Annotated in this window: 63 protein-coding genes (1 of these 63 running past the window's edge); 61 read left to right on the top strand and 2 right to left on the bottom strand. The window is 50.2% G+C overall.

Annotated elements, in window-relative coordinates; all coding sequences use genetic code 11:
* The 37 genes from QQ055_RS00005 to QQ055_RS00185 form a co-directional block, all read left to right on the top strand.
* A partial coding sequence (locus QQ055_RS00005; protein WP_286003978.1) for a hypothetical protein occupies positions 1 to 241 on the top strand: 241 nt, incomplete at its 5' end.
* Complete coding sequence (locus tag QQ055_RS00010; protein ID WP_286003979.1) at positions 238 to 753, top strand: DUF1643 domain-containing protein; 516 nt, start codon at positions 238 to 240, stop codon at positions 751 to 753. The genes QQ055_RS00005 and QQ055_RS00010, both read left to right, overlap by 4 nt.
* 1 nt (position 754) lies before the next feature.
* On the top strand, positions 755 to 1,168 hold the full coding sequence (locus QQ055_RS00015; protein ID WP_286003980.1) for a DUF551 domain-containing protein: 414 nt from the start codon (positions 755 to 757) through the stop codon (positions 1,166 to 1,168).
* The gene (locus QQ055_RS00020; protein ID WP_286003981.1) at positions 1,165 to 1,500 is read left to right on the top strand and encodes a hypothetical protein; all 336 of its coding nucleotides are present in this window, start codon (positions 1,165 to 1,167) and stop codon (positions 1,498 to 1,500) included. Before QQ055_RS00015 ends, QQ055_RS00020 begins: the two co-directional genes overlap by 4 nt.
* A gap of 227 nt (positions 1,501 to 1,727) precedes the next feature.
* On the top strand, positions 1,728 to 2,081 hold the full coding sequence (locus tag QQ055_RS00025; protein WP_286003982.1) for a hypothetical protein: 354 nt from the start codon (positions 1,728 to 1,730) through the stop codon (positions 2,079 to 2,081).
* 12 nt (positions 2,082 to 2,093) lie between these two features.
* On the top strand, positions 2,094 to 2,552 hold the full coding sequence (locus QQ055_RS00030) for a hypothetical protein (protein WP_286003983.1): 459 nt from the start codon (positions 2,094 to 2,096) through the stop codon (positions 2,550 to 2,552).
* Positions 2,549 to 3,061 carry a hypothetical protein gene (locus QQ055_RS00035; RefSeq protein WP_286003984.1) on the top strand — a complete coding sequence of 171 codons (513 nt, stop codon included), beginning with the start codon at positions 2,549 to 2,551 and terminating at the stop codon, positions 3,059 to 3,061. The genes QQ055_RS00030 and QQ055_RS00035 overlap by 4 nt, the downstream gene beginning before the upstream one ends.
* Positions 3,058 to 3,609 carry a Lar family restriction alleviation protein gene (locus tag QQ055_RS00040; RefSeq protein ID WP_286003985.1) on the top strand — a complete coding sequence of 184 codons (552 nt, stop codon included), beginning with the start codon at positions 3,058 to 3,060 and terminating at the stop codon, positions 3,607 to 3,609. The genes QQ055_RS00035 and QQ055_RS00040 overlap by 4 nt, the downstream gene beginning before the upstream one ends.
* The gene (locus QQ055_RS00045) at positions 3,599 to 4,000 is read left to right on the top strand and encodes a hypothetical protein (RefSeq protein WP_286003986.1); all 402 of its coding nucleotides are present in this window, start codon (positions 3,599 to 3,601) and stop codon (positions 3,998 to 4,000) included. The genes QQ055_RS00040 and QQ055_RS00045 overlap by 11 nt, the downstream gene beginning before the upstream one ends.
* Positions 4,001 to 4,113: 113 nt before the next feature.
* Positions 4,114 to 4,470, top strand: coding sequence for a hypothetical protein (locus QQ055_RS00050; protein ID WP_286003987.1), 357 nt, complete (start codon positions 4,114 to 4,116; stop codon positions 4,468 to 4,470).
* Between the two features lie 706 nt (positions 4,471 to 5,176).
* Positions 5,177 to 5,581: a hypothetical protein gene (locus QQ055_RS00055; RefSeq protein WP_286003988.1), complete on the top strand. Its 405-nt coding sequence runs from the start codon at positions 5,177 to 5,179 to the stop codon at positions 5,579 to 5,581.
* Positions 5,582 to 5,843: 262 nt separating this feature from the next.
* A complete protein-coding gene (locus QQ055_RS00060; protein ID WP_286003989.1) occupies positions 5,844 to 6,530 on the top strand; it encodes a hypothetical protein in 687 nt (228 codons plus the stop codon).
* Positions 6,531 to 6,532: 2 nt separating this feature from the next.
* Complete coding sequence (locus QQ055_RS00065) at positions 6,533 to 8,518, top strand: hypothetical protein (RefSeq protein ID WP_286003990.1); 1,986 nt, start codon at positions 6,533 to 6,535, stop codon at positions 8,516 to 8,518.
* A 4-nt stretch (positions 8,519 to 8,522) separates the two neighbouring features.
* Complete coding sequence (locus tag QQ055_RS00070; RefSeq protein ID WP_286003991.1) at positions 8,523 to 8,837, top strand: hypothetical protein; 315 nt, start codon at positions 8,523 to 8,525, stop codon at positions 8,835 to 8,837.
* A 71-nt stretch (positions 8,838 to 8,908) separates the two neighbouring features.
* Positions 8,909 to 9,553 carry a hypothetical protein gene (locus tag QQ055_RS00075; RefSeq protein WP_286003992.1) on the top strand — a complete coding sequence of 215 codons (645 nt, stop codon included), beginning with the start codon at positions 8,909 to 8,911 and terminating at the stop codon, positions 9,551 to 9,553.
* Between the two features lie 5 nt (positions 9,554 to 9,558).
* Complete coding sequence (locus QQ055_RS00080) at positions 9,559 to 10,380, top strand: hypothetical protein (protein WP_286003993.1); 822 nt, start codon at positions 9,559 to 9,561, stop codon at positions 10,378 to 10,380.
* A gap of 291 nt (positions 10,381 to 10,671) precedes the next feature.
* Positions 10,672 to 10,854 carry a hypothetical protein gene (locus QQ055_RS00085; RefSeq protein ID WP_286003994.1) on the top strand — a complete coding sequence of 61 codons (183 nt, stop codon included), beginning with the start codon at positions 10,672 to 10,674 and terminating at the stop codon, positions 10,852 to 10,854.
* Positions 10,855 to 10,861: 7 nt separating this feature from the next.
* On the top strand, positions 10,862 to 11,794 hold the full coding sequence (locus tag QQ055_RS00090; RefSeq protein ID WP_286003995.1) for a phage tail fiber repeat family protein: 933 nt from the start codon (positions 10,862 to 10,864) through the stop codon (positions 11,792 to 11,794).
* A 68-nt stretch (positions 11,795 to 11,862) separates the two neighbouring features.
* Positions 11,863 to 12,309 (top strand): hypothetical protein, encoded by a 447-nt coding sequence (locus QQ055_RS00095; protein WP_286003996.1) that lies wholly within the window; start codon positions 11,863 to 11,865, stop codon positions 12,307 to 12,309.
* 78 nt (positions 12,310 to 12,387) lie between these two features.
* A complete protein-coding gene (locus QQ055_RS00100; protein WP_286003997.1) occupies positions 12,388 to 13,722 on the top strand; it encodes a hypothetical protein in 1,335 nt (444 codons plus the stop codon).
* Positions 13,723 to 13,787: 65 nt separating this feature from the next.
* Entirely contained in the window at positions 13,788 to 15,128 is a 1,341-nt protein-coding gene (locus QQ055_RS00105; RefSeq protein ID WP_286003998.1) for a hypothetical protein, read from the top strand.
* A 167-nt stretch (positions 15,129 to 15,295) separates the two neighbouring features.
* Complete coding sequence (locus QQ055_RS00110) at positions 15,296 to 15,520, top strand: hypothetical protein (protein WP_286003999.1); 225 nt, start codon at positions 15,296 to 15,298, stop codon at positions 15,518 to 15,520.
* A 5-nt stretch (positions 15,521 to 15,525) separates the two neighbouring features.
* Positions 15,526 to 16,137, top strand: a complete 612-nt coding sequence (locus QQ055_RS00115) for a hypothetical protein (protein WP_286004000.1) — start codon at positions 15,526 to 15,528, stop codon at positions 16,135 to 16,137.
* 16 nt (positions 16,138 to 16,153) lie between these two features.
* A complete protein-coding gene (locus QQ055_RS00120; RefSeq protein WP_286004001.1) occupies positions 16,154 to 17,182 on the top strand; it encodes a hypothetical protein in 1,029 nt (342 codons plus the stop codon).
* Between the two features lie 26 nt (positions 17,183 to 17,208).
* The gene (locus QQ055_RS00125; protein ID WP_286004002.1) at positions 17,209 to 18,006 is read left to right on the top strand and encodes a hypothetical protein; all 798 of its coding nucleotides are present in this window, start codon (positions 17,209 to 17,211) and stop codon (positions 18,004 to 18,006) included.
* 3 nt (positions 18,007 to 18,009) lie between these two features.
* Positions 18,010 to 18,981: a hypothetical protein gene (locus QQ055_RS00130; RefSeq protein WP_286004003.1), complete on the top strand. Its 972-nt coding sequence runs from the start codon at positions 18,010 to 18,012 to the stop codon at positions 18,979 to 18,981.
* Between the two features lie 6 nt (positions 18,982 to 18,987).
* Positions 18,988 to 19,809 (top strand): hypothetical protein, encoded by an 822-nt coding sequence (locus QQ055_RS00135; protein WP_286004004.1) that lies wholly within the window; start codon positions 18,988 to 18,990, stop codon positions 19,807 to 19,809.
* On the top strand, positions 19,802 to 20,245 hold the full coding sequence (locus QQ055_RS00140; protein ID WP_286004005.1) for a hypothetical protein: 444 nt from the start codon (positions 19,802 to 19,804) through the stop codon (positions 20,243 to 20,245). Before QQ055_RS00135 ends, QQ055_RS00140 begins: the two co-directional genes overlap by 8 nt.
* Positions 20,246 to 20,363: 118 nt before the next feature.
* Positions 20,364 to 22,673: a hypothetical protein gene (locus QQ055_RS00145; protein ID WP_286004006.1), complete on the top strand. Its 2,310-nt coding sequence runs from the start codon at positions 20,364 to 20,366 to the stop codon at positions 22,671 to 22,673.
* A gap of 5 nt (positions 22,674 to 22,678) precedes the next feature.
* Complete coding sequence (locus QQ055_RS00150) at positions 22,679 to 25,123, top strand: hypothetical protein (RefSeq protein WP_286004007.1); 2,445 nt, start codon at positions 22,679 to 22,681, stop codon at positions 25,121 to 25,123.
* A 27-nt stretch (positions 25,124 to 25,150) separates the two neighbouring features.
* The gene (locus QQ055_RS00155) at positions 25,151 to 25,693 is read left to right on the top strand and encodes a hypothetical protein (protein ID WP_286004008.1); all 543 of its coding nucleotides are present in this window, start codon (positions 25,151 to 25,153) and stop codon (positions 25,691 to 25,693) included.
* A gap of 10 nt (positions 25,694 to 25,703) precedes the next feature.
* Complete coding sequence (locus QQ055_RS00160; RefSeq protein WP_286004009.1) at positions 25,704 to 28,193, top strand: hypothetical protein; 2,490 nt, start codon at positions 25,704 to 25,706, stop codon at positions 28,191 to 28,193.
* Positions 28,194 to 28,197: 4 nt separating this feature from the next.
* Positions 28,198 to 29,436, top strand: coding sequence for a hypothetical protein (locus QQ055_RS00165; protein ID WP_286004010.1), 1,239 nt, complete (start codon positions 28,198 to 28,200; stop codon positions 29,434 to 29,436).
* Positions 29,423 to 38,230: a putative polyvalent protein kinase domain-containing protein gene (locus QQ055_RS00170; protein WP_286004011.1), complete on the top strand. Its 8,808-nt coding sequence runs from the start codon at positions 29,423 to 29,425 to the stop codon at positions 38,228 to 38,230. Before QQ055_RS00165 ends, QQ055_RS00170 begins: the two co-directional genes overlap by 14 nt.
* A gap of 140 nt (positions 38,231 to 38,370) precedes the next feature.
* Positions 38,371 to 38,913, top strand: coding sequence for an NUMOD3 domain-containing DNA-binding protein (locus QQ055_RS00175; protein WP_286004012.1), 543 nt, complete (start codon positions 38,371 to 38,373; stop codon positions 38,911 to 38,913).
* Entirely contained in the window at positions 38,913 to 41,216 is a 2,304-nt protein-coding gene (locus tag QQ055_RS00180; protein WP_286004013.1) for a hypothetical protein, read from the top strand. The genes QQ055_RS00175 and QQ055_RS00180 overlap by 1 nt, the downstream gene beginning before the upstream one ends.
* Positions 41,210 to 43,759 carry a hypothetical protein gene (locus QQ055_RS00185; protein WP_286004014.1) on the top strand — a complete coding sequence of 850 codons (2,550 nt, stop codon included), beginning with the start codon at positions 41,210 to 41,212 and terminating at the stop codon, positions 43,757 to 43,759. The genes QQ055_RS00180 and QQ055_RS00185 overlap by 7 nt, the downstream gene beginning before the upstream one ends.
* 101 nt (positions 43,760 to 43,860) lie before the next feature.
* Here the strand turns inward: QQ055_RS00185 and QQ055_RS00190 are convergent, their stop codons facing one another.
* On the bottom strand, positions 43,861 to 44,454 hold the full coding sequence (locus QQ055_RS00190; RefSeq protein ID WP_286004015.1) for an HNH endonuclease: 594 nt from the start codon (positions 44,452 to 44,454) through the stop codon (positions 43,861 to 43,863).
* Between the two features lie 31 nt (positions 44,455 to 44,485).
* Here QQ055_RS00190 and QQ055_RS00195 point away from each other — a divergent pair, with 31 nt between their 5' ends.
* Entirely contained in the window at positions 44,486 to 45,109 is a 624-nt protein-coding gene (locus tag QQ055_RS00195; protein WP_286004016.1) for a LysM peptidoglycan-binding domain-containing protein, read from the top strand.
* Positions 45,110 to 45,341: 232 nt separating this feature from the next.
* Here QQ055_RS00195 and QQ055_RS00200 read toward each other — a convergent pair whose 3' ends face one another.
* Positions 45,342 to 45,497 (bottom strand): hypothetical protein, encoded by a 156-nt coding sequence (locus tag QQ055_RS00200; protein WP_286004017.1) that lies wholly within the window; start codon positions 45,495 to 45,497, stop codon positions 45,342 to 45,344.
* A gap of 124 nt (positions 45,498 to 45,621) precedes the next feature.
* Between QQ055_RS00200 and QQ055_RS00205 the strand changes: the two genes are divergently transcribed.
* From QQ055_RS00205 to QQ055_RS00315, 23 genes are all read left to right on the top strand, one after another.
* Positions 45,622 to 45,933, top strand: a complete 312-nt coding sequence (locus tag QQ055_RS00205; RefSeq protein ID WP_286004018.1) for a hypothetical protein — start codon at positions 45,622 to 45,624, stop codon at positions 45,931 to 45,933.
* Positions 45,934 to 45,941: 8 nt separating this feature from the next.
* Positions 45,942 to 46,436: a hypothetical protein gene (locus tag QQ055_RS00210; protein ID WP_286004019.1), complete on the top strand. Its 495-nt coding sequence runs from the start codon at positions 45,942 to 45,944 to the stop codon at positions 46,434 to 46,436.
* On the top strand, positions 46,426 to 46,608 hold the full coding sequence (locus tag QQ055_RS00215) for a hypothetical protein (protein ID WP_286004020.1): 183 nt from the start codon (positions 46,426 to 46,428) through the stop codon (positions 46,606 to 46,608). Before QQ055_RS00210 ends, QQ055_RS00215 begins: the two co-directional genes overlap by 11 nt.
* 103 nt (positions 46,609 to 46,711) lie before the next feature.
* A complete protein-coding gene (locus tag QQ055_RS00220) occupies positions 46,712 to 47,104 on the top strand; it encodes a DUF3307 domain-containing protein (protein WP_286004021.1) in 393 nt (130 codons plus the stop codon).
* Positions 47,104 to 47,313 (top strand): hypothetical protein, encoded by a 210-nt coding sequence (locus QQ055_RS00225; protein ID WP_286004022.1) that lies wholly within the window; start codon positions 47,104 to 47,106, stop codon positions 47,311 to 47,313. The genes QQ055_RS00220 and QQ055_RS00225 overlap by 1 nt, the downstream gene beginning before the upstream one ends.
* The gene (locus QQ055_RS00230; protein WP_286004023.1) at positions 47,310 to 48,026 is read left to right on the top strand and encodes a hypothetical protein; all 717 of its coding nucleotides are present in this window, start codon (positions 47,310 to 47,312) and stop codon (positions 48,024 to 48,026) included. The genes QQ055_RS00225 and QQ055_RS00230 overlap by 4 nt, the downstream gene beginning before the upstream one ends.
* Before the next feature lie 65 nt (positions 48,027 to 48,091).
* Complete coding sequence (locus tag QQ055_RS00235; protein ID WP_286004024.1) at positions 48,092 to 48,502, top strand: hypothetical protein; 411 nt, start codon at positions 48,092 to 48,094, stop codon at positions 48,500 to 48,502.
* A gap of 283 nt (positions 48,503 to 48,785) precedes the next feature.
* Positions 48,786 to 49,001, top strand: a complete 216-nt coding sequence (locus QQ055_RS00240) for a helix-turn-helix domain-containing protein (RefSeq protein ID WP_286004025.1) — start codon at positions 48,786 to 48,788, stop codon at positions 48,999 to 49,001.
* Positions 49,002 to 49,097: 96 nt separating this feature from the next.
* Positions 49,098 to 49,577, top strand: a complete 480-nt coding sequence (locus QQ055_RS00245) for a hypothetical protein (RefSeq protein WP_286004026.1) — start codon at positions 49,098 to 49,100, stop codon at positions 49,575 to 49,577.
* A gap of 211 nt (positions 49,578 to 49,788) precedes the next feature.
* A complete protein-coding gene (locus QQ055_RS00250; protein ID WP_286004027.1) occupies positions 49,789 to 49,977 on the top strand; it encodes a hypothetical protein in 189 nt (62 codons plus the stop codon).
* Between the two features lie 519 nt (positions 49,978 to 50,496).
* A complete protein-coding gene (locus QQ055_RS00255) occupies positions 50,497 to 51,420 on the top strand; it encodes a YqaJ viral recombinase family nuclease (RefSeq protein ID WP_286004028.1) in 924 nt (307 codons plus the stop codon).
* 24 nt (positions 51,421 to 51,444) lie between these two features.
* Positions 51,445 to 52,482: a recombinase RecT gene (locus QQ055_RS00260; RefSeq protein WP_286004029.1), complete on the top strand. Its 1,038-nt coding sequence runs from the start codon at positions 51,445 to 51,447 to the stop codon at positions 52,480 to 52,482.
* A 513-nt stretch (positions 52,483 to 52,995) separates the two neighbouring features.
* A complete protein-coding gene (locus QQ055_RS00265) occupies positions 52,996 to 53,328 on the top strand; it encodes a hypothetical protein (RefSeq protein ID WP_286004030.1) in 333 nt (110 codons plus the stop codon).
* Positions 53,325 to 53,540, top strand: coding sequence for a hypothetical protein (locus QQ055_RS00270; protein WP_286004031.1), 216 nt, complete (start codon positions 53,325 to 53,327; stop codon positions 53,538 to 53,540). Before QQ055_RS00265 ends, QQ055_RS00270 begins: the two co-directional genes overlap by 4 nt.
* A gap of 288 nt (positions 53,541 to 53,828) precedes the next feature.
* Positions 53,829 to 54,305, top strand: a complete 477-nt coding sequence (locus QQ055_RS00275; RefSeq protein WP_286004032.1) for a hypothetical protein — start codon at positions 53,829 to 53,831, stop codon at positions 54,303 to 54,305.
* A gap of 67 nt (positions 54,306 to 54,372) precedes the next feature.
* Positions 54,373 to 54,645 carry a hypothetical protein gene (locus tag QQ055_RS00280; protein WP_286004033.1) on the top strand — a complete coding sequence of 91 codons (273 nt, stop codon included), beginning with the start codon at positions 54,373 to 54,375 and terminating at the stop codon, positions 54,643 to 54,645.
* Positions 54,642 to 55,034: a hypothetical protein gene (locus QQ055_RS00285; RefSeq protein WP_286004034.1), complete on the top strand. Its 393-nt coding sequence runs from the start codon at positions 54,642 to 54,644 to the stop codon at positions 55,032 to 55,034. The genes QQ055_RS00280 and QQ055_RS00285 overlap by 4 nt, the downstream gene beginning before the upstream one ends.
* Positions 55,031 to 55,345 carry a hypothetical protein gene (locus QQ055_RS00290; RefSeq protein WP_286004035.1) on the top strand — a complete coding sequence of 105 codons (315 nt, stop codon included), beginning with the start codon at positions 55,031 to 55,033 and terminating at the stop codon, positions 55,343 to 55,345. Before QQ055_RS00285 ends, QQ055_RS00290 begins: the two co-directional genes overlap by 4 nt.
* A gap of 30 nt (positions 55,346 to 55,375) precedes the next feature.
* Complete coding sequence (locus tag QQ055_RS00295) at positions 55,376 to 56,059, top strand: DNA-methyltransferase (RefSeq protein WP_286004036.1); 684 nt, start codon at positions 55,376 to 55,378, stop codon at positions 56,057 to 56,059.
* 115 nt (positions 56,060 to 56,174) lie between these two features.
* Entirely contained in the window at positions 56,175 to 56,975 is an 801-nt protein-coding gene (locus QQ055_RS00300; protein WP_286004037.1) for a DNA cytosine methyltransferase, read from the top strand.
* Positions 56,975 to 57,178, top strand: a complete 204-nt coding sequence (locus QQ055_RS00305) for a hypothetical protein (protein ID WP_286004038.1) — start codon at positions 56,975 to 56,977, stop codon at positions 57,176 to 57,178. The genes QQ055_RS00300 and QQ055_RS00305 overlap by 1 nt, the downstream gene beginning before the upstream one ends.
* A gap of 26 nt (positions 57,179 to 57,204) precedes the next feature.
* Positions 57,205 to 57,363, top strand: coding sequence for a hypothetical protein (locus QQ055_RS00310; RefSeq protein WP_286004039.1), 159 nt, complete (start codon positions 57,205 to 57,207; stop codon positions 57,361 to 57,363).
* A gap of 14 nt (positions 57,364 to 57,377) precedes the next feature.
* Positions 57,378 to 57,671: the 5' end (the start) of a hypothetical protein gene (locus QQ055_RS00315; RefSeq protein WP_286004040.1), read on the top strand. 543 nt of this gene lie beyond the right edge of the window; 294 of the gene's 837 nt are visible here — the first part of the coding sequence; its start codon is at positions 57,378 to 57,380; the stop codon falls past the right edge of the window.

Genomic DNA, 57,671 nt, shown 5'->3' on the forward strand with positions numbered 1-57,671 from the left:
CATCGGAGAAGATGAAGAAGAGATTCGATCCACGGCAGAAACGATGGGATTTGTCGCTATTCACAGCGAGGCTGACGGCACGATGAATCTCTGCAAGTCTTGCTATGAATCCGATCCTGAATTAAACCCCAAACCAACCCCGACCGACGCACTGGCCGAGGCGGTCAAGGCGTTGGAGGAAGGACATCGGCTCGAAAACTTACGAACGTGGAGACAAGCAAGGAACGGAGGTAAGTTGTGATAGACGGTAAAGCTCATTTTTCCAGTTGCAGAAAATACCGATACACGCTCTGGCGATGGTGGGGCGATATGTTTAGTGAGGGCGATAATTACGTCAATTTTATCTGCCTAAACCCCTCGACCGCAGACGAGACAAAAGACGACAATACCATTCGCAAATGTATCAAGTTCGCCAAATCGTGGGGCTACGCCGGAATGTGTGTAACAAATCTCTTCGCGTGGCGGTCAACGGATCGAAAAGCGATGATGAAAGTAGAGGATCCGATTGGCAGGGACAACGATTACTACCTTTGGAATGTTGCCGCTAATGCAAAACTAATTGTCGCGGCGTGGAGTCAAGACGGGAATCATCTAGGGCGTTCCGAGCAGGTTTTACACATACTTCCGTCTGGACAGATTCATTATCTACGAATGGGTAAATCCGAGCCGTGGCACCCACTTTATTTGCCGGATAGTTCAACGCCAATCCTATGGAGCCAAGACCCCGGCACGAAAAAGGAGGCGACGTTTTGATATGAGTGAGCAGATTAACGAAGCAATTAAATTTACGTGCCGCCCCCGTGATAGTCGGTCGCGGCGATGGAGGAAGAAAATGACTAAACCAAACACAGAATCCGCCCGTGCGTTCTTCGAGAAGGAATACGCTAAACCGAACTTCAACACGATTGAAACGATGGAAACCTTCGCCCAGCAGTGCGTCGATGCGGCTCTTGCGGAGAAGTGGATAAAGTGCGAGGACAGGCTGCCGGATTATGACACGTTGCCTTCTGATGAAGACGACGATCCGCGAATTTTAATAGCTACAGCCAAAGGCAAGGTTTTTGTGGCTAACTACGGTTCCACATTTTACAACGTGTGTGATGAATCCAAAAGGATTACAGATGTCATCGCTTGGATGCCCTTACCTGAATACACGGAGCAAATATGATCGACAACAAGAAGCTGAAAGAGCTAAGCGAGATGCCGCTTGGTGAAGTTGTGAGACTTCAAGCGGACGGTAAAACACGTTTCGAGGACGAAGCTGTCTGCACAACCGACACCATAGCCTCCATCGCGTCCGAGCTTTTGGAGCGGCGGGAGTTTGAGCGGTCAATGGAGTTTTTTGTCACTAACGGCGACGGCATCGCTATCGAGAAAATGGGCGAAACCTGGATGTATCACGATGGGGCGGACAGTAAGACCGGCGACCTGATCGGTGAAAGCGGCTTCGCATCAGCATTCGAAGCGTGGCGGAACGCAAGGAACGGAGGTAAGTTATGAATTTATATAGAGTTACATTAAAAGGTTTAGGTGTTCATTATGTTGTAGCACCTGACCCAACGACAGCATATAAGATGATCCGATCCGAATATGACAAGACTGGATATAGTTTCCCTAAAAATAGGGCACTCGATAACATCGAGTTGTTGGCTGAGTGTTCAAAATATCCCGAATGTGGTACTCGTTTATGGATGGAATAGGCACGAAAAAGGAGGCGACGTTTTGATATGAGTGAACAATTGATAAAGACACCAGTAACAGTTGTGGTCGGCGACGATGACGATATTGCGGATGCTGACGGAGACGTGATTGCAACATCTTGGACAGAGCAAGGCGAACACATCGACAGCACGAACAAGCCGGAGATGATCGACAAAAGCGACCTTGAAACGATTGAGGCTTATTTCGCCGTGTGCTTCGAGTGCGAAAGTTACACAACGCCCGCGAAAGAGGAATGGCACGAAGCTGCCGCCGACGCAATGGACGCCGGTTGGCGTGTCATCAACGGCGATGTTTACTGCAAGGACTGCAAAGGACTGGTCCTCCAACGGATCGAGGAGGTGGAAGGTATTAGAGGTTAGGAGAATGTATCTATGGAATTTACGAACGCAATAACAATCGAGCAGATTAGGGCGGCAAAGCCGGAGATGGTCTATTACGGCGCCAACACATGCTGGTGGACGCACGATCCCAAACACCTTGGGACGACAGGCGCCGGTCTGCCGTGCGATCCACGCGGCGGCGTGCTCTTTCAGACGGATGACGTAGAGGGCTTTCTCAAAGCAGCCGAGATGAATGCGAGTCATTACGGTCGGCATGGTTTGCGAGCGTTCATGGCTGCTCATCATCTGAACTGCATTCTGAGTTTCGCCGGATGTGCCCCCTGGTGCTCTCCGAACTGGGAAGATTACAACGCGGCGATCGATTTGTTTGACTACCGCAATGCATCTGGCGATCCCAAAAACCACATCTTCCAGTTTGATATCGAAAGAATGCGCAACGAGTTAGGCAAGTTCGCTAAGCGTCAGAACGAAGAGGATAAAGAAAAATGAGCATCAAGACTCGCGAGAACTTGAAGGGCGACGAAACACAACAACGGCGACAAGCCCTGTGCCGAGAGACGGTGGACCGCATCATCAAGGAGACACCCCGACAAATCTCAATGGAGATGTACGTCCGCGAGGTCGCTTTTTGGGCGTATGCCGAAGGCTGGAACAACAAGGCGGCGGACTCTGCGGGAATAGCTCAGACGGTCATCAACGAAATCGACCCCGACTATCGCCGTGGCTATGAAAGAGGCTTTGCTAAAGGTCGAGCATCGGTGGTGTTTGAGCCTCATTCCGCCTACCGCGACAAACTCCGGGAGATGATCTGTGAGGGCGACTTCGACTTCACAAAGATATTCGAGGAAATCGAATACGAGGGCGAGACGTACACAGATATTTCTAACGAAGGTGCTGCCGCCCTAGCGGATTACTTCATCAGCCTGATGGAGCAAATAGACGAGTGGCGGTCAATGGACGCGGAGACGGATTTCGCTCAAGGAGGGGAAGGCAGATGAGCCGAGGTAGTTGTACAAATCCAAAAAGAAACTTTCAGATACGGAAACAGGAGCTTGATGTGATAGCCAAACCAACCGAAAAAGACAGAGCTGACTTCGAGGCTATGCGAGCCAAGATCAACGACGCATACGGGTTACGTCCGTGTCCGTTCTGCGGTTCGTCCGCATCGTTCACGGAAGACAAATCACCGAGCCGAGACAAGATCGTTTGGCTTGTTGGATGTGATAACGAGGACTGCCCGGCAATGCCGTTGTTATGCGGCAATGCCCGAAAGATAGATGCGGCTAAGGCGTGGAACTCGCGTGTCAAACTCGGCCCAATGACGCTATCGGACACCACGTCCTTATATTTCTGTAACGGATTCAAGATGCCTCTAAAGGTAAACGATGACGGCGATTGTGTCGTTGACCAAGACGGCAACATTGTTGCGGATTTTACGTTGAACGGTGATCCCAATTGGACCGACTTTGATTTGGGAATGATCTTGAATCACATCGCTGATGCGATAAACGCTTACACGGTCGAGGAACAAACCGATGCCAAATGAACTAACCGAACAACAACGAGCCGCGATGAGCAACTCTATCGTGGAAGCCGTCGCAGAGCTGCAAATGATCGAGCGTGACGTAGAATATCGGCGATTGGAAGAAGGCGAGGTCGTTCTACCGACTGATGAATGTCTTCACGAAAGCGGCGAATGGAGACCGGCACAGGGATACATCGGCAAGCCCGCACCTGACCCCAAATATACGGCTCACTGCCAATTCCGACGCAGGGAAACGGAGGGGGCAGAACTTCGCCCCGACCCGAAGGCTGAGATCCTTACACGGCTTGACGAACATCTATCCGAAGCCGGACACGAATTTCAGCCGATGTATTGTGCGTTTTGTTATAGCTATCAACAGACGTTTTGGAAGATTTCCCAAAATCCGAGATGAGTTCATTGTTGACAAAAACAAAGCATTAGATTATATTTAAACCATACCGCAGCCGAGATCGGTACGGCACAAACAACACGACGGGGAGGCACCCCGCAAAAACAGTAAACACCATGACCATTTCAACTACAAAACTTGAGGCAATCGGCGGCAGCCGTTGGCAGAAAAACGGGATGGATCGCATCTACCTCAACGCCGACGTTTTGGCCGTCATTATCGAGAACGAGACAGGCCGCTCGATCAACAAAACTGAAACCCGGTTACTCGGAGAGGCGAAATTTCATTTTGACGTGACAACCGGCCAGTTCCGATGGAACAGCAATCGAGACTCGAACTACTACAGCGACGCGATCATCCGCAACCTACAGGCCCGATGTGCGGGCAACGACACACCGCAGACGGAACGTGAATCGATTCAGATCTGGGACGATGAGAACGACCGTGTTATCACTCGACCGGAGGAGGTATAACCGCGATGCTAACACTAACGTGTAAACTGAGCGAACTCAATGACGATGGGCTGTGGTTAGCCCATCGTCTCCACATCCTCGACGACCGAGCGGCACCGGCAGTTCGTGGCGATACCGTCTCGTTCGACAAACGACACGGCCTAGTGCTCCGTTCGAAACTCACGGTCTGGGAACGGGCCGAGCGGTTTGATTCCGACGGACGTGTCCGATTCGAACCGATGTCAGATGCCGAACACGAAAAATGGCGGCGGCATGTAGAGGTTTACGGCAACGACGACGCCACGCTATACACGTTTAACCCTGTCCGGCATCTCTACGCCTACGGACGCAACTGTGTCCACTGTGTACGGGAGCAAATGGCGGTTCCGGGCGGCGGGCCTACCTATAAGAACGGGCATATCGTGCGATCGTGCAGCCATCCGAGTCACCCTGAACGACTCGACGCTCTCCGTCCAAACCCGGCCGCTCAGATCAACGAACTCGGACGATTCGCTAGATGGTGGTGTGAGTTCGGCGAGTTTGAGCCAACGGGCCCGCGACAACCGGACCGGCGCACCGAGCGAGTTATCGATGCTCTGTTTGGCTCGCGACCTTTCCGTGCCAGAGTTCACGACTAACTAACAAAGCCGAGGCCGTGCCGCTCGCGTCAAGCAGCAGCAGGCCTATCGGCGCCGAAAATGTAAACGAACAGGAGTTAAGTAATTATATGAATTTCACATTACAACAAAAGATCTGCTTGATTAGACATCAGATCGTGATCGCATCATTTATCATCTTGGCGGCGGCTTCATTAGCCCTCGGCGGTGAGCAGCCGTCAGCGTGTGGGGCACCTCAGCCGATCATTGGCCGAGCACAGACGAACTTCGGCAAGGAGATCGTCGGGATCTATGGTTCGCTGCTCACGCTCTATCTGGAAGGCGAGCCGATAGCTCACACCCGATCAAACCCATTCGGCTACTTCGCCTTTGAGCCGGTGCTGCCCTGCAATACCTATCAGGTGGCGATCCGCGATAAATGGTTTGTCTATGAGGCCGCCGTTGCCACAGTCAACCCCGACGATTTTACAGGCCATGGCGCATTCGTGGTGTTCTGGGTGCGCGCCCCCGAGTAGAGCTGCGTTGCGGGATATACTCGCCGGCGGTCCATTTCGTTGGTGTGAAGGTCATAATGTCACGCCGTACTCATCAAAGAGATAGTCGGCAAGTGCGGATTCTTCGCCCGTATCAAACGCGGCGTTCGAAGGAAAGGGCGTGGAGTTGAACTTTTGGAAAGAGTGGGGCGGTAATGGAAACAAAACCGTGCAGATCGATCGTGGTTTGTGGTAGGATGTTGACGTTATGCCGAGGAAGTGCACAATTTGCCATCATTCTGAAGTGGGTCAAATTAACACACTTATTGCTCAAGGTGTGTCATTCCGCACCATATCGCATCGCATCCAAAATAATGACAAGGCTCGTTATTCACTTCAACGGCATACCGAAAACTGCTTAAAGGTCAACATTGGCGGAGCGGTCGAACAAAAAAAAGTAGATCAAGCAGTCGATGTGGTAAAAGAATTCCACGAACTCTTACTTGAATCAAAGAACGCCCTCGAATCTGCCCGATCATCGCTCACGGTAAACGGTAAGGTGGACTTCAGCCCGAGGGCGTGGGAAGTGCTGGTCGTTTATGAGGACTTGGACGACATTAACGAGAAAAGCGGGAAACCGGCGGTCAAAAAAGAAAACCTCGCAGACCTGCTTGCTCGGGTCGAAGGTAACGCCAACATTATTCCGCTTCATTCATTCGTAAAGATCCAAGATTGCCGAAAGACCTACTTGGAGACCATCGCCAGAGTGGACGGTATTATTGACCGGTTTGCTAAACTTAGTGGGGCTTATCAATTACCAAAAGACAATGAGGCCGACAAGCAGCTTCAGGAGATCAAGACTCGTGTTCAGGTTCGCGCAGCGGTAAGCGGCAGAACATACGAAGCCGAGCTACAATACTTCCTTGAACATTACAGTTCCGCTATTCAGCCGGACATCAAACATCAGCTTGTCAGTCAAAGCGTAATGTAAACGTGAATCATCGCATTTCCGACGACGAATACTATTCCGAGATGATCCATTATTTGGGGATCGGGGTAGTGTCGCCGGAGGCGATTGCCCTTGAAAATGAAGGCTGGCAGACTTGGTTAAAAACACTCGCCCCTCGTTCATTCTCCGCACCCTTTTCAAAAGAGCATATTCAGTTTTGGGATCACTTCTGGTCGATACTGATGCGACGGCGCAGGGGTGAGACGATACCGCCCGAGGAACGAGACATCATCATGCCGTTTAGCCGCGGATATGGTAAGTCCACAAATGCGGAGTTTGCTGCGATAGCTGAAGGCTGCATCTTGGGGAAAGGGCTGTGCCTATATCTTTCCGATTCGCAACTGCTTGCCGAGGAACATTTGTTCAGCATCAAGGCGATCATCGAGACGCCGGTATTTGCGAAATACTATCCGGCGATGTCGCGTCCAAAGATGTTAAAAGGCGGAACGCAGGCACGGTTTACGCAGGATGCTATCATCTGCGAGAACGGTTGGGCTGTGGTAGCTCGCGGGCTTACGGCGAATGTTCGAGGCGGACGTGTCGGCACGGATAGATTCTCGCTTGTCGTGCTGGACGATATTGATAACCTGACGGATTCATTGGCCGTGATCGAAAAGAAAAAGCGGATCATCTCCCGAACGGTGTTTCCCGCAATGTCGAAAGACGGCGTGAGCATCTTGGCTCAGAACCTTATCACGAAGAACAGTATCGCATCGCAGATATTGGACGGACGGACGGACATTCTTTCACGCAGGACGGTCATCGGCGGCGGCGCGGTCAAAGCGTTTAGCTCATTGGAACTTGAACCGGAACAACTGCCGGACGGCAAGACGCGATGGCAGATAAAGCATTGCGTTCCAACGTGGGCATACTTCAACCTAGAAGATGCGCGGGCGTTCTTGGCGAAATCAGGGAAAGAAGCGTTCCTTGCGGAGTATCAGCACGAGTTCGACGATCGGCGCGGCAAGTGTATCTCGAATTACGACCCTGAAGCCCAAGTAATCACTTGGAGCGAGTTTCAGCGAGTGTTCAAAGTGCGATATATCCCTGAGCATTGGCGGGCGGTCTGCGGCGTTGATATTGGATATTCAGACGGCCAACATCCGCATTATTCGGCGTGGATGTTCTTGGCGGTCGCGGCTCAGAATAGCCCACTGCCTGGTGCTCAGTTCGTTTATCGGTCCAAAGTGTTTCAACATAAATCCATTGACGATCAGGCGATAGAGGTTTGGCGGGATCTATTGCCATCAAGTGAACGCGAGTTTGCGGAATATGTCGCGGACTTTAGCGAGTTCCCCGCTTTACAAGAGCATTTCGGAGTGCCGGAGATAGCAAGCAACGGGCTGATACAGTCATTTCAGATGTCGCACGAGCGGACAGGTGAGATGCTGACGCTTAGGACGCGGTATGGACTGCCGTTCGCCAAGTTCAAGCATTGGAAGGCTCACGACGGTATTGCTCAATGGAATACACTATCATTGGCGGACAGAACAAAGCCGAATCCGTTCAAGATCGACCAGATCGAAGAGGACGGCAAATACGAGATAGGGCGACCAGGGCTTTATTACATCGTGGACGACGACCAATACGGTGATCCGCGAGACGAACGCGGTTTAAAAACATTTCTTCGGCAATTGGAGAATTGGAATTATGTTCCGGTCGAGATCACAAAAACAGGATTGACCGAAGAAAAGCCGTCAAAGGTGGATGATGACACTTTGGATGCTTTGAAGGCGTTGTTGCAGTATATCTACCTTGAGCCGACGCCATTGACCGAGCAGGAGCAGGTGTTCGAGCGGATGCCGGAAGTGTTGAAAGAGGCTGCGACACCGGACGCACGGCAGCAACGCGGATATTGGTTACAGCAAGAAGAAAAAAGGATTAGGATCGAAAAGGAACGGCAGGCCCGAAGCAACGTAATGGCATTGGGCGATGCTTTGGATAATTTCGATAGGATGCGAGGACGGTAAGACGGTGATCGAACTAGCGGCATTGATAACGGCGGTCGGTGTGATGGCTGCTTTTTTGTTGGGCTATTGGTTAGCTGATAAGCGGTCAAAGGATGAGATACGACGGCTTGCGGAACAGAATCAGGACTTGCAGGGATCGTTGTTTCATCGCATCGGCTACACTCCGCAGGTGATGACGAATCTGAAAGAGCCGGTGGTAGAAAGAGAGATGGAACAGGGTGACGAGAAACCGCATCAGCAGGTGCATAATCAGGTGACGGTGGACTTGTTTCAGCGACGGCAAGAGGCGTTTGCGCGAGACATCCTCGGAAACCGATAAAATGTATTGCAATTAGGACAAACATTGTTTACGCTTTATGCGACATCTCGATTCTTGAGGACGTAACCACTATGCCAGCAAATGAATACTCGCCATCGGTTCAAAGTTTTTATACCACAGGCGGCGTCAGCGAACTGCTTTTGCCGCAGAACCCGCGTCGGACATCGGTTTGGATACAGCCATTGACCGAGGACATAACAATCAATTTCGGAGCGGTCGCAGGAACGAGAGCGACCGGCACACTTGCGTTTGTTGATAACCCTGCGAATGCTGAGACCATTGCAATCAACGGCGTGACTATCACGTTTTTGACGACGGTGGCAGACCCGACAGACGAAGTAGAGATCGGCGACAACGAAAAAGAGACGCGAGATAATCTCTTAGCTCTGTTGCAGGCATCGGAGGACGCTGACCTGCTCGAAGCTGAATACGAAGCAACAGAAGTCTCAGGCGATCCCGGTATTCTCATCACGTTCAAACAAGGTGGCGTGGCCGGAAACGCATATACACTCGCAAACAGTTCAAGCGCGAACGTCGTGGCATCGGGCACAACGCTCGAAGGCGGACTCGACACCGGCAATGGTTTTCTTTGGCTGCAAAACAGCGAGCATTGGGTGAATGTCGCTCAGTTCTCAAGTGCGGGTGAGGAAATATACGTTATCTCAGAAAACGCAGATTCAGAGATCGTGTATCTTGAAGCGATCGGAGGCGTGTAACAACAATGGCAGGATTAAGAACATTTGGGATCAATCCATCTGGCGGCGCTGGCGGTGGAATGGCTATTGGTGGAGCGATCACCGGAGCGGACGAGGGCAGCGTTCTGTTCGCAGGTGCGGGCGGGATACTTGCTCAGGATAAAGCGAATTTCTTTTGGGATGATACAGCCAACCGATTAGGCATCGGCCTTAATACATCCCTTGACGCAAAATTGCATATTCTCGCAGGCGGAGCGACCGAGAAAGGGTTGCTTATCAAACTCGCATCTGCTCAATCAGCGAATGCGTTTGAAGTTCAGCCGAACGGAAGCACGACGCCTTTAATTTTCATATCATCTGGTGGTGCTTTAAGGGCAAACTCGATCACTGATACCGCAGCTGGAAATTTAACTATTTCAAACGGCAGTGGTAATTCGGTGTTTATTCAAGGTGGCGGTGACGGTGGGGCGTCCGTCAATTTTACACGAAGATTTAACATATTCACACCCGCACTCAGTATAAATTCCCCGGCACAGATCACGGCAAATCAGAACAATTATACGTTTTCGGGGTTCGGAAGTTTGTTGCGGTTGTCGTCAGATGCTTCACGGAACATTACCGGGCTTGCAAATACTTGGGGAGCGGTCACGAATAACGCAGGCGACGTGCTGACGATCATCAATATCGGTTCGAACGATATTGTTCTCAAACACCAAGACGCAGCCTCGACGGACACGAACCGATTTCTAAATTCAACAGGTGCGGATATTACACTCACAGCAAATCAAGCAGCCGATCTCTTTTATGACGGAACGACGCAAAGATGGCGAGTCTATAAACGCAACTAGGAGCAACAATGCCAAATTTTCCAGCTTTCAGAACTGAGCTATTCCAAACGCTCTCAACCACAACAAACATCGAAGCCCCCCCTCAAGACCGAGTTTGCGAGTGCGGTCATTGACGCTTATCGAGGCGAATGGAACGCTCGTGTCGCATCCGGCACAACGGACAGTGCAGCCAATCGCGGACGGTTCGTAGCCAAGAAAGCCATTGACTTTTACAGTGACCACGTTCGTGCATATCGCCGAAGGTCCGACATCGCGGCAGTTCCGACCCGACCAGGTATTGAAGATTAGTTTATGAACAACGAAGAACAGAAAGCACCCGAACTTTACCTTATTGAAACATCCGTATTGCAGAGAATGATCGACGTGCTGCAAACATTACCGTATAACACGGTTTGCAATTTGATACCGGACGTTATCGCGTCAGCAAAGCCGTATGATCCGCCCAAGATCACGCCGGAGGAAGTCGAGCCATAAAGAGCAAATGCTCATACCGATCAAAAATCTAGGAATAGTAGAGACTTACGCAGAGATAGCCGAGGTTCGGGGAACTGACGGCTATTCGCATTTATTCTGTACTCAAAACGGGAAGTATTATCAGAGGGGAGTACCAGGACAGGGATGGGTAGAAGTTCCTGCATTACAGCCTCATTACGATAACATTGCGGATCGTCCAACAGGAGGCGGTGGTGGTCCGGTAGCGTGGGCAGACGTGACAGGTAAGCCATCGGAGTTTACGCCATCTGCGCATTCACACGATGGATACGCCGCATCATCGCATAACCACGACGGAAGTTATGCCGCATCGAATCATACTCACGCGATAGCTAATATCACGAACTTGCAGACCGCCTTAGACGGAAAACAGGCGTCTTTGGTGTCCGGCACGAACATTAAGACGGTGAACGGCGAAAGCGTTCTTGGTGCGGGGAACATCGTTGTTTCGGGTGCTGATCCGGCAGGATGGACAACGATAGTCAAATCGGCGAATCAGGACGTTACGGATGCTGGTCTGACGAATGATACGGACTTTCATTTTACTGTGGTCAATGGCGGTCATTACGCAGTGGAAATGGATCTGATCGTCTCGGGCAATAATGCGACCGGCGATTACACGATGGATTTTCAGATGTCCACGGGCAACCAGCGAGGAAAAGGAACGTGTCAAGGATTGAACGCATCGAATGCCGTGCAGAATATCATCGTTACGGCGGCTGGTGTTCAGGCGACCACGGCGATAGTGACAGGAGCGCCGACCGCTGATCTGAATGATCTTGTGTTCGTGAAGGTCAGTTATGCGTTCACGGCCCTTGCGGATGCCACGTTTCAGTTTCGGTTTGGAAATGCGGCCGCGGCTTCCGGGCGAACATCCCGAACGTGGAAGGGAAGTGTTTTGAGGCACAAGAGGCTCGATTGAAGCAGTTAAATCCATTACCGTTCACAAAGTGTTTTGTGCGGACGCGGTTCGTATCGGACGAAGATGGTGTGATGGAATGCTATCTTATCGCGGTCGAATCGGTGTTAAACGAAGCGTTTCGATGGATGATATTGCTTGAGAACGGGGCAATGTATAATAGCGTTCCCTTGCAGGCGTTATGTTGGAAAGAGGACGCACCGGAGCCGAGCTTAAGCGATATTTGCACTTGGGACTGTTTAGGCGAGACGACTGAGATCGTCACGCTCGATATGGTCCGAAATTGGCGGGTAGAGAGTAAGAAAGGGAATGGACGTTATCTGTTCTCGATACATTTCAAGACGCCGGAGATGTGGCAAAATATACCCGAACAGTCGAAAGTGTGTCATTTTTGCACACGGGACGATGGGAATTTTATGAGCGTGGTCAACAATGAAACACGGTTTTTGTGTTCCGCAGTGGTAAGGGATAAGCCTTTGCGGATGGCACCTAATGAAAAAGTCTGGTTTGCGGAGTAAAAATCGCTTGCTAAAGACTACAACAATGTTTATCCTGTTCGCGGATGTTTAACGCATCCACACAGACCGGACAAAAATATGAATCCAGATACAAGCGCAATTTGGGCAGAATTTGAATCAAGTGCCTCCGCAGCGATGGATGAGTCCGCCACGGTAGATAATACCGCCGCCGACGCAAATCAACCTGACCCTGCCGACGCTCATACCGCAGACGATGCCGCCACGGACGCCGCTGAGGACGTAAAGGAAGCTGAAGCAGAATCTTCTGAAAAAAGCACCGATACAGCCGATGAAGCCGCCTCCGGTGACGAGACATCCGAACTTGACGAAAAAGACGATACCGAATCGTTTGATGAACTGTTAGATCCGATCCCGACCGCAGAGCAATTACTTGCCAAGCATACGCGCATACCCGACGAGACGAAGCAGGAACTTGTGAGCCTCGCTGATAATTGGCGATCGGCACAAGAGAAACTGAATAAGATCGGCGGCGAATTAGGCGTAGAGATGCTTGAGCCGGTGGTGAACCTGCTCGGGAACCCAGACCCAACCCCGAACGATGCGATCACGGCGTTTGACCAAATGCTCAAAACGAACCAGACCGCTACGTTGCTCGGGATATTGGAATCCTCGGAAGCGATACTGACGAGTCCGCACGAACATTTTCAAAAGATGTCCGATGCTTTGATAGCACGGGTATTCGGCGACAATGTGACAAAAGAGCATATTCAACAACTGCTGCTGCTTGAACAGGCAGGGATCACGAACCTTGAGGAAGATCTGAAATACGTCGAAGCCAACACAGAAGGCGCGACATCGGTATTCACCAAGCAGAATGAGACCATCAAACAGCTTCAAAAGCAGTTAGCAGACAAAGAAGAATTGCTCAATGACCCTGAAAAACTCGCAAAGGTGCAGACATCCAAATCGGATACGGCCTTTGAGACTGATTTTGACGGACGTATCAAAGAAGCCATCGACCCGTTCCTGAAGAAAGGCAACTGGAGCCAGGAATCGGCACTCGTAAAGCACGTTATGCCTAGCATAATGAACTCTTTGAAGAACGACCCTGATTATCAGCAAATGAAAGCGTATATTCGGCAAAACGGCTACAATGCCAAGAATTTGCCGTTTCCGGTGGCATCGAAGCTGCTTGCATTGACCAATAAGGCAAAGGCAAGGACAGAGATCGCCATTCGGGAGATAAACGCCGAGTTAAGGGGACGTGCGGCGAACGGGCTGAATGCGACGGTCAAGCAAAAGACCGCGACAACGAAGCCTCAAGCAGTCGCAGTAGCCAAAAAGACCGATAACGGCACTTTGGCACGAGGAACCGCTGCATTTGAGAAAGAACGCGAAGCCATTTGGCGCGAGTTCGAGGAACAAGAAGCAGCGGCGGGATACAGGAACTAACGGATCATCTCAGGTGTTCATTGCATACGGTCAAAATAGATCAATTTTGAGAGGTATGAGCAGCAATGGCAGCACTTCAATTTAATACAACACAGCTTGCGAACGCGCAGCTTCAGGTGATGAGCCGTCTTTACGATCTCTATCAGAACGAAACAGTTCTGTGGGGCGAACTTGAGAAGGTTCCGCGAGAAGAGATCAACTTCAAGGGCTATCAGGTGGTCAACGAGATACACCCGAACGCCTCGCTCGGTTATCGGTCAGGTAACGGCGACACGCTTCCGGTTCCGCAAGGTCCGCTTTGGGATAACTTCACAGTTACCTATGTCGGCCTGCAAGCGGGAACCGATCAGACCTATGCGGCATTCTTGAATAACAATTCACGAGTGACCGCTAACTTCAGGCAGGTGGTCGAATCGAACGCACGGCAGTTTGCATCGATCTTGGACACTTACGCAACACGCGGTAACGGAACGCAGATGATGGCGACCGTTTCAGCCGCCTATGACGGCGGTTCGCCGACCGTAGCAGTTTGCAACGGGTCAACGGACTCCATCGGTCCTTCCGTGCTCGTTCCATCGGGTTACTATCAGGTATGGAACTCGGCGGGAACGACGCTTCGCAACGGCACTATCGGCGGTGCGGGTATCGTTCAGCTTGCATCGAAAACTGCGGCGAACGCGATAGGTGCAACGAACTGGCCTTCCGATATGGCAGCGACCGACATCATCGTTCCGGCGACGGGCGGTGGTTCGGCAGACGCGAGCTACGGGCTTTACGGCTTGCAGCACATCATCGACAGTGCCGGAACTTACTTCGGTCAGAATCGATCAGCGGTAAGCGGACTCGCATCGTATGAAAAAGCGATGGGCGGAAACTTGACGGTGGCCGCACTTGCCGAAACGTATGCGTCAATGGTCGATCGCGGCGGTTACTACGGTGAAGAGTTGAAAGACTTCTTGACCATCTTTATGAACTCCGGTAACTGGAACAACTACACGTCGTTGGCACTCAATTCGGGTGCGGTCGTTGGTTCGCCGAATCAGTTTATGCACACGAACTCCGGCAAGCCAGGACTTGACTTTGGCTACAAGTCGGTGAAATACACCTACTTCGGTGCGCCGGTAAGGGTTCTGCCGAACGCTGAAGGTTCGGAGATCTACTTCCTGAATTTCAAGATGCTCAAACGAGCTATTTTGAAGGATGTAGGTAATATCGCAGCCGGAATGCCAGCAAGCGATTGGCTTCAGGGCGTTAACGGCGACGGTAACTACCTGAACAGCCGTGCAAGATGGATGGACTTCTTCGGGCAGGTGTTCTCGCCGCAGCCTTTCAAACTTGGAAAGATCAGCGGTATCACACTTGTAGCACCGACGCAGAAAGCCACCCGAGTGCTTATGAACTCATAATCTGACCGTAGGGATGATGTGAGTTAAAGATCGAGGCAGGGAAGCGAAATACCTTTCCTGCCTTGAAATTAGGAGAAAAAGACAATGCAGTTCCAAAGTTTGCCGGTTGTAAGGCCAAATACAAATGAACCGTTGGAAGTTATTACATATTCGCAGGGAAGTGAGCCGTGGCTGCCTTCTCAGGGCGATATTGGGCCGGACTGCCCGTAGGAATGATCGTGACGATACTGCAACTAGAATCCGGGGCCGTCGTGACGGTCGCAGGAGCCGGAAATGTAACGGTGCTAGGACTAGGCGGGGCAACGGACACGACCGGAGCCGGAGCGAGAGCCGAACTTATCTGCTATGCCGCTGATGAATGGGTTCTTTCCGGCGACGTAGAAGCACCGTAAGGTTTATGACAACAAGACAAGCACCAAAATGGTTTGAACATCAATTAGCCGATCTGGGAGGCCGCAACCCGTTCGGCTATCCTCGTGTGCGGGTAGTATGGGCGCCTGACCGTCGCTTCGAAAGCGGTGTGATGCAGGGGCGATATATGTATCCCGATTCGACCAATCCATCAAAGTCTTTACAATGCTGGATGCTGGAAACGTGGATGCCGCCCGATCTATTCCGTGAAGGATGGAATGAAGCGATATTAGGCGAATTTCCGCACAAAGGGATGTATGGTTTGGTATGCCCGATCGCAGAATTCTATCAAGATGGACGAGTGGCGGTATTTGAACTGACCGAAGCCACGCTTGACAGCATCAAGAAGAAGTATATGGCTGACCAAGAGTGGGCAAAACTTTCAGCGGAAGATCGTTTTCAGATCGAAGAGGACAATATGGCCGAGGAATTGGCACTTCGAGAAGAAAAAGCGTCCAAGCAGGCAGATGATGTATTTGACCACGTTGTAGCACACGAGCACGAGATCAATCAGGAGATCACTCGCGTTTGGTCGATGCCGGAACATCTAGCTACGCAGGTAAAGGGCAATAAACTGCCTTTAGAATCGAACAAGTAAGGACAAAGGAGAACATATGAACACGAGTTTAGCGTCGGCAACGGCAAAGATGAACGAGATCCAAAGAAAGTCTGTGGACGACCGGAGGCGTCGGCTTGTCTATTCGGGCGGAACGCCGCATATGGCGTGTAATCCAAAGACATCAGGGATCGAATCGAATCCGATAGAAGGCGGACGGCTGTATGTCATCGCACCGGGGCGTGACACGATGAACGGTGCATTTAACGAGGGCACAGGTTCATTTGACAAGAAAGAGATCGAGATAATGCCGGTCACTTACATCCGAGGGCTTTATCGAAAGTTCGTTGAAAGCGATGCTGGCGATATGGGCTTGCGGGAACTCAGGAGTCTGATCGAGGCGCCGTATGAATACGGAAACACCGCAGAAGAATCATACGATCTTGCTTTCGATTACTTCAACGTGCTGCATCCGCCGCTTTCGAAGCCGTGTCCGTTCGGGCTTGAGCGTGTTTACAGCTCGGTGACACCGGGTAATCTGAATGCTCAGATGTATCAATCGTGTCCGACGTGCCGGTTGGAAGAACTGAAGAGCGAGGCTTGCAGTGAACGGATATTCCAAGCATCGCAATCGTTGGACAGCGGGATATTGCAGGCGTTACGCGAAGAATTGATCGCAGCCTGCGAAGCGACGCTTGCGTTTGCCGATTATCAGATCAGCGTGACCGAGGGGCAATTGGAAGGTGCAAAGCACGGTGAAGTAGGGGCGAAAAAGACCCGCAACGAAATTGACCAAGTGTATCTGAAGATGCGACACCGCCGTATCGACGCTGTTCGAGAACAAGAGACTCAGCAGCAGATCGAGATACTGACGACATCGCTTCAGAACGCACTTCAGGGTGCGGCAAGTCAGCCGGTGAAAGCAGAAGCACCTGCGGAAGCACCGGCAGAAGATGTGATCGTTCTTTCAGGCGAAGATAAGGCTAAGTATGAAGAATGGCAGAAACGGTCGGCGGCATTAGCCAAAGCCCGTGAGGTCCAGAAGCAGAACAAGGCCACGAAAGACGAAGAGCCGAAAGAAGAATAGTCCCGAGACAATAGAGGTAAGCCGCTGTGTGTGATTCGTATAGCAAGATATTCAGTTCTGCATATCTCGGCTTGGGGCAACCAACCGACGATCTGCTATCAAAATTAGAATTGAGCAACATCGTAACGCAGCGGCTTTCCTTGCGTTTGGAATCGGTGCGTCAATCTGAGCAGGGCGTGGCGATCGCCCGTTCGCAAGAGTTCACGTTGGCAGCCGATCAGGACGAGATAGACCTTACGGACGAGATCGAGGACTTTGTAATACCGATGTGGGTAGAACGGCAGACCCTTAGCATCGGGCAAACACCTGTTTGGGAATTTGTGCCAACGGTCAATATCTCAATGCTTCAGGAACAGCGGCAGACATTGACATCAGCCGTTGCATTTCACGGTGAAAATCCGCGGCAAGTAAAAGCGACGTTCTCTTACAACGGTCAGATAGCTTGGTGGGGTATTCCGCAGAATCGCATATTCCGCGTTTGGTATTTGCCGACATTATCAATGCCGAACAGCGAGACGGCACAGATAGACCTGCCTGAGAATCTGGTCAATATACTCGTGTATGACGTGTATGTAAGAGCGATACCGTTGCTAAAGGTCAACATCGCAAAGCAGTTGACAGACCGACCGGAACTGAAGCCATATCTCGAAAGCCTGAATGATCTTTACGTTCAATACAAAATGGAACAGAAAGAGTTCGATCACTGGTTTCGGAAATGGAAAGATGAGTCCCGCGGAGCCCACAGGCCCAGGAATAGACCCGACGTTTTGCAAGATATGAGAGCTATACGGGGTTATTCAGGGTATTACGGAGGTGAGAATTAACGTATGGCAACCGTAGTAAATTTTGATGACGTGCGCAAGGCTATTGTTAGCATCCTCCAAAGCTCGACTACGGCTTACGGCTCAGGTTCCACCGGTTCGACGCCTGACGGATCGAACGCGATGTTTGTCTCGAACGAGGAAATCCAAGACGCCGTACTTTACACCGACGCCGAAATCTGCACCCTAATAGCCAACACGCCCCAATCGCCATTTCAAAGCACATTTGCACAGACATCGACCGCACTAAATACCGGTTCATTCGGGGGCGTAAACCTTCCCGCGAGAAACGGAATGGTCATCAAGGTGACAGGGTTAAATGGTCAAGCCACAGCCGAGGTCGATAACTACGACTTCACCGATAATGAGGTAAACTCAATCGGTCACGGGTTCGTGACGGGACAGGCGGTTACGCTCGTAATTCTCACCGGCGACGGCGGCACACAGCCAACTGAGCTTAGTTTTGGCACGACTTACTATGTGATCTTCAGAACTGTGGATGCCTTTTCCCTGGCATATTCGCCGTATGAAGCGCAGAACGATATTGAGATAGACTTTACGGTGGGAGACGCTGAAACAGGGACATCGGGTTACGCTCCGAACTATGTAGAGCAGTATAAAGGCAGAAATGCCGACGAGATAAAAGAGGTCAATATGTTCCCTGCTCGGTTTGGCGTGAATACAGCATCAAACTCAGTAGTGCCGTGGTTTTTTATCGAAGGCAACGTTCTTTATTCGACTGCCCTTTATTCAAAGGTGATCTACACGGATTATACAAAGACGAATGCCCCGCAAGCTCCGCAGAATTTTCGGAACGCATTAGTTGCAGGGGCGGTCGCCAGATTGCTCAAGGACGGAGCGGACGAATCGGTTCTTGGATACTACAACCAGCTTTTCGCACAGTATATGCAGCAGATCGCGGCAGGTGCGACGGTATTGCCGGAGTTTGCGGGATACGCGATAGCGGGAAAAGGATAACAAACAATGTTGACAGCACCGGAATTAGGACTGCTTCTAGCTAAAAGGGTTAAACTCGGCCCCGAATATACGTTGTCTCTGCAAACGCTGATACCGGCTGCGTTGGCGAACCTTGCCCGTAATGTTGCAAAAGATCCGCAACGGCGAAATATGCTGATGACGGACGCCGAGATAGTCACGGCAGATGTTGAGCAATCGGTTTTAGACGGACGATACCGAGCGAACCTGTTTAACGTGCTGACGACATATCAAGCGATGATCAAAACGCTTCGTTACGGCACGATCTGGCACGTTCCGGCATCTGTCGGGTTTACGAGTTCGGACGTTATCACAGTGACGAACGAGATCATTGTTACCGGACATTCTTTCACGACCGGACAGCGTATCAGATTCACGACAACGGGCACATTACCGGACAATATCACGGCAGGCGTGATCTATTTCGCCATTGTGCGGGATGCCGACACCATAGCGGTAGCCGCGACATACCAAGACGCTATTGATGACGCAGCTATCAGTTTTGATATGTCGGCGGGAACGGGTTCGAGCCTTATCCATTTTGTTGATGGATGGCAGGAAGTTCAATGGCTTCAGAGTCCGACGCAGGGAACAGTTGAACCGTGCGGGCCTTTCGAGTTCGTTACAGCGTATCTGATCGGTGACAAGATGTATTTGAACAACGTAACGGGCGGTTCGTTAAGGTTCGCTGTGCCGTATCTGCCGACGCTTGAGACATTCCCGAACGACGAGGACTTAACACAAGACCTGCTTGACGAATTGGTAGCGTTATATCTGACCGCAGACCCAGCACTTGAAAAGGATGCTTAAAAAGAAGCTCACTATCGCTGATGAAATGGATGCGATGCCTCGACCGCCACGCATCACACCTGAATTATTGGAAAAGAACGACGCAGAGCAGGCGTTGCTGAGAACGACTTCGCCGTTCGACACTTCGGTAAACGGGCGGATGCTCCAAAGGGCAAAGGTCATCGTCAATGAGATGCAGGATATTCCGGCAGACGACCTTAGTCCGAGGCAAAAGCTGTCATACGCGACATCGTTGGGGATATTAGGGATGTTTGACGAAGCATACACGGTGTCCGGCGACGAGCGATACAAGGCGTATGGTGACGCATTTACGAATAAGGAATGCGAATGCCCGGATCGAGAGACCTATGTGGTCGAAAACGCCGTCCAGTTAAAAAGACGTTCTCGACTCGATATGAAAAGACGCGGATCTACCGAAACGGCTGGCATTCGCTGATAAGCTGCAATAATTGCGGGAATTTGACGATCAAAAAGCAATGAGACGACAGCCGCTAGGCACACATATATTTGACGCAGGCTTTAGCGATTCGATAAATCCGCTAAAGGCGAACCCTATGCAGTGGGGTGATGGTTCGTGCAATTTATTTATGCTTGGCGAGGGCTATCGCCGCCCTTTTAGGGGATACTTCACGCAAGGAACAGGCACAGGATCGAGACTGATGTTCCCGTTTGGATCGACTTACGGCGGATTGAGAGATTATTCGACGGTGACGGCACTTGGTTCGCTGTTAGAGGACTATTCGAACACGTTGTTTACCATCGGTGCAGGTGAAGTGGTCAAAGAAGGCATTCCGGTCAGCGAATACGCCTTAGATTTTACATTTGATCCGGCAGACGTGACGGTTTCGACAGGCACAATTGCTGAGACGTCGCACGGATTGACGACCGGAGAGCCTGTATTCTTACGAAGCACAGGAACACTGCCATTAGGATTAGTGGCTAACCGTGCGTATTTCGCTATCAACATCACAGCCAACACATTCAGATTTGCCCTTACCTATAAGAACGCATTGGCAGGAACGGCGATAGCGAACGTCGGAACGCAGGGAACGGGCGTTCATTCGCTGTTTGGCGATGCAGGTTCGTTACCGATACGAGCTTCGAGCATTATGAAGGTCGGATACAACCGTGTCGCCGATTACTTCTACGAGTATGTTGAGGATGCAGGACTTCCGCGAGTGGACACGCCGCAGGTGACGATCCCGACAAGCCCAAGTGCATCGTATCTCGGACTTATCAACGGCACGGTGAACTATAAGATAGCGGCTATTCGAGATGTCGCAAACGCAGGACAGGATATCGACAATCCGGCAGCTCCGGTGCGAGGCTTGGCGTCCAGTGCATCGGTCGTTGTTACGCTGATAAACAACACGGTTCGAATAACCTTTCCAACGGCGGTCACAGGACAGACGCATTGGGCGGTATTTTCGACACAGGAAGGATTCGGCGGCACAGGTGCTTTCTACCGATTAGGGTGGCGGCAAACGTCAGATGCTGATGCGGTTTGGTATTTTGGCATCAGCGAGACGACCGTAGCCAATGCCCCATCACGGACATTGGAGTTTGATTACCGAACGGGGGATCTGTTACCAGAATTGGCTTGGATACAGGATTATGAGCCGCCGCCAGGTTCACACTGTATTCGGTTGGAGAACATAATGGTCGTGCTCGGAGCGTATGATGGAACCGTAGGCGCGGTAAGTTTGCCGAACTATTTTGAATCATACAATCCATTTCATCTGCTATATTTCCCTGAACCGGTAACGGCTGTATTGCAGCGACAGATCGACAATTACGCATTTGTGGCGACTCGGAACGGTATCTATACGATCCAATATGTCGGCTATCGCGGCGAGGATCTGCCAAGTGCGACGGTAACGACGATAAGCCCCGAGATCGGCATTGCGTATCAGCATAATTGGGCGATCGGTGCGGGCAATATCGCAATGTTCATCGAGGGTGCGGGAATAGCGATAATGCGGAATGAGGGCGTTATTGACTACGAATTTGGGCGAGAAGTGGCACGTTTCACAAGAGGATGGACGGCGGTAAATACAAAAGTAGGATTCGACCCGTCAACCCGTTCGTTCGTATTCGGGCATCTTGGCGAATCGGTCTCGTTCTGTCTTGAAAGCGGTGTATGGTCAACTCCGGTTTACAACACGGATGCGGGCGTTAATGCTAATTGGCTGGCTTGTATCAATGCTCAAGGACGGCTCTATACCTCACTGGATGCGTCAGGAACGGCGACAGCATATATCTACGACGATGCGACAGATACGACCCGAATGCCGATATGTTCAAGCGGGCAATGGATAGTGCCGCAAGGAACGGGCAGGGGTAACGGTATCTACGAATTAGCGTCTGCTATCGATCAGGGCAACAACATCGAACCTGTGATAAGCGTTCTGCATAAGAATCTGTTTCAAAAATACATTCGAGGCTGTTCGACAACGAACGGCAGCAATACACTGACAGCCCCCGCGAACACGTTCACAACGGCTTGGACAGGCAAGATCGCGGTAGTGACAGGATTGAACGTCGGCGGTTCGGGCGTGAACTATCTGATCGTCCGTTTAACATTTGCGACGAACGCGACGGCAACGATGACAAATCCGACAACAGGAACGAACGTAAATGCTCAGGCATCGCTTACAAATGTGTTCGTGCTGATCGGCGAATACGCCTATGCACAAACTCCGGTAGCGAACCGAGAGCAGCATTTACCGAATCTGCGTCCGGCTGTGCAGGATTGCCGCAGCTATGCGGTATCGGTGTATCAGCCAACGGATGCGGTTCGAGGCGGATGCTATGAAGTGGACATATTCGGAAGCCCGCACAGGACATCGGCGGTCAATGTTTAAGAAGAATGTTACGAGACGACCAACCCATAGACTTGGTTCAGGCGACGTTGCTAATATCATCCTTGCAGGACAAGGTTGAGCGGCTTACAGGTCGCGTTACGTCTTTGCAGGGCATTCTTTTGCAGCCGTCACAAGGTGAGGGGATTCCAGCAAATTCACCACAAGCGGTAAATCAGATCCGCAACGGCACATTTTCACATTCGACCAATAGCTGGAACAACACGCCGGGAGCGAATAACGGACAGAGGGAATGTGCTTGGTATTATTCGCATCCGATCCAGCCCGGGCAGCCGATGTTCAAAGAGAACTACGCTTCACCGTATCAGACATTGACGCTCGGAACGGTGACAGGCAGCAACATCACGATAACAGACCATTTTCTAATGACCGGCACGGCGGTGCGTTTCTCAGGTTCGATACCAACCCCGTTAGCACCGTCAACGACCTATTATGTTATCCCGATAGACGCGAACACGATACGAGTTGCCGCTACGCTTGAAGATGCGATAAAAAGCAACGAGATCACGCTTACCAACACGGCAACGGGCGGCCTCCTGATATACAGCTATACATTAAAAAGCAGTAACAATGATTATTATTCCGAGCATTTTGCCGATTGGGATATCGCAACAGGGTCTGCTCGGTTCACGAATCCTCTAACGGACATCTCCTGTTTTTTGCCGGGCAATAATATAGAGGCCGGATATTCTTATTATGCGGTCTTTAGCATAGTGCGAATGAATCCGTATGTCTTCGCGTCGCCTTCTTGCCGTATATTTGCCGGACTCTACGGTTACTCAACATCTCAGACACAATGGAACTGGCTAAATGCTCCGTATGTGATCACCGGGCAGCCTCTTGGGACAATAAACACGCCTACTGAACGCGAATATCTTGTCTTTGTAGAAACGGACAGGGGGGTTACTATCGCCACTTCTCCATTATTGATAACAGACACTCCCAGTGATGCGGATTTTGGAGGAGGGGCGACAGTGTTCCTGCGATGGCCCCGTCCTTTGAGTTTTGGTGTTACAAGCTACGCGATATATCGCCGGACGCCGACAGAATTCGATCCAAGCGACGTTGATACAGGAACGGATGAGATAACCATAACGGCACACGGGCTAACGACCGGACAGCCTATCAGATTCACGAACAGCGGAGGCGGCCTGCCTGCACCGTTATCAGCATCAACGGTCTATTATGCTATACGCATCAATGCGAACGTATTTCAGGTAGCAGCATCTGTCTCTGATGCGACAAATGGCATCGAGATAGATCTGACAACAGCAGGAACAGGTTCTCATTTCTTGCAGGTATATGTAAGATTGAACACCATATCCGGCATCTCGTTTTTAGATAATGGCGGTTTTCAGGCATTTGCTACCGGATACCCGACCGCTGATTACAACGAGCTTATTGCATATACCGCGTCTGTTCCGAATGTGGTCGCGACGCTTCCTTATTCGGGAGACCCTTTGTTCAATGGATGGGCAGTCCTGCCATTCGCTATCCGTGTTCCGCAAAATTATGACAAAGGGGATACCGACCTTACATTGGGACAATGGCTCCGATGGGGGCTGACCGAAGAATTGAATTTAAGAATAGTCAACGATATCACCGCGACGTTCAATGATAATGAGTTCATTAGCACGGTCGGGCAGTTTGAGACAAATATGATCAGGAAAACAGCGGTCGTGCAAGATAAGGCCGGGAATGTTATTACTGGAACCGTTACGAATGTATCCGGCATCAATTCGATACAATTAGATACCAACTGGACATACACGACCGATACGAACGCTACGATAACCATTGAAGGCGGCGCTCCTGCGCATTCTTTATTCATTGACCTTGCCCATTTAACGTATTCACAGGGTGCGGCATTCTCTCCTAATCCTGAAGATATTTCGCCGGACAGAGGCATCCCGACAGCAGTTCCGAATGGAACGACGCAAGGGCCGATCATCATTGGTCAGCTTCCCGGTAACAGCGATGGAACTCCAGTATGTCTATACCAATACGAGACGGTAGTCACGGAAACCGGAGAGATATTTGCCCACGAATTGCGGTTAGGAATGAGGCTTCCGAACGGGCACGGCAGTTACAATACGCTGGTCGAAATGAAGTCGGGAGTGTCGGATGTATGGCGTGTAACGACGGAAAATGGGGCATCGCTTCTTTGCACGGATACCAAATTGATATATGTGGGCTTAAATGAAACAAAAATGTTAGCCCAATTACAAAAAGGTGATACTATTTTAACGGTAGAAAACGGTGTTATTGTTGAGGCATCTATCTTAAACATTGAAAAAGTTTTAACAAAGCAAATTGTCGTCCAGATCGGCTTAAGTCCAGGACATTCATTCTTAGCCGGAACATCTGAAGTAAAGGTCTTGGTGGATAATAATAAGCCATTGCCGCCAATAGAATTGCCGCCCGTGATCTAAGATCGTAAACACACTAGAGGTGTATCAATGAAAAGAAAGCAATATGACCAACTACTACGAATGCTTCAGCAGCAGTCTCAGGCCGCTCTGCAGGCCGCACAGCAGCAAAGCCCGTGGGAAATAGAAGCTCAGAACAGGTATAACCAAACAAAGAGTTTTTTGGATAGCCGTGATTATCGGAACTTACCAACTGGTGTTCATATCCCGATGCTTTCGCTTGCTGAAGGACAGCGGATGCGGAATATGATGCGGGGAACAAATGCAGGACAATCTGCAAAGGGAATGGACTCCCGAATGCTTGCGTCCCAAAGAGAACTCTCAGACAATCAGTTTGTTCAGGATTGGGGCGGGGCATATGAAGAACAGATCGGCAATCTGATGGGGCAGCAGGACAACACCTTGTCATTCTTGCAGGGTGCGCACGCTAACAGGATGAACACAGGATTGCAGGGTTCGCTCGGACTGTTTAACGCGACGGCACAGAACATTAAACCGAAACAATCTTTTTGGTCGAGCTTTCTACCCGGACTGCTTCAAGGCGGTGCGAGTGCGGCGATGAGCTTCATCTAGTAAGACGCATATGGCTGATACATCCAAGAACACGCCGATGACTGCTGAGATATTCTTACAGCAGGTGTCGCAGAAGATCAGAGATCAATCGGGGCGTCTCGATGATACATTGGTGCGTTCGTCTGTTCTGCTTAGAAAGCGGACACGGGGATTGAACGACGATGACCTTACAGGTGCGTTCGCTCCGGTGACGAACAATTGGGTGTCCATCGACAATTCAAGCATCTATTCATTTAACATTGTTAAGCCGACGATCAGGGCAAATACCGCCGCTCTGATAACAGCCCGTATCAAATTGATGGCAGAACCGGTGTCGATCCGCAATCCAAGAGCGGAGATGGCATCGCAAGTGGCGGGCGTCCTGCTTGAAGAATACAGCAGATCGGAGTGGACGAATCAGCTATTCGAATACATCGCAAACGAGATACAGACAGCGCCTGGCGTCTTTCTAAAGACCGAGATCAATCCACATAAAAAGCGGTATCATTCAGTACCGAAGTTCGAGACGGTATCGCAGATAATGCCAGGAATGGCTATCTGTTCGGAATGCGGAAGTGAAACGCTTGTCGAGACAGAAGTAGAACCCGATTCATTCATTCCGTGCGAGGTTTGCGGCGGGGCCGCTATTGTCGAGCGTATGCCGGAAATAGTGGACGTTGATGTGAAGACCGGCTTTGACGAATTCAGCACAGGAACACCCGAGACAAAGGCGTATCCGTTTTGGGAATTTCGCATTGACCAGATCGGAACGCAGGGCGGGAATATAGAGAACGCACGATGGTTCGAGCATCATTATCTGACATCGGCGGACGAGCTGATACTTGAATACCCTGAATCGGCGGACGAGATACGCGGTGCGGTCAATACCGATTGGAGTTACGGGCTTCGATGGCAGTATTCGCTTCAGACCGGAGGACGCGGGCTTGAGGATCTGCCCGAAATGCAGGTCTATCCGCTTTGTGAGGTTCGGGATATATTTCTGACACCTTCGATGTATCTGAACACGCCATTGGCAGAGGACTTTGTATTAAAGAACTCAGAAGGCAAGGTCAGATTCAAAGTAAAACAGGGTAAAACATTTGCCGATGGTGAATTTGAAGGGGAGCCGCTCGAAGAATTCGTGCTTTGTTTCAGAATGGCGGGGAACAGCATCTTGGACGTGTTCCCGATGGATTTTACAAAAGCCTTTGCGTATATCGGCTTTTTGCACAGTTCGGCACAGTTCTGGGCGTTATTCGCCACCGAGCTTATCACGCTGCAAGACATTGTGAACTATATGCTCACGATACAGATGTATCATGTTCGCAGAAACGCGACGACCAGCATCATCTATAATTCAAACGCTATCGACCCTGAAGCGTTCGGTAAAGACCTTATCGGTTCGAAGAATACACTTCCATACGATCACCCGATAAGCAACACTTACGGCGTGATACCTGCGTTAGAACTTCGTGAGCCGATGCAGATGGTTCAGGCTACGATGGCGGTTCGTGGTGACATAACGCAGGTGCAGCCCGCAATGGTCGGCGAGGCACAGCCGAATCAGCCGTATGCGGCACAGCTGCTTCAGAAACAACAAAGTTTGGGGCTTTTGTCACCGGCCTCATTGTCCGTCGCTCACGGAAAAGTAAAGTCGGCTAAAGAATATGTAAGACTTCGAAAGTCTTTATGGACGGAAGAGGATACGGCAGCATTGCTCGATTCTCATTCCGATTGGACGGAAGAGTTCATTGATGCGTTCTTAGAGACGGACATCGACCACGAAATCATTATCTCGTTCGCACAAGGCAGCGAGATACCGCAGACGTTGATGGAACGCGAGATCAAACTGCGTCAGACATTGCAGGATATTGGGGCATTGATGCAGTTCAATCCGGCGATGGTCCGCGAAGAAACACTTATCGAGATACTGCACGAGATAATGCAGGCAGGAAACGTCGAGATAGACGTGAACAATACGGAATCAGACCTTCGGCTTGCGGAATCGCGGTATGATTTTCTGCTTACACTGCTTGAGCGTCAGCCGTTCGAGGCGACGGACGATCCGATGTGGAATCAGGGTATCGCGGAACAGATACTCAAACAGCATCCGATATTCCAGCCAATGATGATCGAGGGGCATAAGACGATCATCGAGTTTTACAGCGAGAAAGCACGTCAGGCATTGGCGAGTGACGATCCGAATTTCTTGGTTGCGACCTGTTTACAGGGAATGATCGCATTACAGCAGCAAGCGGAAGTTATGCTTGCTCAGAGAATGGGGCAGATGCAGATGGCGGCACAAGCACCGATGATGCAAATGCAGCAGGAACAAATGATGCAGCAGCAGGCGGCGGCAAGCGAAGAAGCCGCGGCAGCCCAGCAACAGGCTCAGGCAGAAAAAGAGGCTGATCGGGCTTACGACCGAGAAGTAAAGACTCTTGAGATGTTGGATAAAGAAGAAGATCGGAAGCTGAAACGCGACGAGATGAAACAGAAGCAAAAAGCGGCGAAGGGGTGAGAAGATGCAACAGCAAGAAGCAATGATGCGGGATCTACTCAAACGGTATCGGTTTGGCAGTCGGGGTCAGCAACCGAATGCGCCGGACAGATCATCGTTTACGGCGACACGTCCGATGGCGCGTCCACAGGGCGGCTTGCAATTAGAGGACGTTGCCGAGCTTGACTTTGGACAGCTTGTGCGACAAGTTCCGCCGCAGACCGAAGAAGGCAACCCGTGGGGACGTGCTTTAGGGAACATCGGCGGTGCTCTAGCCGGAAAGACCGCTTCACTATTGAAAGGGGATGAAGAAGAAGGTGTCGAGATTACTGAAACCGAAGAGTCGCCGGTAAAGAAAGCAGGGAGAGGTGTTCAGGAATGGCTTCAGGGCGGACAATTGCCGGTCGATGAAGTATCTATTATCGGTGAAGAAACGACCGAGCCGACATTGGCACGAGAACCACGGGCGTCTGATGCGTTGTGGGCGGAGATTCAGCGTCGAACAGGAAAAGACCTGAAAAAAGGCGGAAAGGATGCCGACACGACGCACAATTTCAAAGATGTTTTACGTTCTTTCGGACTCGGTGCGTTACAGTCGCTTGCGAATGCCGACCCGAGACAAGGAACGGCTTCGATGTTGGGCTCGGCGCTTGGCGGAGGTATCGCCGGTGGTGTCGGCGGTGCGATAGACCCGAATACCGACGAGAAAATAGGCAACGAAATAGCCCTTGCATCGCTCACGCCAAAGTATCAGCAGCAATACGGACTTGAACAGCAAAGGGATGTAGATGAACTTAATCGGCAAAAATCCCAAGCGGCTATTGACGAACTAACAATGAGACCCGTATTGCGACGGAAAGAGATAGAACGCAAGGCTCTCGCCGATCAACGTCGGAATGAAATGGCTCAAATGACATTGGATTGGAAAAAAGAGGACAGAGACCGTTTCTACGAACTTGAAGAACAAAAACAGGCAGCAAGAGAACGCAAGGACGAAACGGCGGTTCGCCAATTCGAGAGAAAGCAGGCAGAGATCGAGCGGGCAAATAGAGCGCGTGAGAAACAGAACGCGGACAATGAAGCCGGACGAAATCAACGAGCGGGATTAGCCGAAGCTGGACGAAATCAGCGTCAGCAAATTGCGATACAGGCACAGGCTAAAGCCGCAGAATTAAGGGCTGCACAGCAAAGCGGACGAATGGAGCGAGCCGCTGAACTTAGAAAGGAACTCGAAGAGCTGAAACGTCAGTATGACAACCAATAATGACGACATCCTGAAATGGGCAGACTCGCTTGGCACGGAATCCGACGATGATGCCTTGCTAGGCTGGGCGGATTCGCTTCAATCTGCCACGACCACCAATGGCGTGGACTCCCTGCTTGATCGAATGCGCGGGAGCGTTGTCACTCAAGAAAGCGGCGGGAATCCAAAAGCTCGTAATGCCAGAACGTCCGCGACGGGGCTATTTCAGGTGCTACCATCCAATATCCCGAATTGGACGCAGACCTATCTTGGTAAAAGACTCACTCCTGAGCAATTCGCAAATGATGTAAACGCCCAAGAAAAGGTCTTTCGCGGCGAGATGGGTAAGTATCTCAAAAAAGCCAAAGCGAAAGGCGTTGATGATGATACGGCCATTCGTATGGCATCTGCTGCGTGGTATGGCGGTGAGGGTGCAATGGGCCGCTACGATGACCCCAGGCGGTTTCGTCCAGACGAACCATCTTTTCGTGAATACACAAGATCGATCCTGAATCGCATCAAAAAGACAGATGGGCCAAGCCGTATGTCTGCCGATTCCGCTGATGCAATAATGCGGGACGTGTCGAGTTTGCTTGGCACGGGATCTAAACCAATGGCAAGCGATATTTTGCCAACGATAAACCCTGTAAAACCATCGCCAACAATACAGGGACAGCCGATGCCGCCTGCTCAGATGCCGCAAGCACCGCCCGTTGAACCGGAATCGACCGAAACGATAGCGGCTCAGGCGATGAGTATGCTTGAACCATCAAGCCCGCGATCTGCATTGCTTCTTAACACGCCGGAACAGGAACAATCGCTTGACCCGTCACAGTTCGCGGGTTTTATGCGGCTAAAGACGCCGAACGGTATCCTGATCGTAAATCCGGCAAAGGCTCGGAAACTAGGTATTACGAACATTCCTCAGTTCGTCGCTAAGAACGGATTCGCCAAATTGATAGGTAAAGCCGCGGATGTCGGCAATAACACGGATCAAGGCTTGGTCGTTGTCACGACAGCACCAGACGGCACGGAATTGGCGTCATCTGTCGTGCGTGGCCCCGATGACGCAAAACGGCAAGCTGAAATAGACAGACGTTCATTCCCGAACGTGCAGGTCACACAACGGGTAGTTTCAGCACAAGACGTAGTAGCCGCAAGAAAACAGCAACGAGCAGCGAAATACGCACAAGCAATGCAGCAGGGCATCGGCCCACAAATGGAAACTCCGATGCCGGTCGAGGATGAAATAGTTCAGACCGAGCAAGAGCAGGTGACGGTGGATGATCCGACCGTGCAGACGCTTGGCGGACTCGGCGGTGACGACGAATTTAAGTTGCCGACAATGAGGCCGATACCTGAAGATCCGCCTCGTCAATACACAAAACGAGATACATCAAAACTCAAACCAGGTGAACGATTCTATGAATTTGAGCGCACAGGCAAAGCCGGAGACTTGGACTATCTTGGGCAATCCGAAGGGAAGCATTATTTCACAAATGCCGATGGTGACGAGTTTGCGATGGGATCGGATGGAAAGATCCAGTCCGTTACCACTTTCCCTGCTCAATTAAAATTTGGCGATAAGACGTTCAGGCGGGCAGGCAAAGGCGTTTACGAATCAGAGGGCGAGCTTTATAACGTAAGCCCGACCGACGACGGCTACCAAGTGACCGGCAAGGTATCGGATTCAATCCGTGAATTGGAAACGCTCGGCAAGGCTATCGGCGGCGACCAGCAGGCTCAGTCTAAAATTGACATCGACCGAAAGTTTGAGAACTTTCTAAGAGAACGGAAACTTGAGCGCAATCAAGATAGTGTTAATGCTTTCAATGAGATGTTGGCAGCAGAAAGCGATAAAGCGTTTTATGCTCAAAAAGGAATCGAAGGGCTGATAAAGTTTGCCAAAGATAAAGGGCTAAACGAAAAAGACCCTGAAACAATAAAGGCATATAACGAATTTCTTAAAAAACAGCCAAATCAGCGAACTCAAACGCGGACACAGATACAGCCTCCGTCAGCTATGCGGACGGGGCAACCGCAGACCGATGTTTCGGTTGATGTGGTTGACGAAGAAGGCGTTGTTGACAGCACAAATCGAGGGGCTGGATTCAAAAAGGTCATAACATTCCGCGATAAACCCGATAATATCTCTAACACGGAGTGGGCGAGAAATGCCCTTATTCCAGATCTTGTCAGAGAGACAGGGCTAGACGCTATCGACATTGAGACCTATCTAAAGCAGGGCATCAAGACGAGACAGGGAACGCGGCTTGAGGATACGCCAAAAGATAGTCATTGGACGTTTGAGTTAACCGCGGACGACATTCAAGGCATTGAAAACATCGCAACGAGAAAGCGAGACTTCTTAAGGCACGTCGTCGCATCCGGTGAAGATATTCCGGCAGAGGTTCGTAAACTTTTAAGCAAGAAATATGGACTTGATCCGCAAGAGATCGAAGAAGCATTGCAGGGCGGCGGTGGATACGGCGATGCGTTCCAAGAAGGGCAGAAAACGCGGGCCGGATATGAAAAACTGCTTGGTGAATTGTCTCAAAGTGAAGACGAATTCACTCGCGTCAATGCCCGTGCGTTAGCGGACATAATAACTCGTAAGATCACGCCGGAAGAAGGGCAAAGAAAACTGGACGCTTCGGAAAAGCTGCTCAATGAATTGCGTGATATTGAGCGGTCTCAGGCGGCGATCGCTCAGCGAAATATAGATCGAGTCAATCGCGGCGAATCACGGCAAGGTGTCAGTCCGTATGTTGCGCGGACGCCGGAACAGGTCGAGGGAGACGTTCTTAAACGCTTCGCAGAGATCGAAAAGCAATACGGCGATGCCGAAAACTATTACAAAGAGCAGGAACGAATTGCAAAAGAATATAAATACCGCCCGCTTTCCAAACCGATAGAGTTTGCAAAAGGCGTTGTAAGTGCCGTCCCACAGGCTGTATCGAGCTTACTGAATTACAGCTATCAGATACAGAACCTGATGCCGAACATAATGCGGAATCCCGCAAAATGGGCACTTGGTAAAGAAGATGAGATTGACGCAGACGCAGAACAGATATTAAAGGCGGCAGAAGGTATCAATGACCTGATCGACTACGCCTTAAATCCGAACAAAGACCTGTCAGGTTATTACGAAGCAGGAAATGTTGTTGGACAGGTGCTGTTAATGGCGGGCACTGGTGCTGTTACAGGCAGCCTTAAAGGTGTCGGGCTACTTGGAGCGGCAATGGAAGCCTCCGAGCAATACGATGATGCGAGAAAGGCAGGCGTGACCGATCCCGCCACTCTGAGAGAAGCAACGATAGTCGGCACGGTTTCAGGTCTGTTAGATGTTTTACCTATTGCGTGGGCATTGAAGCCATTGCGGAACGCAGAGAAAACGGGCGTTATTGGCGGCTTGTTCAATCGGACATACCAAAGCCTCGTTAAAGAGGTCGGTGAAAAGCAGGCCGCGGAAATAACCAAAAATCTTTGGCAGCGTTTTGTTGACCGGACAGTTAAAGTGGCGACAGGCTCAGTCATAGAGTCCGGTCAGGAACTTACGCAAAAGAAGATAAAAGACCTACACGCATCGCTTCGATGGGACCCTGCGAGAAAGGTTTGGGAATTAAGTTCGGATGACATCTGGACAATGCAGCTTGGGGCATTGGGCGGGGCGGTTGGCGGTGGCTTACGAACAGCGATAGAGAGCCGAATGCAGCCCGCAGTGGAGAGTGCGCAACCCCAGGGTGATGCAATGTTGAGGCGTTTCGTTCAGCAGTTGGATGAGGCTGAAGCGCCGGAACAGGCGACCGCACCAACCGTTGCCAAGCCCACAGTGGCTACGGAAAAGGCAACACCTCGGACAACTCCCGTTTCCGGCACGTTAGAAGCAGGTCAGGCTGTGACAATGCAGAACGGCAATCCTGCGACCGTTATCGAAGATACGGGGGCGATGGTCCAAGTTGAAACGACGAACGCGAAAGGCAAGCCGCAAACTAAGTGGGTAAACAAGGACACGTTACAAATATCGAATGAGACTGAAACAGAGATTCAGGAACAGCCCGCACCTGTGGGCGAGACTGCATTGGAGGCGGATCAAGATACTCAAGATCAGATTCCGGCGACCGTAAGCGAAACTACCGCCGATACGAAGGCCCTCGAAGAAGAGACAGCCCAAGCGGACGGAAAGACGACCGTGCAACCAAAAGCGGCGACGCCGGAAAGATCGCAGAAGCCGTTGACGATGGTTCCCGCACCGGAAGGAAAAGCAAGACGGCGGGATTCGTTCGAGTTCGACGCACCGAAAACAAAAACGCAGAGGGCTATTGATCTTGAGGCTAAGAGCAAACCGTCCCCAACTCCATTGTCGAATACTCAAATTGAGTTTTCGAAAGAACAAGCCAAGCCGTTCGACGATTTTCGCCGATCCGTGATCGATACTGCTGATGTCGCGGATCGATCCGTGCTGCCCGAATACGCTAAAGACGGGATTTTCGAGATCGAGCCCCATGTAACCGTAAAATACGGACTCAAATCGAACACAGCGGCCGACATCGCACCAACACTAAAAGGTGAAAAGCCGATCAAACTGACACTTGGTAAAACCTCGGTTTTCAAAGGCAGTGAGAAGAAGATTCCCGGCACCGATAAGCCGGTTCCGTATGACGTGGTGACGGTCGAAGTAAGTTCGCCAGACCTCGAACGGTTGAATAAGAAACTGACCGATGGCACGGATAATACAACGACATTCCCGTATAGTCCACACGTTACGTTGGCTTATGTAAAGCCAGGGATGGGCGAAAAATATGCAGGGCGTAACGATTTCGAAGGTCAGGAGTTCACCTTCGACGGTGTAACATTCTCACCTGCCGATAAATCCGGTAAATCGGTTATTTCGCTTGGCGAAAAGGGCGATGCAACTCTCCGAGGTGAAGCCCACCCCGCGACGGAGAAGTCATCAGAACAGAAAGACGTTTCTGCTAAGGAAAAATCCGCAAAAACATCAGAGCAGAAAGGCGAAACTGCTAAGGCGGAAACGAAGAAAAAGGCAGAACCGCGTTCATTTGTCGAAAAGTCAAAAGAACTGTGGGGCGAGAATTGGTATGTCAGTAATCGCCCCATAGAAAGATACGAAGAAGCTGGTGCTACGCGAGTAACGAAAGGTCAATACGCAAAGGCTGAAAAGGAATGGAACGAATCGCCCGAAGGAAAGGCTTACGAAGAATGGCGACAAAAGAAGATTCAGCCTAACCTATCCTTCGACGACGATGTGCCGATGCAGTCAACCGGAGCCCCCGACGCGAAAACAGAAGAACCCAAACCAGCCAACATTGACCAGTTTCAAGATTATGGCGACAAGATCGGTGGGGCAAAGAAAGATATTTATCAACGTGTTAATGGTGTAACAGACGAGGATCTTACAACTCAGCCATTGAGTAAAGCATTTCCGCGTCCTGATTTTGCACAACTTATAAATAATGGATCTCTTTCCCTTGAGTCGGCTAAAGTCTTAAGTTTCTACTATGACAACATTCCCGCTAAACCGCGAAAAGCATACCGCATTCCTAACTGGGTAAAACAAGTTAACGCTGTCTTAGATATATTCAAAGACGTTCTAGCGTCGTCAAGTCCAACGATTGCGGAAACATTCCTGAAACGAGCAAATATGCCGTTAACGGATCAGTATGAAACCTATTCTGCATGGTTGGATGTGACAGGGTTCCCGGCGACATCTGCCTCGATGCGGGGCTATCAGATCAAAAAGTTCCGTCCGTGGAAAGAAGGCGAATCACCTGACCCTGCATACACCATAGTTAAAGGTCCTTATATTAAGGCAACGTTCCAGACGGCCCATGCAGCAGCGGAGCATTTACAAAAGATGCTTTCGGAGCCATCCAAAACTACATTCAGTATTTACGAAGATCGCAAAACTAAAGATATTTTTATTGGCAAAAAAGGTAGTAAAGGAACAGTGCGGCTTGTAGAGGGATTTGCGACTGTAAAAGAGGCTCGGGCGTTCCAGAAAGACAATCAAGTTAGCTTAGAAGAAATGTGGGAAGCCTTGAAATACAAACAAGGCGTAGAACGTAAAGACTCCGGTGAAGAGGTCAGGGAAGGGAAGGACTGGCTCAAGGGGCGAGATATTGCTTCAACCGAGGAATTTGCTAGGGCATTTGGATTCAAAAGTGTGGAATTTGGGAATTGGGTCAAGCAGGGCAACACTAAAAATGAACGACAACAATCTATTAACGATGCCTACAATTCCCTGATGGACCTTGCGGATGTTTTAGGGCTGCACCCAAAAGCGATCTCGCTCAACGGCACACTTTCCCTTGCTCTTGGTGCTCGCGGTAGCGGTTATGCAAGCGCTCATTACGAACCGGGTAAGATTGTCATAAATCTAACTAAAACGCGAGGGAAGGGTAGTCTTGGGCATGAATGGTGGCACGCTCTTGATAATTACTTTAGCCGGATGCGGGGAGATAAATCGGGGTATATAACAGAATCTCCGCGTGTTCAAATGATTCGGGATAGTGGGATGTTTGTCGAAGATCCCCGTATTCGCAAAGAATTACTGGCGGCATATAAGGAAGTCGTTGATGCTATACGAGCAAGTGATCTACCTAAACGATCAGCCAAAATGGATCGAACCCGCGCTCAGGGATATTGGTCCACAATGGTAGAGATGACTGCACGGGCATTTGAAAATTATTTGATTACATCCCTCGGACAAGAAGGACGACGAAATGACCATCTAGCCAACTTTCGCGATATGGGTGATTGGGCCGCTCACAGTATGGATGTTGACGCTTTCCCGTATCCGCTTGAAACCGAACAAGAAGCAATCAACGCATCATTTAAGAATTTATTTCAGACGATCGAGCAAAAAGAGACCGAAGACGGGAATGTGATGATGCAGTCTCGGCGGAAAGGTTCTGATATTATAGATTCTCTGTATAATCCAGAGAGAGGTATTGATTATGAGCAAATTAAAGATGTCGCGGGGAGAATTGAAAGCGGCGAGCTTGAGATCGGCCGCCTTGATCCAGCAGGGGAGCGAGGCAGGATTGCGGGCGGTCGCCGAAATGTCGAAGCATCCCTTGTCCTTGCGGCAAATGAAAGAGCAGGTCAAAAAACATCAACAGCAGACCGGATGGGTTCGCACTCCAATACCATCCGGCAGCAAGAAAAACTCTTAGAAGCATACGCCAAACGCGAAGGTATTTGGTTCGATGAAGGGCATTTCCCTGAACGTCTTTTTCTCGGACGCGGCGGTGAAGCCAGCGTCTATCAAAAAGATGATAAACGGGTGGCTAAGACCGTCAACTATCGGCACATCGACAAAAGCCTTACTCCGCAAGAATTCATCGACAACCGCATAGCGTTGTTCAATACGATCTTTCCTGAATCTCATTACGAACTAATGGGCTTTATGCGGACAAGGGACGGGAATTTTCGGTTCATTGTCACACAGCCATTCATTCAAGGCAATAACGTCAGAACCCAAGCGGATGTGGATGCCGCGATGAATGCAAAAGGGTTTGACCGATCGGGACGCGAATCTTACACAAGTGAGCTGTATCAGGTTCACGACCTGCACGTTAATAACGTGCTAAAAGATGACGCCGGAACTGTGTTTATTATCGACGCAGTTCCAAAGCCGAATTACGAAGTAAGCCCGAGTGAAATTGAGGACTCGGCCCCACCGATGCAGTCTCGGCGGCAGACATCCGACGAAGACTTCTTTAGATCACTTCCTGACATTGGCGATGCCGAAGTATCCCTGATAGACGCGGACGCCACGTTAAATGCTTCAGGCGAATCCGATGCGTCTGTTGAGGCGATGAACCGGCAACGCAGCGAACAGAGGCAGGGTCTTACCCGGGTAAAGGTGGACGTTCGGAAGCCGAATGTGGAAATACCGCTTATCGGGCAGAACGTGGACATCCAGCCGCAGCCGAACGAGGTCATTTTCTTTCGCGGCGGGAATCGTGACGGCGAGGTGATCGCACGGGGCAGTAATCCACGAACAGGACGGTTTGTGCCCGAGACGATGGACGTTCCGATGCAGAGCGTGAGGGGGGAAAGGCAATCCGAACCATTCTATTCCCAAGTAGAACGCACCATCGAGCAGAAGATGCCGAACAAGGCGTCTGCCGAACAGATCAAGGGCATTCTGAAAGATGCGAAAAAGGAAGAGCTTGAGTGGTTAGACCTTGATTCGTTCCTTGCGGAAAATCCGAATCCAACGAAGCAAGAGGTTTTAGACTATGTTCGGGCACATAATGCACAGGTCGTTGAGGTTGTTAAAGGGGGACAAACCACTGACGCTCGGGCAAGAGAATTAGCCCAAGAGCAAGCAAACAATGAAGCGGAATGGGAAGAATATATTGATCCTGACAACACTATGCCGTTTCATGAGTCCAGTTTGGAGGAACGGACGCAGGCTGCGTGGGATATGTTTTCTGAAGAGTATTTGCGTCAAGCCAAGGAAGAGTTGGGTCAAGATTCTAGTAACACCAAATTCTCTGAATACACCCTCCCCGGCGGTGAGAACTACCGCGAACTACTATTGATTCTTCCTGACGAGGCGGCTGGTGGTTACAAATCCTCCCACTGGTCAGAACCCAACGTCCTTGCCCACGTCCGCTTCGATACGCGAGACGGTGGTAAGACATTGCATATCGCGGAGATACAGAGCGACTTTGGGCAACAACTACGAAAGGAAAGAGGTAAAATAGAGAAAGCCTTAAAGGAAGATTTCGAGGCAATCGTTATGAAGATGGCGGAGTTCGGTGAGATCGATATTGTATGTTAAACCGATACTATGTTTATCGACACATTCGCCCTGATACGAACCAAGTGTTCTATGTCGGTAAGGGGAGAAACCGTCGAGGGCGATATTTATACGAGCGGTCGAAATCCAAATGCCGACGCAACAAATATTGGTGGAACATAGTGAAGAAAAACAAGGGTAAATATATCGTCGAAATTGTTGCAGAGTTTGAAACTCAAGAAGCCTGTGACGCTAAAGAAATTGAGTTTATTGCCTTGTATGGCCGATCAAACTTAAAAGGCGGAACGCTTTGCAATCTAACGGACGGTGGTGACGGATCGACAAATATCGTCCATTCGGAAGAAACAAAAGCTAAACTCCGAGCAGCCGTTGCCGACGGTAAACACCCGAACTTTGGTAAGAAATTATCTGCGGAAACTTGTCGCAAGAAGTCCGAAGCCTTAAAAGGTGAGAAGCACCATTTATTCGGCACGTCACTCCCGCAAGAGTGGAGAGATAAAATCGCCGCAGGAAAGATAGGCGAGAAGAACCCGTGGTTTGGTAAGCCGTCGCCCGCAAGCAAGCAGGTGAAAAATATCAAAACGGGCGTGATCTATGACAGCATTGCGCGGGCAGCGAAAGCTGAAGGCATAAAGCCCGGCAAACTGTATTCAATTTTAGACGGACATACGAAAGTAAACACAACCGATCTGGTGAGGATTTAATGGCATTTCCTTGTGCACAACCAACTTTTATTTATAAGGGGCGTCCGCACACCGAAGCAGAGTTGCGAACAGCCCTAAAGAATATGGACGTGGCAACGGCTGTTAAGTATATTCCCAACGTTCAGTCGATGCCCGATATGCCTTACAAGCAATCCTGGCCCTTGCAAGCCTTCAAACGTGTTCTCCGCTATGCAGTTGAAAACGGTTACGAGCGTGTGACGATCGACACGGGCGAGACGAACGCGGAGCGGTATGATCTGAGTAAGCAGGTTGAGAAAATTGAGATTGAAGTTCCGACCGAAACTGCTGGAGATGTCAGGTTTGTTGACATTACCACCAATGACGGCAACAAAATCAATCTTGAAGTTGAAGACGGCAAAATCCGCGAGTCTAGTGAAGGGCAATCAACGATGGTTGGTAAGCCGCTAGAAGATGTTGTCGGCAAAGAAATGGCTGAGAAAATCTTTAACGTGCCTGTTGAGGATTCCTTTGCCACATTCTCCGGCAACGACCTCAAAGTAGGAGGCGAAGGAATGAAAGCCTTCTACGACCGCATACTTCCTGCCGAGATCAACAAATACGTCAAGAAGTGGGGCGGGAAGGTTGAGAGTGGAGAGATAGCCACAACAGACACATCAGGCCTTCATTTAGAGGATTATATTGTCGAAGAGGATGTGGACAATCCTGGCACTTTTGTGGTTTTTCACGAAGGCGGTGATGAAAACTTGGGTGATGGCTTCAGAACCGAAAGCGAAGCCCGTGCATTCATTCGTGACGCTCTAGGATCACCGACCAATGCAACCGTCCATAGTGTTGAGATCACACCCGCGATGCGAGAATCCGTGATGGAAGGACAGCCGCTATTCCGCTCACGGTCTGAACTCGCGGGCTTTGGCGAATCGTTCCGTAATGCAGCGAGGCAGTCGGACAAGTGGCTGTTAGAGAACGTGGATACCGCGAACGATCTGCTTTACCAGGGTGACGGCATCTTGACGGTTGAGGACGTTGCGATGTTTGAACTGATCCGACGTGCGTTAGGCTCTTACAATGCACGGCTTGGAAAGACATTCTCGATAGACTTTGACGGAATGTTTCAGACCGATAAGACCGTAAAGGGCTTTATTGATTCGCTTAGAAAGAGTATTGAGAACGCGGAAAAGGCGGGATTGGACGCGAAGCCTTTGCGTGACATTCTGAAGAAGTTCAGGCTTGCCGCGAGAGACAACGGCACTGTTATCTTGTTACTTGCAGATGAGGCATTGCCGGAAGAAAAAGGGCATCGTGCATTGTTCCAAAACCGTGCGAGTTCACAAGGAACGCAGGTAAAGGTCGATAACTATTACGACCGTGACGTTTTCCAAAAAGCGTTAAAAGGTAAGTTCGGGCGCGATTATAAGGGCTATTCAAAAGCAGCCCAGATAGAAGAATTCGCATTAAAAGCGGCACTTGGACAATGGAATGACCTCGGAACCGGCATTGACAAAGAAGCCGCGGCTGATCTTGCCATTGATTTCTTACAGGAATACGCCGAAACAAGTGCTAAACTTAGAGGTGTCAAACCGCAGGAGATACTTGATGCTCTTGCCGGAGAAATAGCTTATGCCAAAGAACTCAGAGACCAATTCGCAAGACGTAGTGAGCCGGTTCAAGAAAGACCGCCTGAAACTCAAGAAGCAGTTCCAGATAGCCCTCGACCCGAACCTGAGCAAAGAGGAGAAGATAAAGCGGTTTCTGAGGACGGCGGAGATCGGCAACAAGCAGAGCGTCCCGCAGAACGAAGAGACAACTTAAGTTTACACTGGGAAAAGGTAAAGCCAGAGTTCGAATCGTTGGCCGAAGAAGGTTATGACCCTATCACTTTGAGGGATCAGGCCGATAAAGCCCTTGCGTTCATTCAATCCAACCGTCCACGGGCGATGCGTGTTGTTTACGGACTAGAACCGCCACCCAAAGGACTGAAACAAGCATCGGTCGGCGTAGTGATGGCGAACGCATTGCGAGAAGCCGGTAAGATGGAGCAGGCTCAAACGGTTGCCCGTCTGACATCTCAAATGTTCACCGATGTAGCCCAAGAGTTAAATATCGCAAAGTTGGATTTCGGCGATCCGCAACGCTTGATCCAAGCCATAGAGGCTTCACGGCTTCAAAAATTAGGCAAGGGGCTAACACTCAAAGAAGAATCCGAACTAAAGAAGGGACGGTTAAAAGTGGGACGTCGCACGGCCCGCGAAGCTAAGGCTGTAATGACCGAAGCGGAAAAGATACAAACTGCTGATGAATTACTAGAAATGCTTATATGCTGACTTGTATTCCAAAACAATTCGCCAACGAATTACGCAAGCAATTCAAGGCGGACAATATAAAGATCGCCGATCTGTATGCAATGGACAGTGCGGGGCGTCGGAAGCTGTTTGAAAAGTCTCTTGACGCAGACACGGCACAGCAGGCGAATGCCTTGTTTGAAAAAGCGATGGTGTCCAACCAAGCGACGGCACTCAAGAATTGGATCTGGAAAAATCTCTACGGGTCTGTTCCGTTATACACCGGACTGTCTATAAAAGAATCGGAAAAGTTCAAGCAAAAACTGTCGATGGCAGATCTGGCAAAGATGGATGAGGACGCTCGGCGAAAGGCGATAATGGCATTGATCGACGATAAGACGGCGGCTAAACGTATCGCTTCAAGATACGAGCACCTAAAGACGACCGGAGGGCTTGCAAATTGGGAACGACGAGTATTCGGCACGGACAAGCTGTGGTCGGAGATAAAAGCGAACAAGCAACTAAAAGGGGCATTTAGCCGTCTCGAAGCATTGAATGATCTCGGCGTCTTAACGCCACCGCAAATGGACAAATTCATGTCCGATTATGTGGCAGACGTAATGGGCATCAATTTAACTGCGGAGGAAGCTGCTGAGATCGGGGCAAAGGTCAGTGCCGTTTCAAAAGCCTTTGATAAGGTTGGTGGTGATTGGACGGCGGACAATTCGGATTCGGTCATCAATTATTTTGTAAAGCGTAAGGAACTTGAAACATATCTCAACTATTTAGACCCTGAACCTGCGGCAGAGGTATTTTTGGATGTGGGTGCAAGAGGTTCGATATTGTTTTCACTCCGCAGCCTTTCCAATTCGATAATGTATCAGATAGCTCCGTCCGCAAGCCGTCTGCTAATCAAACGGTTAAGCTCCGGCTTTCTCATTCCAGGTGATTACAGCACCATAGACCGTATTACCACCGGATTGTCAGGGGCTGCGTCCGGCATTAACGCGAAGCAATTGACGGATCATGTCCGAATGGCGATGAAAATATACGCAAAGACCTCATACGATATTTCACGAATGGAGTCTTTGGATGACGGTTTTCGCTATTTCGGGGAAAAGTTTACACATACCGAAGGCCCGTCGATCAAAGAGGCTAAAGGCATCAAGGGCAAGCTGGCGGCGATAGTTCGCGGGCACGGCAAACTAATGACACCGGGGCTAAAATGGGCAGCGGGCGGAACCGACACGCTGTTAGCCAATATCCATAGGGCTGACACGTCGATGTTTTTGGGGCGAACTATTGCTAAAGCAGAGCAAAAAGCCGGAACCCTTGAAGGATCATTAGAAGATCGTATTCAGTTCTTGTTCAAAGACTCAATGCGTCCTGATCCTCAAACTGACGAAGGTGCGTATATTCGGGAAATGGGAATACTGGACGCAAACCACGCCAATTTCACGAATAACGACATTTACGGCAAGATCGCCGAACGCATACGAACCGGACTGGGCTTAGGCTCGAATCTGATCGGCAAGACCATTGTGCCGTTTATGCGAATACCGGCGAACGCTTTAGGCGTCGGGCTTGAGATGTCGGGGCCGGGGTTGATTCGAGGCACAAAGCAACTGATCTCAGGCTTGCAAATGGAAAGCGGGAACGACAAGAATATCGCCATCTCGGAAGGTATCAGCAAATTACTACTGTCGGGCGGCGGATTGGCTTTGGCTGCCATCTTTGTGTCCGCATTATTGGACGATGACGATTACATTGGAGCGTATGACTTCACAAGGCGGAGTGAGAACGCCCTGAGCACGACCAAGAACGCGGGAGCCAATTACCTCCGAATCGGTGGAAACTGGTATAGCACACGATGGCTCGGGCCGCTCGGCATTCCGGTTTCAGCGATGATGCAGGCACGACAGGAACGTGCTCGCGGAAGAAGTGCTGTGGTCGGATATTTAGCGGGAATATTGACAGGGGCAATGCAGTTCCCTGGGCTGAAAGAAGCAGGCGAATGGGTTCAGTCAGCCGAACGAGCAACAAGAGCAAAGGACGTTCAATCGGTGGCATCCGCATTTAAGGCGACGCCAAGCGATATAGGTAAATGGCTGGCCGTTCGGACGGTAACAGGGACGGTGGCCCACGACCTTTACGGATTTAAGCGGGCAGACAGATATGATGCTTTAGGTCGCAAAGTCCCGCATAAAGGCGATACGCTTGGAATGGCCGTAGCCTCGTTCTTTATCGGAACCAACATCAAAGAGGACACGTCAAACGAGATCACTAAAGAGTTTGACCGCCTAAGTCTTAAGAACGCACTACCGACGCTGACCGATCCGGCAAAGCCTGACGATCTGAAAAAGGCTATGGGCGAAGATGGGTATGTGGAGTTCCTTAATTCACTGAAACAAGCGTATGCGGTTAAGGTGGCAGAACTGATTATCGAGGAAAGGTATAAGAAAATGTCACCCGAACAGCAGAAGGACGCAATCGATAAGATACGCGACAGAGAGATACTAAAACCAATAGCCAGAGAGCGGAAAAAGATAGAGGTTCAGGAACTAATTAAGCAACGAAAGAAATAGCGAATCTGCTACCAGATATTGTGATATATTGACTCAGGAGCACAAGGGATATGCTACTCAAGAAAAATGATAAAGGGGCTGCGGTTGGCGAACTTCAAGAGTTAAATATGTTTCCATGTGCGCCTATATTTAATGCTCTGAATCGTCTCCGGTGTTACACCATACTGTCTGGCAATCGCAAGGGTCGATCCACCCTCGGAGCACAAGGACCGAATAGTTATCACATCAGATTCAGACAGCTTGGCTTTTGGGTTGCTCTCGCCGCGAACATGATTGGGATTGTCCTTTACCCACTGTCCAATGCGAAAGCATCTTTCAGGGTATTTACGCATCGCGTTTCTGTCACCTTTCGCTACCAATCCATTGCGAACGGCGTGGGCCTTATTCTCGGCGGGCGTTACATATTCAAGATTCTCAAGATGATTGTTCGCCTTATCCCCGTCTTTGTGATTAACTTCGTAACCATCGGGGCGAGGGCCGACAAAGGCGGACATTACAAGTTGATGCACTTTTTTAGTCAGTTGACGCGGGTTGTAAAGTGTAACTATTTGATAGCCGTAGCCATCGGGGGCTTGCCGCAAAACACGCTGATGCGGATGGTATTTGTTCGTGACGACACGTTTGACGTTGCCGCTAGAGCTAACGGCGTAGTTCGGGTAGTCGGCGATTATTCGCCATTGTTCGGATTTGGGCATAACACAATTATAGCATAAGTCAAAAGAAAGTATGAGTTATCGAATAGCAAAATCTTTAGGAACGCTTCGGTCGCAGGTGAATGCGGCTTATCCGAACCGTGATAAGGCATCGGATGGCTGGATCGGCGATGCGGCACACGCGAAAAACACCTCGGATCATAACCCGTGGATCAAGATCAAAGAGAACAGCAAGACGGTCGGCATTGTGACCGCTTTGGACATCGACAAAGACCTTTCGGCGACGGAAAAGGTCGGGCGGATCGTTGATGCTCTTGTGCTTCACAAAGATAAACGAATTAAATACATCATTTGGAATTCGCGGATCATTTCGAGCTATGCGGCGAATGGATATGCGGCGTGGGTTTGGCGGCCATATTCGGGCAAGAACAAACACACGGAGCACGTTCATATTTCGGTAAAGGCCGAACAGCAATTCTTTGACGACGCGAGCGATTGGCGGCTGGACGTGTCGCCCGCGACGCCGCATCAGCCTGTGCCTGAGCCTTTTGTCGAAAATGTCTATGTCGTTCAATCCGGCGACACGATGACGAAGATCGCCAAGAGTTTTCACACAACGGTCGATGCATTGGCCGCCTTGAACGGCATCGCGGACGCGAACAAGCTCAGCATCGGCCAGCGGTTGAAAACGAAATAAGGCAGTCTGGGCAAAGGTTGGATAGGCACAGGTGAGAGGAACGAAACTATGTCTCATTATTACAAAATCCCATTGATGGTAACGACAGAGGATGGAAAAAGCTGGGTGTGCCTATACTTATGCTAGGCAAATACGAAACACGAATAAGAGTAGATTTGTCAGGTGCTATTGATCTTTAACAGTGTCCGGCGTCTTTCAAAGGGCGGTCTGCTGGTGAGCATACATCACACCTTCAGTAATCCTGCGAACGCCGATTAACCGAGGATACGGGAATCGCCCATACCGTGTCTTTGTGATCGGTCTCAACAAGAGACGCCGGGCAAACGAGGTTGGCAGATGGGGATGTCACAGAACCAAAGACGATGGATGTTTCGGATACTTGGGCCATTGCTCACGTTGATACTTCTTGTGCTGCTTGGCACGGGAACAGGATATGTGGTCTATAAGATCGGCGTAATGCTGGACGACGGAAAACCGGCTGCAAGGCCGTCGGATTGGAAGAGGTAAAAACTATGAACATTGATTTTACTCAGATATTTACATACGGGATCGAAATGACGGTAACTCTGTTATTGGCGTTCGGTCTGTATCTGCTTCGGGTTCGGCTGAGTCCGACCGATACGAAAGATTGGATCATGTCGAATGGATTGATGTTATTTATCAGTTTCGCGGTCGCGTGGCTGTTGGCATTCGGTATCGTTTTTAGCCCGAACATCTCTGCCATTCTGGGCGCGATCGGATTCAATGCGAGCCAATCGGCAGCGGCAATGGCACTCGTTATCGCCGGATTCACTATTGGAACAACGGCAGAGCCTACAAGCTAAGGAGAACTATGAAAACACTGACCAGATATATCGCTGCGGTTCTCATCGTCACGTTCGCAACTACGGCGTTTTCGTGCGGCAAGAATCTGCAAAAATTACAGGACATCTCGGACGAACTCCGCATTCACAACAGGAACATTGCCCAAGTCACTAATGATTTTCACGCAGAAGGTAAGATCTCCAATACGCTGCACAAGTCCGTGCTTACAGCTAATGACAAAATATCGAAAGGCATCACGGCTGCGAACGTGGTCATTAAAGGTGCTAGAAGCCTTTCTGACAAGTCCGAGATAAGAGCCGCGTGGGATGAAGCACAACGGATATTGAATCATCAGGTATGGAGTGGATTTTACGATATAGCAGCCGCCACTTTCGATCTGCCAGCAGAGATAAAAGAACGCTATGAAAGCATCTTGGCAAAGGTCAGGCTGGCGTTTTCAGCGTTACGGATGCTGCTGTCACAGATCGAAGCCGGTCTAAGGGAGGAAAGATATGCCGAGTAGCGACAACTATTGGTTAGCACTTATTCAAGCCATTGCTGACGGACGCATCGAGGCGAAAGAGGTAATGGGAATGGAGCCGGAACAGCGAGAGGCTTATATGGAGCGTGTTGCAAATGAGGAACGCGAAGCCATTGATGCCGGACTTGCACGGCACGAGACGCCGGAGAATTGACAAGACCCAGCGGGAGTGCAAGCGGCTACGGTCGTGTTCGAGGTGTTTTATTGACTTCGTTCTAAGTGCCCACCTAAACGAACGTCCCGCTGATTGAAATTTTATGGAACAACTACTTTTACATCTTATTGGTGATTACGTCACACAGTCGAATTGGATGGCGACAAAGAAAACCGCCAACTCGTTCGCTGCGGGGATACACGCACTTGTGTATTCATTGCCGTTTCTGTTAATCGGATCGTGGTCGGCGGTCGCGGTGATCTGCGTGACACACTTCTTTATAGACCGATTCCGGTTGGCTCGATATGTCATTTGGGCAAAGAACGCTCTAGGGGCATCGCCAAGTGAATGGAATAGCCCTGAACTCAATTGGGATAACTGCAAGGCTACCGGCTATTCGTCGCAGGTTCCACAATGGATGTCGGTATGGCTGATGATAATTGCAGATAACACAATGCACTTAACCATCAATTATTTAGCACTGAGGTATTTGTAGTGGAACTCGAAGAAGCCCGATCTTGGCTTGAACAGTTGGAACAGAATCTGCTTGATTCGGACTATCGTGTTTATGCCGATCCAGAAACACACCACAAGATCGCGGCATTACAGGCGATGGTGAACCGATGGCAGGAACTTGAGGACGGGTTGGCAAAGATCGACACGGCGCGAGACGAACTCAATAAAGTGGTAGGAAGATTACTATGAGGTCATTTAAGCACAAATTTTACACCTTATTTGCACTTGTTGCGTTAATCGCAATAACTGCGATGCTTTCAGCGTGTCCGTTTAAGAAGAACAAGGGACACTCGACGTTTGAGGGTTTCTACTCGCAGGCGAAGCAGGCGAAAACCACAGGCGGCACTACCGTCTATTCAAAGACAAAGATCGACGAATCCTTGCTGCCGCTGATCTATCAGGGCATCTATGCGCTAAACATCACGGCGGGCTATGAAAACTACACACCGCTTGAGCATCGAGATTTCTCCGTTGCTCTGTTCCCGCGAGATTCGAGATGTATCAATCCAGCGTTTACGGTAAGGGCTGACGGTTCGCCGTGGGATGGGACTGAATGGGACAAGGATGATCGACCGGGCAAGGTCCTGCTCTGCGCGGCTGGTCTGCATCCTGGATTAAACATAATGGTCGTGGCGAATGACCGTTCGCATATGGCGAACATCGTCCAATACGAAGGCGAACACATTACACTGCTCAACCGTGACCTGGAACGATGGCAGGCAACTATGGGTGTTCACGCCCATCCGATATTCAGACAATCGCCGGACGGTGTGGTAGAGACAGAAAAGGCCGAAAAGCCGTTCGAGTTCGAGGCGACGACAATAACGCTTGCAGGTGACATCGAATCTGATGGCGTAAGCCTTAAGGCCGGAGAAACGGTCTGTATTTTGCTAACGAAGTAGGTGTGCCCAAGATGTAACAAAAAAAAGGACAGAATGTAAGTATCGCCCACGAGGAAAGGTGAGGAATGAGCCAAACAGCAACCAAGCCGGTATTAGCGACGATACCGCCAAGAACGAACGGGAAAGAGGCCGAACGAATTGCGTCGGAATCACCCACGACATTTTTAGAACGGACGGACCGGCGTATGTCTGAAAAAGTTGAACTCACAAAAGGAACATTGGCGTTAATGGGTGTGGCCATTGCGGTCATTACATTCATCATCAGCTTTGGCGGAACGTTGCTTTCGTGGGCACGGGACGATCAGAGCCAAAGGGAAAAGCTAAATATGCTGATCGAAAAGACGAATACCATTCTTGATCATCAAAAGCAGAGCGACCAAAAACTGATCCAGCTAGAAAAAGAATGGCAGTCGTTTCAGCTAAAACAAGCCGAGAAACGCGGCTATGAACTTAAGGCCGCCGAAGGCTCTCATTAAAACTATGGCACACATCATAATTCTTGGACGAGCAAAACAACTTTCGGAACGCACGAGCGAACTGCTCGGGCTTATTCACGATGTTCTTCACACGATGGAGGACGAGGGTATTCAGAATCCGCCGCAGTGCGTAGTCGATCTTGAGGCTAATATAGACGTGTGGGTTTCGAAGATCGACGCAGACATTCAGGACGTTCGGGATTGGATCGATTCATTCAATTGATGCCGGACGCTTAAACTTTCCTTTACATTTGGTCGCCAATCACTTAAAGTAGTAGTCACTATGGCAAAAGTAACTACACACGTTTGGGATGGCGACCGTATCCGACAAGCCCGTAAGATCAAAGACCTCAGAGCGGTAGATGCTGCTGAAAAGCTGAATATCACGCCTATACACTTGAGTTACATTGAGAACGGGAAAAACAATCCTTCCGCGAAGTTGATCGCACGAATGGCAGAGGTTTACGGCCTGCCGACATCTTTTTTTCTTAAAAATTAAATTATTTACGTCTTAGGGCTTGACAAGGTTTAAACTTTCGGTTTAAGATAGCTCCACTGTCGCAGATGGCGATTAAACGGAGATGGAGACGAAATAATGACACGAGAACTTGGAACAGAATTCATCGACCCGATAGATGTAAGTGAATGTTGCGCGGCGGAGATGTTTGGCGAACCCGACATCTGCCCAAGATGCAGGGAATTCACGGCCCGCGAGACTATTGAGAATGCCGAGCCACCGTGCGAAGCAATTGCCGCGAATCCACAGACCCACGAAGCAATGTGCTTCGACATAGAACGGTGCGGATGGCGTGGCAATACCTCGGCGACCGGCGACAACGGCGATGGCGGTAAGTGCCCGCGATGTGGTGAGGACACGCTTGAATACGACGCCGAGGAATACGAAACATTTGCGGTTCGTCCGCAGAATCCGAAAGTTCAAGCCGCGATCTCAACGGCACTTGGCTTTGTTGCGTTTACCGCGACCGGAGCATTGTTCGCCGTGATGTTCATCTTCGACAACGACGATATCCACACACATAGCCGGGCGTTCTGGACGGCGATCTTCGGAGGCTAACAATGGACAAGACACCTGTTACAGCCGGATTCGGCGACGGTCTGGCAATGATTCGACGGCTTCAAAATCCGATACCGCAACCTAGGCCGATATTCGACCCGCGACCTGCAAAACGTGACGCCAAGTGCCGGGAATGCGGAAAGGTCTATCTAAACACGACGCGGACGTTTTGCATTTCGTGTGACAGCTACGCCGTGGAGGACTTAGCCCAATGACCGACGGCCAGAAACTTCAACACATTCACGACGACCCGAAAGTGAACCGCAAATGGTCAACGCTGACAAAAGAACAGCGTCGGTTCGTCCTTGCCGGACTCGAATTGGGAGTTAATCAGGAATGGATGCTGGCACTTATCGAGGACGCAAAAGAACTCAGCAGACGAAGGGAGAATACGCACTGATGCAAGCACAAACAGCACAATCAGAATGGCGACCGAAGCATAACTTAAATGGTCAGCGATTCGGGAAGCAGGTCGCAATTGGTTTTGCCGGGCAGGGGAAGCGGGGCGTCGCTCTATGGCTCGTGAGATGCGACTGCGGATCGCTGAATATCAAGGTGGCAGGCAACTTGCGTAGCGGAAAGAATTTGTCATGTGGCTGTGATCGGCTGGCGAACATGGCAGCAGCCCGACGTACTCACGGAGAAGCGCCCAATACCAATAAGGCGGCCTCTCCTGAATATCGGAGCTACACATCGGCAAAGGCTCGTTGCACGAACCCTAGCCGACACAACTATCCAAGATACGGCGGTCGCGGGATCGAATTTCGTTTCGAGTCATTTGAGCAGTTCCTATCCGTTCTCGGTCGCCGGCCAAGCCTTGATTACACACTCGATAGGATCGATGTTAATGGGCATTACGAACCGGGAAACGTTCGATGGGCCACAGCTAAGGATCAGGCAAACAATAGGGGGATCTCTGATGCAAACCGCACAACAGTTTGATGCTGATTACCGTAGATCGATCATTGGCTGCTCGGAACTCGGGGCGGTTCTTGGAGTTGATCAATGGAAAACTCCGTTGGATGTTTTTAATGAAAAACTTGGGCTTGTCGCTCCATTTGAAGGCAACAAGCACACACGACGAGGACAGCGATTAGAGCATATCGCCGCAGAAGAATATACCGAGATAACCGGTCAGAAGTTGCGACGAATGACACGGGAACTTAAGCACCCAGATCATGAGTTTATACGCGGCCATATAGATCGGCTTCTTGAAGGCCAAAACAAGGTTGTGGAGATCAAAGTCGTCTCCGTTGCCGCGTTCCGCAAGCTTCAACGTGAAGGCTTGCCGGACAGTTGGATTGTCCAGATGCAGTCCTATATTGGTCTCGGTCAATACGACGGCGGAGTTTTTATCATCTTTTGTCCTGATCAGTTCGAGGTAATTTTCTTTGATATTCAATTCGACCAAGCGATCTACGACGCGGCGGTAAATGCGGCCGTATCGTTCTGGACGAATCACGTTCTTACCCAACAGCCGCCAGCCGCAGTCGCCGCCGACAAACCGACCCTTGAATTTGAAAAAGTCGGCGGCGATCTTGTCATTCGTGAAGATGACGCATTCCGCGAATGGGCTGAACGGTTCCGCGAAGCTAAGAGCATCAAGGATAACGCGACCGAACTTTACGACGCTCTTGTAGAGGATTTCAAAACCAAGATCGTTGAGGACGTGCCGGGGAAATATCAAGGCTTTGGCGTTCGCGTCGCATACACCGAATCAGCCGGACGAAAGACGTTCGACAAGAAAGCATTGGCCGCGACATATCCAGACATCGACCTTTCGCAGTTCGACAAACAAGGACAGCCGTTCAAGACGTTTCGGCCTTACATCATCAGCGAGTAAGAGACTCGCAACAACAGGAGAATTATGCCAAATCAAGCAATAGCAAAAGTTACAGATAAAGGAACATTGGAAGGCATTCTGAACGGTGAGGCGTTTCAGAAAACCCTCGAAACAGTTCTGCCAAAGCACCTAACGCCGGAGCGCGTCGTCAAAATGGCACTCGTTGCAGCCTCACGTCAGCCGAGGCTTTGGGAATGCACGAAAGAAAGCATTCTGCAATCGATAATGAAGTCCGCAGAACTTGGGCTTGACTGCTCGGGAACGCTCGGACGTGCCTATTTGGTTCCTTACTACAACTCCAAGATCAGTGCCTACGAGTGTCAGTTCATTCCCGGCTATCAGGGATTGATCGAACTCGCAAGACGTTCCGGCAATATCGCACGAATCGAAAGCCGCGTGGTCTATGAACGGGATACGTTCAACGTCGAATACGGCCTGGATCAGAAACTTTCGCATACGCCGTGTATGACGGGCGACCGCGGAGCGATGACCTGTGTTTATGCCGTTGCCGAATTGACCGACGGAAGCCGTCAGATCGAGGTTATGACGATGGAAGAGGTTGATGCTATCCGGTCGCGATCAAAGGCAAAGGATAACGGTCCTTGGAAAACCGATTACCCGGAAATGGCCCGTAAGACCGTAATTCGGCGAATCGCCAAATACCTTCCGCTTTCAACCGAACTCGAAAAAGCATTCGAGGCCGACGATCAACTATTCAACGGGCACTCGGCTGCTGTGGATATGGCAGAAAGAACCGCAAACCGCGTTAGTGCGTTGCGCGATCAACTGACCGTCGTTCCGCCTATCAACGATGATCCGTTGGATGTTGTCGAGCCGGAAGAATCTGAGCCCGAAACCGCACCGCAAGAATCGACGCCGGCCGAACCGATCGACAAGACCGAATCGCAGCGGATGGATCTGCTTACCTTGGCGAAAGAACTTTACTCCGAACTCAAAGGGGCGAAAAGAAAACAGGCCGATGAATATATCGGAGCCGGAAAGGTTTTAGCCGATCTTTCAGACGATCAGCTTACCGAGTTTCTTGATTCGTTCACGAGCTAAAAGATTCCGTTCCGGCTTTGCGGGGGAGCTTGGGCGGTCTTAAGGCGAACGCCCCGCACAGTTCTTTAACAATTCGAGATTCGGCGACGAGTGGGAGCGTTTGCCGGACAAGGGAAGCGGAGATACTTCGACGTAAAACAGTCCGCTTCCTAAAGATTAGCGAACAAGGGGAAGGTGCATATTGATCCTCCTGTAGTGCTGGGCGACGACGAACGTGCTAGTTAACACGGTCGCCCGGCTTCTTTGAAAACAGAATATGGCATCGGTGGCGGAAATAGACGCAGCTTCAATCCGTGGGCGAGGGATTAGTAGCCGACAAGCACGGTCGGTGAAAAACGCGGAGTAAAACGTGACACTTCCCTATTTGCAAGTAACCAACCTTGCCCGATGCCCACCAATTACATCTTGCTGAAACGGGGCTGGAGCAATCGAACGACCCCGAAAGATAGTTACGTGGATTTTTCAACTGCAACCGCCTCGGCGGGTTAACCGGGGCGGTTGAAACCAAAGGTTATGAACACAACATTTGAAATGCGAAATAACGAAGTGGTTCCGGCATATCCGGCAAAGCTATCGCCAGATCAGCGTGAGACGGTCATTGATGCCGCGAATAAACGAATCGAGCGAGTCCATATCTATCCCTGCAAGACCTGCGGGATGCCAAAGGTTGCCGTGGCTCATTCGGATTGCTTTCAATGTCGTTCGAACCGATTAACTGAATTATCCAAGGCACAGCATCCACCGAAACAGGCTCCGCGATCGCTGACCTATCCGATCTTGTTTGTCGGTTTCGTTATCGCCTTTTTGTTTTCGGTTTGGGCTTTCTTTTTTGCGGAGACGCGATGACAACCGAAGCCGCATTGCTTGAGCTATTTCAAAAAGCACACCGTCAACATGGCGGCGATGGGAATACAGGCGTCGAGGTTTGGCGACCGAAAGATTATGCAAAGAGATTCACTAATTCAGCAACGACGAAGATACAACACGGACAAGGCGATGCGGCATTATTGGGCAAACCGCGAGGAGATATTAGCCAAGCGTCGGACACCGGAAGGTAGGGCAAAGAGACGAGAATACCAACGCCGGTATCGCGAGATTAAGAAATGCGTGGAGCCGGATTCTGAACTCCGACCGGCTCACACGCGATGACGGCAAATGCCGTATTTATCAAACATCGTGAAAATGACCGGGTTACTAACAGATCGACAAGTGGCAGCAACCAACAAATTCGATCCGCTCAAAATGACTTCACCCGGTCGGCAAAGATCGCTCTAGCAAGCGATGAACTTAGGTTAACGAACAGCAATAGAGGCCGTCACTCAAGAAATTAAAAGGAAAGTTTAGTGATGAGACGAACTTACGATCTAACGAAACAGACCATCGACGTTATCAACGGTCACGGGTCGGCGATAGCAGAAGAATTCGGCTGTGACCCGTCTTATATATCGCAGATTCTTGGCAAGACCGAAACAGATCCATTTGCAAAGTTTCTCTGGCTGTATCGTTCGGCGATCAAGGCCGGATGCGACGTGAACCATTGGCTAAACGAGCTTCACCGGGTAAAGGCTCAATACGAATCGAAGATGAACCTTTGCCACAAAAAGGAAATGGCTCTTTCGGTTATAGAAACGGCTGAGGTTAATCACGCGGTTCTTACCGACAAACCGTTGAACGAACAGCTTAAAGAGGCTGGGGACGCCGTAGAGCAAGCAGAACGGGTTAAGCAGGCGATCCTTGAACAGATGAACAGGGACAGTTCGGAAGTGCCGACTTCTCGAAAGTTCGGACGCGCCGCAGTGCTAGTTCATAGGGCGGGTAAATGAAACGAATCATCGCACTCATTGGCATAGTTTTGATCGCCCGGATAGTTCGGGCGTGGAGGGAAGAGGTATGACCGAACAAACAGAAAACATAAACCGCGTTCGTTCGCAGATCGCAAACCACATTTGCCGTTATCTGAAAGACCACGAGGGGCAGGAGTTCCATTGCGAATCGTTGCGGCAATATGTCTATGCCAACGTAGATGGCTACATAGCACCGGCAAGCCCTGACCGCATATTACGCGATCTACGCCAAAGGGGCGTTGTTAGTTATGAAGTGGTTAATCGGGCGAAGTCGTTATACAGGGCACTGCCAAAGGAGTGGCAGCCGAGTTTGATATGAGCAAATACGCCCGGAAAAAAGACAGCAATCATAAAGGCATCTGCGAGACGTTGACCGCTTGCGGAGTGACCGTTGTTGATTGTTCTGCGTCCGGCACTATTCCAGACCTTTTAGTTTGGTATCGAGGAAAGTGTGGATGGCTGGAAATAAAGATGATAGCCAAGTCCGATCCACGTTACACGGCAAAACAATTGAAATGGATCGCTGAGACGCCTATGCCTGTTCGGATAGTGACAAACGACCAAGAAGCCTTAGCTTTTGCTCAGACGCATCAAGGGGCTTTAACGAGCCAGCAAAAGGACGATCTGGCGGCGTTTCTGCTGCGGAACGAAGGCAAGGAATTGTTTACGCCAAAACAGGTCACGGAGGCATTGAATAGCAAAGGATGACCAAATCAACATTTATAAAAATGCTTCGGCTGATGAAGGAAGCGGATAAGCAGAGAGACGAACTCTATCGGCTTGGTATCCAGATCGACAACGAAACCGACTTTGAAATCCTTAGCATTATCGCTAAAGAGGCGTTCGGTGAACAAGGGTGGGATTGGGTCAATTGGTGGCGTTGGGAGGTTAATTACGGACGTGGTTACAGCATATCGAAACCAGCCGCAACAAATAATGACGGCACACCATTTATCTGGAACGAGGCAAGTCTATGGCGGGCGGTGAAATTAACCACAAAACAACGTGAGGATGTTTAGTTAGGTATCACGGATCGAATTTGCAGAGGTATGAAAACGGAGACGATATACAACGAAAACTGTCTTGAGACTATGGCTAGGATGCCGGACGGGTTTGTTGATGCGATTATCACAGACCCGCCGTATGGCATCAGTTATCAATCCGCCTGGCGGATTGATAAGACGCAATGGAAACCGAAGCTCGCCAACGACGAAAAGCCGTGTGTTGAGTTTTTACCAGATGCGTTTCGTGTGATGAAAGACCAAACGCCCTTGATTGTGTTCTGTGAATGGCGGTTTCAGGAAGTCTTTCGGTTAGCGATACAAGACGCTGGATTTCATATCAAATCGCACGTAATTTGGGATAGGGAATGGCACGGGATGGGCGACCTGAAAGGCGGCTTCGCACCATCGCACGATATTGTCTGGTTCGCCACTAAAGGGCGTTATATGTTCCCGTTCCATCGTCCCGTGTCGGTTCTGCGTTTCCCGCGAGTATCAGCCGAAGCGTTAGAGCATCCGACGCAAAAGCCCGTGAACCTCATCGCTTATCTAATCAAGACGCTGACCCAAGAAAACGACCTTGTTTACGACCCGTTTATGGGTTCAGGCACGACCGCAAAGGCGGCGCATCAGCTTAAACGACGATGGATAGGAAGTGAGATTTCGAGCGAGTATGTCGAGTTAGCTAACAAGCGTTTAGAGCCGTATTTGGCACAGGAGGCTTTGTTTTAAGTATGACTATCCACGAATGCCTACGCTGCACGGAATGGCTCGAGCCCGACGAGCTGAAAGACCATCGATGCCGGGCCGGTTTCGAGGTTCGAGAGATCGAGGATGCGGAGGACGAGTGAGTATTACGGTTGGATCGCTTTTTAGCGGAATTGGTGGACTTGATCTCGGCTTAGAGCAAGCCGGGATGAAAACGGTTTGGCAGGTCGAGTTCGATGATTGGGCCAGGGGGAAGCTGGACGAGAACTTCCCGCATACGGAGAAATTCAAAGATGTCAGAGAAGTCGGAAAACATAACCTCAGACCCGTTGACCTCATCGCAGGTGGTTTTCCCTGTCAAGACCTATCAATCGCCAATCTCAAAGGGCTCGGGCTTGCTGGTGAACGTTCGGGATTATGGCGTGAATACCTCCGAATCATTCGCGAGTTGTTGCCTAGATACATTTTCATTGAAAACGTCTCAGCCCTCCTTACTGATGGACTGGACAGACTGCTCTGTGACCTTGCCGCCTGCGGGTATGATGCGGAGTGGCAAATTATACGAGCGACGGCTTTTGGATTGCCGCATCAAAGAAAGCGCCTTTTCGTTATTGCCTACCCCGAAGGCGACAGACTTCTTCAGGACGAAGTTTTCAAGGGAAACCGTTATCAAAACCATTTCCCGGCCTCAGTTTCACGCGGACAGCCTCTCTTACATTTTGACGTTATTGGATGTTCCTATCCACAGATACCCGAACATCTACGAATGGATGATGGGCTTTCCTTTGAACTTTCTGAAATTGAGGCAGCAATCAAAGGATACGGAAACGCAGTCTGCCCACCCGTCGCAAGATGGATCGGCGAAAGAATAGTTGAATTCGATGAAAGGTGCCGGCAAAACAAGGCGATAAAGGCAAGCGAGGAAACGGTAGAAGAATAATGCCAAAGGAACTTTTTACAGCAGATTCGGGCGGTTTTTGGTTGGAGTTTGGGATGAAAAATAGTATCATTCTTGTAACGACGAACGAGACTTTCCGCGATTGCGGATTGACTTGGAATTTTTACAAGTTTTATCCTAAAAGCGCTCTAAGCGAAATCTCTGTAAGTCTTGTTCGTCGTTGTTCAGGTCAGCAGGGAAAGTAACTTAGAGCCTTTTTGTTTTTAAATTTATGGATCAGGACGGTGAACACAAAGAAGAAAGGTGCGACAAGTGCTTGAAAAATGAAAAGCGGATCAAAGAGCTTGAGGCCTTGATTCAAAGCATGGCCGAGTCTGTGGACGACGCGGCGATGAGCCTGGTTCGCGTGGTAACGATAAATTCCGATTAGAGACGGTAAGGATTATGAAGAAAAAAGCCCACGGCTATATATGGTATCCAGAGGATATTATCCTTTCGCCGAAAGTCGCAAAACTGACAGCAGCGGAAGAATGTTGGTATCGCCGGGCTCTTGATTTTAGCTGGATGGATAACGGCCTGCCGTCCGATCCGAAAGAGGCCGCTGACAGGATTAAAAAAGGATGCACGGCAAAAGCAGCGGCTAAGATCTTGGATTTATTCTTCGAAATAGACCCGAAAAATTCTGAAAAAAAAGTGAATAAAAAGCAAGAACTTTTGCGAAAAAAATTTAAACAAACA

Source organism: Geitlerinema calcuttense NRMC-F 0142 (assembly GCF_030285425.1).

Bases quoted from the DNA above. Each gene is read 5' to 3' on its own strand.
- QQ055_RS00105 (WP_286003998.1), top strand. From the start codon at position 13,788: ATGGCAGCACTTCAATTTAATACAACACAGCTTGCGAACGCGCAGCTT.
- QQ055_RS00045 (WP_286003986.1), top strand. From the start codon at position 3,599: ATGCCAAATGAACTAACCGAACAACAACGAGCCGCGATGAGCAACTCT.
- QQ055_RS00135 (WP_286004004.1), top strand. From the start codon at position 18,988: ATGTTGACAGCACCGGAATTAGGACTGCTTCTAGCTAAAAGGGTTAAA.
- QQ055_RS00090 (WP_286003995.1), top strand. From the start codon at position 10,862: ATGCTCATACCGATCAAAAATCTAGGAATAGTAGAGACTTACGCAGAG.
- QQ055_RS00050 (WP_286003987.1), top strand. From the start codon at position 4,114: ATGACCATTTCAACTACAAAACTTGAGGCAATCGGCGGCAGCCGTTGG.
- QQ055_RS00120 (WP_286004001.1), top strand. From the start codon at position 16,154: ATGAACACGAGTTTAGCGTCGGCAACGGCAAAGATGAACGAGATCCAA.
- QQ055_RS00240 (WP_286004025.1), top strand. From the start codon at position 48,786: ATGGCAAAAGTAACTACACACGTTTGGGATGGCGACCGTATCCGACAA.
- QQ055_RS00085 (WP_286003994.1), top strand. From the start codon at position 10,672: ATGAACAACGAAGAACAGAAAGCACCCGAACTTTACCTTATTGAAACA.
- QQ055_RS00055 (WP_286003988.1), top strand. From the start codon at position 5,177: ATGAATTTCACATTACAACAAAAGATCTGCTTGATTAGACATCAGATC.
- QQ055_RS00185 (WP_286004014.1), top strand. From the start codon at position 41,210: ATGCTGACTTGTATTCCAAAACAATTCGCCAACGAATTACGCAAGCAA.
- QQ055_RS00310 (WP_286004039.1), top strand. From the start codon at position 57,205: ATGGATCAGGACGGTGAACACAAAGAAGAAAGGTGCGACAAGTGCTTG.
- QQ055_RS00150 (WP_286004007.1), top strand. From the start codon at position 22,679: ATGTTACGAGACGACCAACCCATAGACTTGGTTCAGGCGACGTTGCTA.
- QQ055_RS00145 (WP_286004006.1), top strand. From the start codon at position 20,364: ATGCAGTGGGGTGATGGTTCGTGCAATTTATTTATGCTTGGCGAGGGC.
- QQ055_RS00200 (WP_286004017.1), bottom strand. From the start codon at position 45,497: ATGGCCCAAGTATCCGAAACATCCATCGTCTTTGGTTCTGTGACATCC.
- QQ055_RS00235 (WP_286004024.1), top strand. From the start codon at position 48,092: ATGAGCCAAACAGCAACCAAGCCGGTATTAGCGACGATACCGCCAAGA.
- QQ055_RS00130 (WP_286004003.1), top strand. From the start codon at position 18,010: ATGGCAACCGTAGTAAATTTTGATGACGTGCGCAAGGCTATTGTTAGC.
- QQ055_RS00140 (WP_286004005.1), top strand. From the start codon at position 19,802: ATGCTTAAAAAGAAGCTCACTATCGCTGATGAAATGGATGCGATGCCT.
- QQ055_RS00275 (WP_286004032.1), top strand. From the start codon at position 53,829: ATGAGACGAACTTACGATCTAACGAAACAGACCATCGACGTTATCAAC.
- QQ055_RS00215 (WP_286004020.1), top strand. From the start codon at position 46,426: ATGCCGAGTAGCGACAACTATTGGTTAGCACTTATTCAAGCCATTGCT.
- QQ055_RS00165 (WP_286004010.1), top strand. From the start codon at position 28,198: ATGCAACAGCAAGAAGCAATGATGCGGGATCTACTCAAACGGTATCGG.
- QQ055_RS00295 (WP_286004036.1), top strand. From the start codon at position 55,376: ATGAAAACGGAGACGATATACAACGAAAACTGTCTTGAGACTATGGCT.
- QQ055_RS00015 (WP_286003980.1), top strand. From the start codon at position 755: ATGAGTGAGCAGATTAACGAAGCAATTAAATTTACGTGCCGCCCCCGT.
- QQ055_RS00265 (WP_286004030.1), top strand. From the start codon at position 52,996: ATGAACACAACATTTGAAATGCGAAATAACGAAGTGGTTCCGGCATAT.
- QQ055_RS00230 (WP_286004023.1), top strand. From the start codon at position 47,310: ATGAGGTCATTTAAGCACAAATTTTACACCTTATTTGCACTTGTTGCG.
- QQ055_RS00100 (WP_286003997.1), top strand. From the start codon at position 12,388: ATGAATCCAGATACAAGCGCAATTTGGGCAGAATTTGAATCAAGTGCC.
- QQ055_RS00305 (WP_286004038.1), top strand. From the start codon at position 56,975: ATGCCAAAGGAACTTTTTACAGCAGATTCGGGCGGTTTTTGGTTGGAG.
- QQ055_RS00170 (WP_286004011.1), top strand. From the start codon at position 29,423: ATGACAACCAATAATGACGACATCCTGAAATGGGCAGACTCGCTTGGC.
- QQ055_RS00025 (WP_286003982.1), top strand. From the start codon at position 1,728: ATGAGTGAACAATTGATAAAGACACCAGTAACAGTTGTGGTCGGCGAC.
- QQ055_RS00290 (WP_286004035.1), top strand. From the start codon at position 55,031: ATGACCAAATCAACATTTATAAAAATGCTTCGGCTGATGAAGGAAGCG.
- QQ055_RS00270 (WP_286004031.1), top strand. From the start codon at position 53,325: ATGACAACCGAAGCCGCATTGCTTGAGCTATTTCAAAAAGCACACCGT.
- QQ055_RS00260 (WP_286004029.1), top strand. From the start codon at position 51,445: ATGCCAAATCAAGCAATAGCAAAAGTTACAGATAAAGGAACATTGGAA.
- QQ055_RS00190 (WP_286004015.1), bottom strand. From the start codon at position 44,454: ATGCCCAAATCCGAACAATGGCGAATAATCGCCGACTACCCGAACTAC.
- QQ055_RS00180 (WP_286004013.1), top strand. From the start codon at position 38,913: ATGGCATTTCCTTGTGCACAACCAACTTTTATTTATAAGGGGCGTCCG.
- QQ055_RS00280 (WP_286004033.1), top strand. From the start codon at position 54,373: ATGACCGAACAAACAGAAAACATAAACCGCGTTCGTTCGCAGATCGCA.
- QQ055_RS00115 (WP_286004000.1), top strand. From the start codon at position 15,526: ATGACAACAAGACAAGCACCAAAATGGTTTGAACATCAATTAGCCGAT.
- QQ055_RS00250 (WP_286004027.1), top strand. From the start codon at position 49,789: ATGACCGACGGCCAGAAACTTCAACACATTCACGACGACCCGAAAGTG.
- QQ055_RS00210 (WP_286004019.1), top strand. From the start codon at position 45,942: ATGAAAACACTGACCAGATATATCGCTGCGGTTCTCATCGTCACGTTC.
- QQ055_RS00155 (WP_286004008.1), top strand. From the start codon at position 25,151: ATGAAAAGAAAGCAATATGACCAACTACTACGAATGCTTCAGCAGCAG.
- QQ055_RS00285 (WP_286004034.1), top strand. From the start codon at position 54,642: ATGAGCAAATACGCCCGGAAAAAAGACAGCAATCATAAAGGCATCTGC.
- QQ055_RS00245 (WP_286004026.1), top strand. From the start codon at position 49,098: ATGACACGAGAACTTGGAACAGAATTCATCGACCCGATAGATGTAAGT.
- QQ055_RS00255 (WP_286004028.1), top strand. From the start codon at position 50,497: ATGCAAACCGCACAACAGTTTGATGCTGATTACCGTAGATCGATCATT.
- QQ055_RS00195 (WP_286004016.1), top strand. From the start codon at position 44,486: ATGAGTTATCGAATAGCAAAATCTTTAGGAACGCTTCGGTCGCAGGTG.
- QQ055_RS00080 (WP_286003993.1), top strand. From the start codon at position 9,559: ATGGCAGGATTAAGAACATTTGGGATCAATCCATCTGGCGGCGCTGGC.
- QQ055_RS00040 (WP_286003985.1), top strand. From the start codon at position 3,058: ATGAGCCGAGGTAGTTGTACAAATCCAAAAAGAAACTTTCAGATACGG.
- QQ055_RS00205 (WP_286004018.1), top strand. From the start codon at position 45,622: ATGAACATTGATTTTACTCAGATATTTACATACGGGATCGAAATGACG.
- QQ055_RS00220 (WP_286004021.1), top strand. From the start codon at position 46,712: ATGGAACAACTACTTTTACATCTTATTGGTGATTACGTCACACAGTCG.
- QQ055_RS00035 (WP_286003984.1), top strand. From the start codon at position 2,549: ATGAGCATCAAGACTCGCGAGAACTTGAAGGGCGACGAAACACAACAA.
- QQ055_RS00030 (WP_286003983.1), top strand. From the start codon at position 2,094: ATGGAATTTACGAACGCAATAACAATCGAGCAGATTAGGGCGGCAAAG.
- QQ055_RS00160 (WP_286004009.1), top strand. From the start codon at position 25,704: ATGGCTGATACATCCAAGAACACGCCGATGACTGCTGAGATATTCTTA.
- QQ055_RS00075 (WP_286003992.1), top strand. From the start codon at position 8,909: ATGCCAGCAAATGAATACTCGCCATCGGTTCAAAGTTTTTATACCACA.
- QQ055_RS00020 (WP_286003981.1), top strand. From the start codon at position 1,165: ATGATCGACAACAAGAAGCTGAAAGAGCTAAGCGAGATGCCGCTTGGT.